General features: G+C 68.6%; 43 protein-coding genes (1 of these 43 running past the window's edge). 25 read left to right on the forward strand and 18 right to left on the reverse strand.

Annotation, left to right across the window (positions count from 1 at the left end; translation table 11 throughout):
* Positions 1–81: 81 nt before the first annotated feature.
* The 4 genes from ACSSVZ_RS04955 to ACSSVZ_RS04970 form a co-directional block, all read right to left on the reverse strand.
* Positions 82–1,248, reverse strand: a complete 1,167-nt coding sequence (locus ACSSVZ_RS04955; RefSeq protein WP_453968666.1) for a hypothetical protein — start codon at positions 1,246–1,248, stop codon at positions 82–84.
* A gap of 383 nt (positions 1,249–1,631) precedes the next feature.
* Positions 1,632–3,623, reverse strand: coding sequence for an RNA polymerase sigma factor RpoD (rpoD, locus tag ACSSVZ_RS04960; protein WP_453968667.1), 1,992 nt, complete (start codon positions 3,621–3,623; stop codon positions 1,632–1,634).
* A 300-nt stretch (positions 3,624–3,923) separates the two neighbouring features.
* Positions 3,924–5,879, reverse strand: coding sequence for a DNA primase (gene dnaG, locus ACSSVZ_RS04965; RefSeq protein ID WP_453968668.1), 1,956 nt, complete (start codon positions 5,877–5,879; stop codon positions 3,924–3,926).
* Positions 5,880–6,315: 436 nt separating this feature from the next.
* Positions 6,316–6,765: a GatB/YqeY domain-containing protein gene (locus tag ACSSVZ_RS04970; RefSeq protein ID WP_453968669.1), complete on the reverse strand. Its 450-nt coding sequence runs from the start codon at positions 6,763–6,765 to the stop codon at positions 6,316–6,318.
* Between the two features lie 271 nt (positions 6,766–7,036).
* Between ACSSVZ_RS04970 and carA the strand changes: the two genes are divergently transcribed.
* Positions 7,037–8,260 (forward strand): glutamine-hydrolyzing carbamoyl-phosphate synthase small subunit, encoded by a 1,224-nt coding sequence (gene carA / locus ACSSVZ_RS04975; RefSeq protein WP_453968670.1) that lies wholly within the window; start codon positions 7,037–7,039, stop codon positions 8,258–8,260.
* A gap of 152 nt (positions 8,261–8,412) precedes the next feature.
* Positions 8,413–8,694 (forward strand): hypothetical protein, encoded by a 282-nt coding sequence (locus ACSSVZ_RS04980; RefSeq protein WP_453968672.1) that lies wholly within the window; start codon positions 8,413–8,415, stop codon positions 8,692–8,694.
* A gap of 73 nt (positions 8,695–8,767) precedes the next feature.
* On the opposite strand, the gene ypfJ is transcribed toward ACSSVZ_RS04980, so the two are convergent.
* The gene (gene ypfJ, locus ACSSVZ_RS04985) at positions 8,768–9,691 is read right to left on the reverse strand and encodes a KPN_02809 family neutral zinc metallopeptidase (protein ID WP_453968674.1); all 924 of its coding nucleotides are present in this window, start codon (positions 9,689–9,691) and stop codon (positions 8,768–8,770) included.
* Positions 9,692–10,019: 328 nt separating this feature from the next.
* Between ypfJ and ACSSVZ_RS04990 the strand changes: the two genes are divergently transcribed.
* From ACSSVZ_RS04990 to ACSSVZ_RS05015, 6 genes are all read left to right on the forward strand, one after another.
* Positions 10,020–10,349: a helix-turn-helix domain-containing protein gene (locus ACSSVZ_RS04990; protein WP_453968675.1), complete on the forward strand. Its 330-nt coding sequence runs from the start codon at positions 10,020–10,022 to the stop codon at positions 10,347–10,349.
* Positions 10,350–10,581: 232 nt separating this feature from the next.
* Entirely contained in the window at positions 10,582–13,836 is a 3,255-nt protein-coding gene (gene carB / locus ACSSVZ_RS04995) for a carbamoyl-phosphate synthase large subunit (protein ID WP_453968676.1), read from the forward strand.
* A gap of 114 nt (positions 13,837–13,950) precedes the next feature.
* A complete protein-coding gene (greA, locus tag ACSSVZ_RS05000) occupies positions 13,951–14,427 on the forward strand; it encodes a transcription elongation factor GreA (protein ID WP_453968677.1) in 477 nt (158 codons plus the stop codon).
* 255 nt (positions 14,428–14,682) lie between these two features.
* Positions 14,683–14,931, forward strand: a complete 249-nt coding sequence (locus ACSSVZ_RS05005; RefSeq protein WP_453959995.1) for a hypothetical protein — start codon at positions 14,683–14,685, stop codon at positions 14,929–14,931.
* 172 nt (positions 14,932–15,103) lie between these two features.
* Positions 15,104–15,346, forward strand: coding sequence for a hypothetical protein (locus ACSSVZ_RS05010; protein ID WP_453968678.1), 243 nt, complete (start codon positions 15,104–15,106; stop codon positions 15,344–15,346).
* Between the two features lie 178 nt (positions 15,347–15,524).
* Positions 15,525–15,767 (forward strand): hypothetical protein, encoded by a 243-nt coding sequence (locus ACSSVZ_RS05015; RefSeq protein WP_453968679.1) that lies wholly within the window; start codon positions 15,525–15,527, stop codon positions 15,765–15,767.
* A 95-nt stretch (positions 15,768–15,862) separates the two neighbouring features.
* Here the strand turns inward: ACSSVZ_RS05015 and aceB are convergent, their stop codons facing one another.
* Together aceB and ACSSVZ_RS05025 are read right to left on the reverse strand one after the other, a co-directional pair.
* Positions 15,863–17,476, reverse strand: coding sequence for a malate synthase A (gene aceB, locus ACSSVZ_RS05020; protein ID WP_453968680.1), 1,614 nt, complete (start codon positions 17,474–17,476; stop codon positions 15,863–15,865).
* 72 nt (positions 17,477–17,548) lie between these two features.
* Positions 17,549–18,409: an EAL domain-containing protein gene (locus ACSSVZ_RS05025; protein ID WP_453968681.1), complete on the reverse strand. Its 861-nt coding sequence runs from the start codon at positions 18,407–18,409 to the stop codon at positions 17,549–17,551.
* Between the two features lie 213 nt (positions 18,410–18,622).
* Here ACSSVZ_RS05025 and ACSSVZ_RS05030 point away from each other — a divergent pair, with 213 nt between their 5' ends.
* Positions 18,623–19,636: a ligase-associated DNA damage response exonuclease gene (locus ACSSVZ_RS05030; protein WP_453968682.1), complete on the forward strand. Its 1,014-nt coding sequence runs from the start codon at positions 18,623–18,625 to the stop codon at positions 19,634–19,636.
* A gap of 69 nt (positions 19,637–19,705) precedes the next feature.
* On the opposite strand, the gene ACSSVZ_RS05035 is transcribed toward ACSSVZ_RS05030, so the two are convergent.
* Positions 19,706–20,104: a DUF423 domain-containing protein gene (locus ACSSVZ_RS05035; RefSeq protein WP_453968684.1), complete on the reverse strand. Its 399-nt coding sequence runs from the start codon at positions 20,102–20,104 to the stop codon at positions 19,706–19,708.
* A 204-nt stretch (positions 20,105–20,308) separates the two neighbouring features.
* Between ACSSVZ_RS05035 and ACSSVZ_RS05040 the strand changes: the two genes are divergently transcribed.
* Positions 20,309–21,013 (forward strand): SAM-dependent methyltransferase, encoded by a 705-nt coding sequence (locus tag ACSSVZ_RS05040; protein ID WP_453968686.1) that lies wholly within the window; start codon positions 20,309–20,311, stop codon positions 21,011–21,013.
* A gap of 144 nt (positions 21,014–21,157) precedes the next feature.
* Positions 21,158–22,804, forward strand: a complete 1,647-nt coding sequence (locus ACSSVZ_RS05045) for a cisplatin damage response ATP-dependent DNA ligase (protein WP_453968688.1) — start codon at positions 21,158–21,160, stop codon at positions 22,802–22,804.
* A 136-nt stretch (positions 22,805–22,940) separates the two neighbouring features.
* Here the strand turns inward: ACSSVZ_RS05045 and ACSSVZ_RS05050 are convergent, their stop codons facing one another.
* The 4 genes from ACSSVZ_RS05050 to ACSSVZ_RS05065 all read right to left on the reverse strand — a co-directional run bounded on the left by ACSSVZ_RS05050 (position 22,941) and on the right by ACSSVZ_RS05065 (position 26,839).
* Positions 22,941–23,645: a Crp/Fnr family transcriptional regulator gene (locus tag ACSSVZ_RS05050; RefSeq protein ID WP_453968690.1), complete on the reverse strand. Its 705-nt coding sequence runs from the start codon at positions 23,643–23,645 to the stop codon at positions 22,941–22,943.
* 94 nt (positions 23,646–23,739) lie between these two features.
* Entirely contained in the window at positions 23,740–25,263 is a 1,524-nt protein-coding gene (locus tag ACSSVZ_RS05055) for a DHA2 family efflux MFS transporter permease subunit (RefSeq protein ID WP_453968691.1), read from the reverse strand.
* Between the two features lie 26 nt (positions 25,264–25,289).
* Positions 25,290–25,796 carry an isoprenylcysteine carboxyl methyltransferase family protein gene (locus tag ACSSVZ_RS05060; protein ID WP_453968692.1) on the reverse strand — a complete coding sequence of 169 codons (507 nt, stop codon included), beginning with the start codon at positions 25,794–25,796 and terminating at the stop codon, positions 25,290–25,292.
* Entirely contained in the window at positions 25,793–26,839 is a 1,047-nt protein-coding gene (locus tag ACSSVZ_RS05065; protein WP_453968693.1) for a type III polyketide synthase, read from the reverse strand. The genes ACSSVZ_RS05060 and ACSSVZ_RS05065 overlap by 4 nt, the downstream gene beginning before the upstream one ends.
* Positions 26,840–27,234: 395 nt before the next feature.
* On the opposite strand from ACSSVZ_RS05065, the gene ACSSVZ_RS05070 reads away from it, so the two are divergent.
* Together ACSSVZ_RS05070 and ACSSVZ_RS05075 are read left to right on the forward strand one after the other, a co-directional pair.
* Positions 27,235–28,161, forward strand: a complete 927-nt coding sequence (locus tag ACSSVZ_RS05070; protein WP_453968694.1) for a ring-cleaving dioxygenase — start codon at positions 27,235–27,237, stop codon at positions 28,159–28,161.
* 102 nt (positions 28,162–28,263) lie between these two features.
* The gene (locus ACSSVZ_RS05075; protein WP_453968695.1) at positions 28,264–28,884 is read left to right on the forward strand and encodes an alpha/beta hydrolase; all 621 of its coding nucleotides are present in this window, start codon (positions 28,264–28,266) and stop codon (positions 28,882–28,884) included.
* Between the two features lie 19 nt (positions 28,885–28,903).
* On the opposite strand, the gene ACSSVZ_RS05080 is transcribed toward ACSSVZ_RS05075, so the two are convergent.
* Complete coding sequence (locus ACSSVZ_RS05080) at positions 28,904–30,046, reverse strand: MFS transporter (protein WP_453968696.1); 1,143 nt, start codon at positions 30,044–30,046, stop codon at positions 28,904–28,906.
* Positions 30,043–30,567: a TetR/AcrR family transcriptional regulator gene (locus ACSSVZ_RS05085; RefSeq protein WP_453968697.1), complete on the reverse strand. Its 525-nt coding sequence runs from the start codon at positions 30,565–30,567 to the stop codon at positions 30,043–30,045. Before ACSSVZ_RS05085 ends, ACSSVZ_RS05080 begins: the two co-directional genes overlap by 4 nt.
* Positions 30,568–30,728: 161 nt before the next feature.
* Here ACSSVZ_RS05085 and ACSSVZ_RS05090 point away from each other — a divergent pair, with 161 nt between their 5' ends.
* Positions 30,729–31,361, forward strand: coding sequence for a DUF2076 domain-containing protein (locus tag ACSSVZ_RS05090; protein ID WP_453968698.1), 633 nt, complete (start codon positions 30,729–30,731; stop codon positions 31,359–31,361).
* Positions 31,362–31,578: 217 nt separating this feature from the next.
* Here ACSSVZ_RS05090 and ACSSVZ_RS05095 read toward each other — a convergent pair whose 3' ends face one another.
* Entirely contained in the window at positions 31,579–32,238 is a 660-nt protein-coding gene (locus ACSSVZ_RS05095; protein ID WP_453968699.1) for a L,D-transpeptidase, read from the reverse strand.
* A gap of 221 nt (positions 32,239–32,459) precedes the next feature.
* Complete coding sequence (locus ACSSVZ_RS05100; RefSeq protein WP_453968701.1) at positions 32,460–33,275, reverse strand: DUF2927 domain-containing protein; 816 nt, start codon at positions 33,273–33,275, stop codon at positions 32,460–32,462.
* 397 nt (positions 33,276–33,672) lie between these two features.
* Here ACSSVZ_RS05100 and lepA point away from each other — a divergent pair, with 397 nt between their 5' ends.
* The 6 genes from lepA to ACSSVZ_RS05130 all read left to right on the forward strand — a co-directional run bounded on the left by lepA (position 33,673) and on the right by ACSSVZ_RS05130 (position 46,763).
* Positions 33,673–35,478 carry a translation elongation factor 4 gene (gene lepA, locus ACSSVZ_RS05105; protein WP_453968981.1) on the forward strand — a complete coding sequence of 602 codons (1,806 nt, stop codon included), beginning with the start codon at positions 33,673–33,675 and terminating at the stop codon, positions 35,476–35,478.
* A gap of 383 nt (positions 35,479–35,861) precedes the next feature.
* The gene (locus tag ACSSVZ_RS05110) at positions 35,862–37,841 is read left to right on the forward strand and encodes an autotransporter outer membrane beta-barrel domain-containing protein (RefSeq protein ID WP_453968702.1); all 1,980 of its coding nucleotides are present in this window, start codon (positions 35,862–35,864) and stop codon (positions 37,839–37,841) included.
* Between the two features lie 1,496 nt (positions 37,842–39,337).
* The gene (locus ACSSVZ_RS05115; RefSeq protein WP_453968703.1) at positions 39,338–40,216 is read left to right on the forward strand and encodes an ImuA family protein; all 879 of its coding nucleotides are present in this window, start codon (positions 39,338–39,340) and stop codon (positions 40,214–40,216) included.
* The gene (locus ACSSVZ_RS05120; RefSeq protein WP_453968704.1) at positions 40,098–41,768 is read left to right on the forward strand and encodes a Y-family DNA polymerase; all 1,671 of its coding nucleotides are present in this window, start codon (positions 40,098–40,100) and stop codon (positions 41,766–41,768) included. The genes ACSSVZ_RS05115 and ACSSVZ_RS05120 overlap by 119 nt, the downstream gene beginning before the upstream one ends.
* An 8-nt stretch (positions 41,769–41,776) precedes the next feature.
* A complete protein-coding gene (locus tag ACSSVZ_RS05125; protein WP_453968705.1) occupies positions 41,777–45,697 on the forward strand; it encodes a helix-hairpin-helix domain-containing protein in 3,921 nt (1,306 codons plus the stop codon).
* A gap of 361 nt (positions 45,698–46,058) precedes the next feature.
* The gene (locus tag ACSSVZ_RS05130; protein ID WP_453968707.1) at positions 46,059–46,763 is read left to right on the forward strand and encodes a DUF1194 domain-containing protein; all 705 of its coding nucleotides are present in this window, start codon (positions 46,059–46,061) and stop codon (positions 46,761–46,763) included.
* Between the two features lie 209 nt (positions 46,764–46,972).
* On the opposite strand, the gene ACSSVZ_RS05135 is transcribed toward ACSSVZ_RS05130, so the two are convergent.
* Complete coding sequence (locus ACSSVZ_RS05135) at positions 46,973–48,355, reverse strand: mechanosensitive ion channel family protein (protein WP_453968709.1); 1,383 nt, start codon at positions 48,353–48,355, stop codon at positions 46,973–46,975.
* Between the two features lie 319 nt (positions 48,356–48,674).
* Between ACSSVZ_RS05135 and ggt the strand changes: the two genes are divergently transcribed.
* Positions 48,675–50,420: a gamma-glutamyltransferase gene (gene ggt, locus ACSSVZ_RS05140; protein ID WP_453968711.1), complete on the forward strand. Its 1,746-nt coding sequence runs from the start codon at positions 48,675–48,677 to the stop codon at positions 50,418–50,420.
* A 117-nt stretch (positions 50,421–50,537) separates the two neighbouring features.
* Here ggt and pcaF read toward each other — a convergent pair whose 3' ends face one another.
* The gene (pcaF, locus tag ACSSVZ_RS05145) at positions 50,538–51,743 is read right to left on the reverse strand and encodes a 3-oxoadipyl-CoA thiolase (RefSeq protein ID WP_453968715.1); all 1,206 of its coding nucleotides are present in this window, start codon (positions 51,741–51,743) and stop codon (positions 50,538–50,540) included.
* A gap of 285 nt (positions 51,744–52,028) precedes the next feature.
* Between pcaF and ACSSVZ_RS05150 the strand changes: the two genes are divergently transcribed.
* The 4 genes from ACSSVZ_RS05150 to nthA all read left to right on the forward strand — a co-directional run.
* The gene (locus tag ACSSVZ_RS05150) at positions 52,029–53,372 is read left to right on the forward strand and encodes an efflux RND transporter periplasmic adaptor subunit (protein WP_453968716.1); all 1,344 of its coding nucleotides are present in this window, start codon (positions 52,029–52,031) and stop codon (positions 53,370–53,372) included.
* 3 nt (positions 53,373–53,375) lie between these two features.
* Complete coding sequence (locus ACSSVZ_RS05155) at positions 53,376–56,528, forward strand: efflux RND transporter permease subunit (protein ID WP_453968718.1); 3,153 nt, start codon at positions 53,376–53,378, stop codon at positions 56,526–56,528.
* Positions 56,529–56,875: 347 nt separating this feature from the next.
* Positions 56,876–57,223 (forward strand): SH3-like domain-containing protein, encoded by a 348-nt coding sequence (locus ACSSVZ_RS05160; protein ID WP_453968720.1) that lies wholly within the window; start codon positions 56,876–56,878, stop codon positions 57,221–57,223.
* On the forward strand, positions 57,220–57,671 hold the 5' portion of the coding sequence (gene nthA / locus ACSSVZ_RS05165) for a nitrile hydratase subunit alpha (RefSeq protein ID WP_453968721.1). 256 nt of this gene lie beyond the right edge of the window; 452 of the gene's 708 nt are visible here — the first part of the coding sequence; it begins with the start codon at positions 57,220–57,222; its stop codon lies off the right edge, out of view. The genes ACSSVZ_RS05160 and nthA overlap by 4 nt, the downstream gene beginning before the upstream one ends.

Consider the following 57,671-nt stretch of genomic DNA (forward strand, 5'->3'; position numbering starts at 1 on the left):
CTGCTCTTCCGTAAATCGCTTCCGCTTCATCTGTCCGTCCTTCGATCGAGGCCGGACTCTAACTCCAGGTGGAGGAAAAACTCAGGGGCAGGTCAGCGTAAGCAGCGGAATTTGTGAGCGCTCGGCCAGTCGCCTTCCGGCCTCAAACCCCATCACAAACGCACCGTGCAAGCGCGCAATCTCGCCAAGGAGCGCTTGCTGCTCCGGTTCCAACGGCTCCGTCACCTGGCGGGTCTCATCGAGCGCGGCAAACGCACGCGCTTGAGAGATCAACCCGACACCGCTGAGCCAAAGCTCGTCGATTTCCAGTTCAGCGAGTTCGTTAACCGCAAGCGCTCTGGCGTAGTCTTCAAGGACGTCTCCAAGCACAGGATAACGCCCAAGGCTGTTTTGCATCGATTGCCGAAAACGCTCGAGACGGCTCTTGAGCCGGACGAATAGCTTTTCCTGCGTTCTATCGGCGACCTCATCGAAATCTGGCAGGCTAGGAACATGGGAGAGTTCGCCATCACGTGCGGTGAAGACGAACCCGCCCTCCTGTGCGCCGATCTCGTGGGCATCTACCGGATTTAGATTGGCTACTATCGCAGCGATCTGCGCGACGGCATCATCAGGATCCCTATTCCAGAAGACCGCAGGCTGACCCGCTATTTCTAAATCTGCTTCTTCACCGAACGCGCTTGCTTTCCCCTGGTTCTGGTCACCCCTCAAAACGCCCCTATACCAATTTAGCCAAATACCCCATGAACCATTCTGAACGAGATCGCTTTCTTCAAACGCTGCGAGTCGCGCCAATGCCCACTCGGGCGGCCCCATCCAAATGCCAGCCCCCTCGGCATTACTCCTCGGCCAGAGCGGAGAACAAACGACCCTTTTGTGCCCGTCAAGCTGGGATAGACGCCGAGCATCTTCCGTTACTGCTTTCCAAGCTGGCGCAGCACGGACCGCATCGTAGATCGACAACGCATCTGTCGACTTTACTCGAGCAAGGGTATCGATTTCTGCAGCATTTTCTATCGCGCGAGAGGCGACATTCGGATCGAACAAATCCGGAAAAGTTCTTGAAAATCCTTGGATAGTTTCAGATCTACCCCTAGCCGCCACGAATAGATCGAAACTGGCGCGGTCTGGAAAATCCCTATCTGGATAATAAACCGAAACCCACGCTAAAAATGCGGACTTCACGCAGCCAAAGAGCAAGTCTTGGGTACCGACAAACGAAAGCTGCTTCTCAAGTCCACTCGACATCGGCAAAACCGCGGGAAACGCACGCAGCATTGCTCGGGCGACTAATATTTTTGTGAGGCTAGGAGACTTGCCACTAAGCCATCTTTTTAGCCCCTCACGGTCAAAGAGTTCAGGCGGATTTTCCTCCAAAGACGCCCCCTTTCACCCCAACGCCGGGGACAAAAAGCACGGAAAGGCCACACGCGGGAAGTCCCGCATCAGATTAGGCGTGTGCTGGCCACCTTTCGCAGTGCGGCCCGCTGTGATCCGATGTGGTTTAGAGGAAACGGTTATAACTAGACGGTTCGCCGCATCACACCCACCAGCGCGCGACCGCGCGCCGGCCGGTCAGGCCGCCCACCCTGGAGCCGGTTCGCGGAGCGAACTCGGCCTGAGGGGCAAACCTAACTGTCCAGGAACGAACGCAGCTTCCGCGAGCGGCTCGGGTGCTTGAGCTTGCGCAGCGCCTTCGCCTCGATCTGGCGGATGCGCTCGCGGGTGACCGAGAACTGCTGGCCGACCTCTTCCAGCGTGTGGTCGGTGTTCATGCCGATGCCGAAGCGCATGCGCAGCACGCGCTCCTCGCGCGGGGTGAGCGAGGCCAGAACCCGCGTCGTAGTCTCGCGCAGGTTCGACTGGATCGCCGCGTCGATGGGCAGGACCGCGTTCTTGTCCTCGATGAAGTCGCCGAGGTGGCTGTCCTCCTCGTCGCCGATCGGGGTTTCCAGGCTGATCGGCTCCTTGGCGATCTTCAGGACCTTGCGGACCTTCTCCAGCGGCATCTGCAGCTTTTCCGCCAGCTCCTCCGGGGTCGGCTCGCGGCCGATCTCGTGCAGCATCTGGCGCGAGGTCCGCACGATCTTGTTGATCGTCTCGATCATGTGGACCGGGATGCGGATGGTGCGGGCCTGGTCGGCGATCGAGCGGGTGATCGCCTGCCGGATCCACCACGTCGCGTAGGTGGAGAACTTGTAGCCGCGGCGGTACTCGAACTTGTCGACCGCCTTCATCAGGCCGATGTTGCCCTCCTGGATCAGGTCCAGGAACTGCAGGCCGCGGTTGGTGTATTTCTTGGCGATCGAGATCACCAGGCGCAGGTTGGCCTCGATCATTTCCTTCTTGGCGATGCGCGCCTCGCGCTCGCCCTTCTGGACCTTCGAGACGATCTTGCGGAACTCGGTGATCTCCAGGCCGGTCTCGGTGGCCAGCGTGTGGATGTCCTGGCGCAGCTGGCGGATGCCGTCCTTCTCGGCCTGAACGAACGGACGCCAGCCCTTGCTGGCGAGGCTCGCCACCCGGCGGATCCAGTTCGGGTCGAGCTCGGAGCCCTGATACTGCTGGAGGAAGTCCTCGCGCTTCACGCCGTAGCTGTCGGCGAGCCGCATCAGCCGGCCCTCGTGGCCCATCAGCCGCTTGTTGATCTCGTAGAGCTGCTCGACCAGCGAATCGATGCGGTTCTGGTTGAGCGACAGGCTCTTCACGTCGACGATGATGTCTTCGCGGAACTTCTTGAAACGCTTTTCCTGGCTCGGCGTCAGCGACTTGTTCTGCTGCAGCCGGTTCTCGACCTTCTGGTCCTGCAGGCGGCGCAGCTTCTTGTAGTTGTCGGCGATGGCGTCGAAGGTCTCCAGGACCTTCGGCTTCAGCTCGGCCTCCATGGCCGACAGCGACACGTTGGATTCGAACTCGTCGTCGTCTCCGTCGTCGCTGTCGCTGTCGCCGCTCTCGGTCTTGTCGTCGCTGTCGCCGCTGGCAGAGCTGCCGTCGGCCTCGCCATCGGACGCGCCGGCCTCCTGGGCGCCCTTGCCTTCGGGATCGGCGTAGGTCGCCTCCAGGTCGATGATGTCGCGGAGGAGGATCTTCCCCTCGTTGAGCTCGTCGCGCCAGATGATGATCGCCTGGAAGGTGAGCGGGCTCTCGCAGAGGCCCTCGATCATCGCCTCGCGACCGGCTTCGATGCGCTTGGCGATGGCGATTTCGCCCTCGCGCGAGAGCAGCTCCACCGAGCCCATCTCGCGCAGGTACATCCGCACAGGATCGTCGGTGCGCTCGGCCGGCTCACGCGTCGTGGTCGTCTTGGCGACCGCCTGGGAGCCCACCTCGACGAGGTCGCTGGACTCCTCCTCGTCGGCGGCCTCGTCGCTGTCGGCCTCTTCCTGTTCCACCACGTTGATGCCCATGTCGCTCAACATGGCCATCGTGTCCTCGATCTGCTCCGAGGTCACCTCGTTGGAGGGCAGGACTTCGTTGAGCTCGTCATAGGTGACGTAACCGCGCTTTTTGGCGGTCTTGATCATCTTCTTGACGGCGGCGTCGGACAGATCCAGAAGCGGGCCATCGCTCGTCTCCGGCGGGGCGTCCGGGGTCGCTTCGGATTCCGTCGTCTTGGTCGCCATGCCGAGTTCTCCTTGCCTTGCCGGCCGCAGGCAGTGCCCGCCGCCCCCTGCAAAGGGTGCCATTTGTTACATCGACCGAGGGGTCCGTCCGCGGGGGAGCGGCCGGTCCATCGCCTCGTCGATCCGTGATTGCGTCGCCGTCCGGAACGGTCGGCGGCAGCAGACTGCCGCGATTCGGTTTCCGGACTGACAATATCCGTCGATCCTCGAGATCCGACCCTGATCGGAACCGTTTACATAGCGTCGCCCAGCAATTTCGCAAGCAGACTGAATCGGTTGTTGCGAATCGCCGGGCCAATTTCAAAGCCCCGCGGCCGGCATGACGGGGCCGCCGTCAGCCTCCGCCGCCACGTGGGCACCGCGAATTTCCTTGGCCTGATCGGCGAGGTCGCGGTCCTCGTCCTGGAAGGCCTGGCGTCGCCGCACCAGCTCGCGCGACAGCGCCAGGATCCGGGCCTCGCCCTCCGCCGTGAGGTGCTCGTCGGCCTGGGCGATGTCGACATCGAGGTCGCCCTCCAGCACCCTGAGCTCCAACCGGTCGAGGAAGTGCAGCAGGCAACGTTCCACGAAGCCGTCGGGCGGCCCGAACGCCAGAATCGGAAAGCGATGCGACAGTCGCTCTCCGCGTCCGCCCGATCGCCCGTACAGTTCGCCCAGCAGCGTGTCGAGCCCCGGCTCGAGCGCCACGCGCAGCCGCGCCGGGGTGATCTCGCCCTCGTCGATGGCGAGCGACAGCAGCGTGCGCTTGAAGCGCTCGTGCGGATCGAAGGAGAAGCGGACCCGGTCGATCCACTCCCAATGGGCATCGACGAAGCGCGGATAGGCAACGCACAGCCCGAGCACGATCCGCTCCAGCTCGGCGAGATCCGTGTCGGTCGGCCCGGCGCCGGCCAGCATGACCGAGCCGGGGGCCGCGGGATCGCGCGGCGCCCCCCTGCCGCCGGCGCGTCGGTCGTTGCCGCGGCGATCGTTGCCGCGGAACAGCTCAGCCAGGCGCCCGCGCATGTCGAAGTGGTAGCGGCGGCGGACGCGGGTGTCCTTCACCGCCTCGATCAGGCCCTCCAGACGCGCCTCCAGCGCCGCCTTGCGCTCCGGCGTATCGACGCGGGCACCGACCAGTTCGCGCTCCCAGAGCACGTCCACCAGCGGCCTGGCGCGGCGGACCTCGGCCAGGAAGCCGTCGCGGCCGGACATCGCGATCAGGTCGTCGGGATCCTTGCCGTCGGGCAGAAAGCAGAAATTGAAGGAGCGGCCGCTTTCGATCAGCGGCAGGATGCGGTCGACGGCGCGCCGGGCGGCGGCGGTGCCGGCCTTGTCGCCGTCGAAGCAGATCACCGGCTCCGGCGCGAGACGCCACATGGCCGCGATCTGCTCTTCGGTGAACGCCGTGCCGAGGCTCGCCACCACATGCGGGATGCCGGCCTTGTAGACGGCGATCGCGTCCAGATAGCCCTCCACGATGATCGCCGCCTCCGCCTGGTGGGCGGCGGCGCGGGCCCGGTGGGCATTGAACAGCACCGCGCTCTTGTGAAACAGCGGCGTTTCCGGCGAATTCAGGTACTTCGGCTCCTGGTCGGCGCCCAGCGCCCGCCCGCCGAAGGCGACGATGCGGCCGCGATGGTCGTGGATCGGGATCATCAGCCTGTTGCGGAAGCGGTCGTAGGTGGCGCGCCCGTCGTCGGGGCGGATCACCAGGCCCGCCTCCAGCATCTGCGCTTCCTCGACCTTGTGGCCGATCAGGTAGCGCTTGAGGGCATCGCGCCCACCCGGCGCATAGCCGATGCCGAAGGTGGCGATCGTCTCGCGGTCGAGGCCGCGCCGTTCCGCATAGGCGCGCGCCTCGCGCCCGGCGTCGGAGGCGAAACTCTCGGAATAGAAGCGGGCGGCAAGCGCCACCACGTCGGTCAGGCTGGCGCGCACCTGGTCGCGGCGCGCCTGGGCCGGATCCGGCGTCGGCAGCGGAACGCCGGCCTGCTCGGCCAGCCGTTCGACCGCCTCGGGGAAGCTCAGACCTTCGGCGTCGGTGAGAAAGCGGATGTGGTCGCCCGAAGCGCCGCAGCCGAAGCAGTGGTAGAAGCCCTTGCGGTCATCGACGTGGAAGGAGGGCGACTTCTCTTCGTGGAAGGGGCAGCACGCCCAGTAGTCGCCCTTGCCGTACTGCGACTTGCGCCGGTCCCAGGTCACACGCTTCCCGACCACCTCCGACAGCGGCAGCCGGTTGCGCAGTTCGTCCAGGAACTCAGGCGGAAATCTCATCGAAACCCGGTCCGCTGGATCACGATGGCCTCGGGATGACAGGACCCCGCGCCATTCATCGTGACCGATTCTCACATTCTAGCGGGATGCGGGCGAAAAGCCGGTCCCCGCTTGAGGGATAGGGCCTGAAGCAGGCCACCCTCCGCTCGCCGCAAGCGCGACGAGGCAACGGCCCGGACCCAATGTCCGCCCTCGCCCCGCGATATGGTCCCAAGGCCCGTACGCCTGGCCGTCATGCCGCTAGTGCGGAGCCGAACCCGAGGCACGGCTGCGCCGCACCGGGGCATCCCCGCTCGGCTTGTGTCGATCACAGTGCGTCAACTGTTCCCCGGGGTCCACTGCCGAGCGCCATCGAGCGCGCCGATCCCATCGACGGTGGCTGGCGACACGATTTCGGTGGAAAACTATGGGGATATCGTGATCGCCGAGGCGCCGGTCAGCGCAGCAGGTCCTTCACGACGCAGCTGGCCCGGCCGAAATCCATCTTGCCGGGATAGCGCTGCTTGAGCGCCGCCATGGCGCGGCCGACGTCGCGCAGGCCGTGGGCGCCGATGTCCTCGACGACCTCCACGCAGACCGTGCGCATCTCGGTGTCGTCCAGCTGCGCCGGCAGCAGGGACTTGATGATCCCGATTTCCTGGCGCTCCTGCTCGGCCAGATCGATCCGGCCGGCAGATTCGAAATTCGCGGCCGATTCCCGGCGCTGTTCGATCATTTTTACGAGAAGATCGAGGACCTCGCGGTCTCCGATCCCTTCAAGCCCGCGGTCCCGAGCCGCCTGGTCGCGGTCCTTTATCGCGGTCTGGATCAAACGCAGCGTACAGGCGCGGCGCTTGTCGTGATCCACGACAGCCGATTTCAGAGCTCGGTTGATTTCGTCCCGCATGGCCGGTCTCGTCAGAGAGAATGACGGATGGTGCACGATAGCTGCTGCTCCCATCGGCGACAATACGTCCCGACTGGCATAAGTTGTTGATAACAAACGTGTTTGGAACGCAGATCACACGTTGACGCACGCCTCTTCATGGCCTAGCGTCCGGACCTTGATCGCCTCGACATCGTCGGTGTTCGCGATCCGACAACGACCGCCTGGTCGCTGTCGTCGAACGCGGCGCGTGTATCGCGCCCGTTCCAACGATGCAAGAGGTAGTTGGTTCATGACAGGTCTACAAGAGCTTGCCGGAGCGGATGCTTGGGCAGCCCCCGTCGCCACGGCACGTCTTATCTTCGCCGATGGCACCGAGATCGCCGGATACGGCGTCGGCGCCACCGGCCACGCGGTCGGTGAGGTGTGCTTCAACACCGCGATGACGGGCTATCAGGAGATCCTCACCGATCCGTCCTACGCGGGCCAGATCGTCACCTTCACGTTTCCGCACATCGGCAACGTCGGCACGAACGACGACGACATCGAGACGGTCAACATGGCCGCGCGCTCGGGCGTCCTCGGCTGCGTGCTCCGGGCACCGATCACCGATCCGTCGAACTACCGCTCCACCCGCGATCTCGATCGCTGGCTCACCGCCCGCGGCATCATCGGCATCACCGGCATCGATACCCGCGCCCTCACCGCGCGCATCCGCGACCAGGGCTACGTCAACGCCGTGATCGCCCATGACCGCGGCGGTCGTTTCGACACCGCGGCGCTGGCGGCCGAGGCGCGCGACTGGCCGGGCCTGGAAGGCATGGACCTGACCCGCGAGGTCACCGGCGGTCAGACGTTCGTCTGGGACGAGACGATCTGGGACTTCACCACCAACGCCTACGGCCGCCAGACCGAGCCGCGCTATCACGTCGTCGCCATCGACTACGGCATCAAGCGCACCATCCTCCGACTGCTGGCCAACGAAGGCTGCAAGGTGACGGTGGTGCCGGCCACGGCAACCGCCGAGGACATCCTCGCTTTCGAGCCGGACGGCGTGTTCCTGTCGAACGGTCCCGGCGATCCCGCCGCGACGGGCGAGTTCACCCTGCCGACCCTCAAGACGCTCATCGACAAGGACGTGCCGGTGTTCGGCATCTGTCTCGGCCACCAGCTTCTCGGCCTCGCGCTGGGCGGCAAGACGTCGAAGATGCACCAGGGGCATCACGGCGCTAACCACCCGGTGAAGGACCACACCACCGGCAAGGTCGAGATCACCTCGATGAACCACGGGTTCGCCGTCGATGCGGAAAGCCTGCCGGACACCGTCGAGCAGACCCACATCTCGCTGTTCGACGGATCCAACTGCGGCATCCGCCTCAAGGACCGTCCGGTCTTCTCCGTGCAGTATCATCCGGAGGCGTCCCCCGGCCCCCAGGACAGCCACTATCTCTTCAAGCGCTTCGTCAATCACATCCGCGCCCGCAAGGGCGATCCGCTCGTCGACGAGCGCGGCTGACCGGTCATCGAAGCGTTATAGTGGTCTGCTAAGCGGCCGCTTTGGAGTGTCGGGCCGGGCGCATGCGCGCCCGGCGACGGATCTTCATCGCGTCGCCGCCCCGCCGACGGGCGCTCTGCGTAAGTCGGGTTCGGCAACGGATTGAGGGCGCAATGGCCACTTTCACCGCCAACATGATCGATGCGGAGACCGGGAGCGACAACCGGTACGATTTCGAGGGTCCCGACGATCTTCTCGACCGGACCCCGGTCCGTATCGTCCGTCACTTCATGGAGATCGTCGACCGCGAACTGCTGCCCAAGGAACACATCGACTACGAACTCAACGCCGCGATGAAGAATCGCAGCATCGGCGTCATCACGGCGATGGGTTCGATGATTCTCGAAAAGGGCGGCGAGATCCCCTTCATGCTGATGATTTCAAAGCAGCACTGACCTTCGCGACGGCGCGCCGGCGCTGCGCCACTGTCCGCGCTTGCTCGACGCCGCTGGGCCAGTGCCCCGCCATTCAGGGCTCCTGGGGCGAGAAGGTATCGCAGGCACTGACCTCGCCGCTGTCGAGGCCGGTCTGGAACCACTTCTGACGTTGCTCCGACGTGCCATGATTGAAGCTGTCGGGCACGACCTGGCCCTGGGTCGCCCGCTGGATCGCGTCGTCACCGACGGCTGCCGCCGCGGTCAGCGCCTCCTCGGTGTCGCCCGCCTCCAGCAGGCCCTTTTCCCGTTCGTAGTGCGCCCAGACGCCGGCGAAACAGTCGGCCTGCAGTTCCACCCGCACCGACATGGCGTTGGCCTCGCGCTTGCTCATGTTCTGCTGGAGTTCGTGGAATTTCGGCAGAATGCCGAGCAGGTTCTGCACGTGATGGCCGACCTCGTGGGCGATCACGTAGGCTTCGGCGAAATCGCCCGGCGCCCCGAAACGATCGGCGAGCTGCTTGTAGAAACCGAGGTCGATGTAGAGCTTCTGGTCACCGGGGCAGTAGAACGGTCCGCTCGCCGCCCCCGCCAGCCCGCAGGCCGACTGGACCCGGTCGGTGAACAACACCAGCGTCGGCTCCACATAGCGCTCGCCGTTCTCTTCGAACTTGGTCGACCACACGTCCTCCGTGTCGGCCAGCACCACCGACACGAACCGCTTCATCTCGTCCGAGGTGCCGCTATCGGCGGTCTGCGTGGTGGCGGACGGGCTGGGCAACTGCCGCGCCCCGTCCTGGCCCATCGATCCCTGCAACAGCTCCAGCGGATTGACGCCGAGGGCCCACATGACCAGCACGAACACCACGAGGAGCCCGATGCTGCCGCCGCTCAGGCGACCGCCGCCGCCGCGCCTGCCACCCATCGGGGGGATCCGGAAACCGCCACGTCCGTACGAGGCTCCGCTGCCCCGACGGTCTTCGACATTCGTGCTTTCCCGCCTGCCCCGCCACCGCATCCCGCTCTCCCTGTTCCCTCACCGAACGCGCGGCTTCAACCGGGGTTCCGCCGCCGGCCTCCGGCGAAGAGGACCTCTTGCGGCGAAAGGATTGAAAATGGGTCCGTCCGCGTGCGCGTGGTCGACACCATAGTTTCTTCACGGACTTGCGACAGAAGGAATCGTGGCGAGACGGCCTTCCGTGGTCGCTTCGAGCTTGCGTAATTGCGGTCGGAGAGCTATCCGGATTTCTGCACTAAGTGCGCCCGCCCGGATGGAGACAGACCGTCTGCGCTGGGCGTTTTGGCCGCAGACCAACCTCAAGGCGTTGTCCCAAGGAGCGATTCCGGTGACCGACCTGAAGACGAAAAGCATTGACGAGGCCTTCGACATGGGCCCGGAGCAATTCCGTACATGGCGAAAATCCCTGGGCCTCAAGCAGAAGGAAGCCGCCGATCAGCTTGGCCTCAAGAAGCGGATGATCCAGTACTACGAGAAGGGCAACCGCGACGGGAAGGCCGTCCGCATCCCGAAGACGGTCCGCCTCGCCTGCTATGCGCTGTCGCATGGCGTCCTCGACTTCGACGGCGAGAAGACCGCAGCCGGACCCGCCCTGTCGGCCGAAACCGCACCGATCGAGGCGGCGGATACCCCCGCCAACGTCGCCGCCGGCGAGTAACCACGCCTCAAGCGCGTCTCAGGCCTTCCCTGCCCACGCGAAGTCTTCTATAAGCCCGCGAGCTTTTGGGTCGGATCCGGAACCCGCCGGAACGCTCGACAGACCGGCGCGGTGCGTTAGCGGGGGCGGATCGATCCTCGTCGGGGCATTTCACCCGCCCCTCACACAATTCCCGCGATCGATCGACCCCCGGACCGCCCGTCGGCCTCCGGCGGTCGGCCTGCGAGCCCGGATGCCGAAAAGAACAGACATCAAGACCATCCTGATCATCGGAGCCGGGCCGATCATTATCGGCCAGGCATGCGAATTCGACTATTCCGGCGCACAGGCGGTCAAGGCGCTGAAGGAGGAGGGGTACCGGATCGTTCTGGTCAACTCCAATCCGGCGACCATCATGACCGATCCCGAGCTGGCCGATGCGACCTACATCGAGCCGATCACGCCGGAGCTGGTGGCCAAGGTGATCGAGAAGGAGCGCCCGGACGCGCTCCTGCCGACCATGGGCGGTCAGACGGCCCTCAACTGCGCCCTGTCGCTGCGCAAGCTGGGGGTCCTCGAAAAGTACGGCGTCGAGATGATCGGGGCCACGGCCGAGGCCATCGACAAGGCCGAGGACCGCGAGCTCTTCCGCGAGGCGATGACCGAGATCGGTCTCGAGAGCCCCCGCTCCAAGCTCGCCCATTCGCTGTCGGAAGCGCTGGCTGCGCTGGACGACATCGGCCTGCCTGCGATCATCCGGCCCTCGTTCACCATGGGCGGGACCGGCGGCGGCATCGCCTACAACCGCGAGGAATTCCTCGAGATCGTCGAGCGCGGTGTCGACGCCTCGCCCACCAACGAGGTGCTGATCGAGGAATCCGTTCTCGGCTGGAAAGAGTACGAGATGGAAGTCGTCCGCGACCGGGACGACAACTGCATCATCATCTGCTCGATCGAGAACATCGATCCGATGGGCGTCCACACGGGCGATTCGATCACGGTTGCCCCTGCGCTGACGCTGACGGACAAGGAATACCAGCGCATGCGCGACGCCTCGATCGCGGTCTTGCGCGAGATCGGCGTCGAGACCGGCGGCTCCAACGTCCAGTTCGCCATCAACCCGGAAGACGGGCGCATGGTGGTCATCGAGATGAACCCGCGGGTGTCGCGCTCGTCCGCGCTCGCCTCCAAGGCGACCGGCTTCCCGATCGCCAAGGTCGCCGCCAAACTCGCCGTCGGCTACACCCTCGACGAGCTGGAGAACGACATCACCGGTGGCGCCACGCCGGCCTCCTTCGAGCCGACGATCGATTACGTCGTCACCAAGATCCCCCGCTTCGCCTTCGAGAAGTTCCCGGGCGCCAGCCCGATCCTGACCACCTCGATGAAGTCGGTCGGAGAGGTCATGGCGATCGGCCGCACCTTTGCCGAATCGCTGCAGAAGGCGCTCCGCGGCCTGGAGACCGATCTCACCGGTCTCGACGAGGTCGAGATCGAGGGCCTCGGTGTCGGCGACGACAAGAACGCCATCCGCGCCGCCCTCGGCACGCCCACACCGGACCGGCTCCTGAAGGTCGCCCAGGCCCTGCGTCTCGGCTTCGAGCCCGACCAGGTCCACGAATCCTGCAAGATCGACCCCTGGTTCATCGAACAGATCGCCGAGATCATCGAGGTCGAGGAAAAGGTGCGCCGGCACGGCCTGCCGAAGACTGCCGCCGTGCTGCGCGACCTCAAGGCGATGGGGTTTTCCGACGCCCGGCTCGCCACTCTCGCCGGCCTCACCGAGGATGCGGTGCGGGCGCTTCGGGTCTCCCTCGACGTTCGGCCGATGTTCAAGCGCATCGACACCTGCGCGGCGGAGTTCGCTGCCCCGACGGCCTACATGTACTCCACCTACGAGCCGGCGACCCCCGGCATGGAGAGCGACGAGGCGCGTCCGACGGACCGTGACAAGGTCGTGATCCTGGGCGGCGGGCCCAACCGGATCGGCCAGGGCATCGAGTTCGACTACTGCTGCTGCCACGCCGCGTTCGCGTTGCGCGAGGCGGGCTACGAAGCCATCATGGTCAACTGCAACCCGGAAACGGTGTCGACCGACTACGACACCTCCGATCGGCTCTACTTCGAGCCGCTCACGGTCGAGGACGTCCTCGCCGTCCTGGAGACCGAGATGGCCAAAGGGCGCCTGCACGGCGTGATCGTGCAGTATGGCGGCCAGACGCCGCTCAAGCTCGCCCAGGGCCTCAAGGACGCCGGCATCCCGATTCTCGGCACCGACCCGGACAAGATCGACCTGGCCGAAGACCGCGACCGCTTCCAGCGGCTGCTGGTCGACCTCGATCTCAAGCAGCCGAAGAACGGCATCGCCCGCTCGCTGGAGCAGGCCCGCGCCATCGTCGCCGAGATCGGCTTCCCCGTCGTCGTCCGGCCGTCCTACGTGCTCGGCGGACGGGCCATGGAGATCGTGCGCGACGAGAGCCAGTTCGAGCGTTACGTCACCCAGGCCGTCGTCGTCTCCGGCACCAGCCCGGTGCTGATCGACGGCTACCTCGCCGACGCCATCGAGGTCGACGTGGACGCCATCTCCGACGGCACCGACGTCTTCGTGTGCGGCATCATGGAGCACATCGAGGAAGCCGGCATCCACTCCGGCGACTCCGCCTGTTCGCTGCCGGCCCACTCGCTCTCCGACGCCGCCATCGAGGCGCTCGAGGAGCAGACCCGCAAGCTCGCCCGCGGGCTCCACGTCGTCGGCCTGATGAACGTCCAGTTCGCCATCCGCGAGGGGGAGATCTACGTTCTCGAGGTGAACCCCCGGGCCTCGCGCACGGTGCCGTTCGTCGCCAAGACCATCGGCATCCAGATCGCCAAGATCGCCGCCCGCGTGATGGCCGGCGAGAAGCTCGCCACGTTCGGGCTGAAGCGCCGCCAGCTCGATCACGTCGCCGTCAAGGAAGCCGTGTTCCCGTTCGCCCGCTTCCCGGGCGTCGACACCGTGCTCGGCCCGGAGATGCGCTCGACCGGTGAGGTCATGGGCCTCGACCGTGCGTTCGCCACCGCCTTCGCCAAGTCGCAGCTCGGCGGCGGCACCCGCGTGCCCACCAGCGGGACCGTGTTCATCTCGGTCCGCGACGCCGACAAGCCGAAGATCCTTGAAACCGTTCGGACCCTTGTGCGTTTGGGCTTCGAGGTGATCGCAACTTCCGGCACCCAGCGCTATCTCGCCGAGGAGGGAATTCCCGCCCGCAAGATCAACAAGGTGCTTGAAGGTCGACCGCACATCGTCGATGCTATCAAGAATGGAGAGGTGCAGCTGGTCTTCAACACGACGGAAGGCGCCCAGGCGCTCGCCGACAGCAGGTCGTTGAGGCGCGCCGCGTTGATACAGAAGGTGCCCTACTACACGACCGTCGCAGGCGCCATAGCTGCGGCCAAGGGGATCGAGGCCTACAGCACCGGCGTTCTTGAGGTGCGGCCGCTGCAATCCTATTTCGCTCCGGCTGAGTAAAAGCCAGCACCGGCGCGGCCGGCGGGAGATCCGCCGCCACGCGCGGCATTGGTGTGTGCATGTGTGGTCTCGTCCGGACACTGGCCCGGACTAACGGAAAGGGATTTCGTCCCGATGGAAAAGGTACCGATGACCCCGGAAGGCTACGCTGCGCTCGAAGTCGAGCTGAAGCGTCGGACCTCCGTGGAGCGCCCGCGAATCATTCAGGCAATATCCGAGGCGCGCGCCCATGGTGACCTTTCGGAGAATGCCGAGTACCACGCGGCCAAAGAGGCGCAGAGCCACAACGAGGGCCGGGTTCTCGAGATCGAGGACCAGATGTCGCGCGCCGAGGTGATCGACGTTGCCAAGCTGTCCGGCGATTCCGTCAAGTTCGGCGCGACGGTGACGCTCGTCGACGAGGACACCGACGAAGAGAAGACCTACAAGATCGTCGGCGACGTCGAGGCCGACGCCAAGGCGGGCAAGGTGTCGATCTCGTCGCCGATCGCCCGCGCGCTGATCGGCAAGACCGTGGGTGATACCGTCGAAGTCGCCGCTCCCGGCGGTGCGCGCTCCTACGAGATCATCAAGGTGATCTTCCTCGCCTGATGTGATCCTCACGTCGCATGTTTCCAAACGGCGGGCCTTGGCCCGCCGTTTTTCGTTTGTGCCAGACCTGGTGCCGCTCAAAGTGCTGGAACTGCCGGGATTCCGTCTTTTCGACCGGGCGATCGAACAAAACGCCGCGTTCTCAGTTCAGGGATCGTGGGAATGGGGCGCTGAAGGTCCTTCGCCGAAGCCACGGCCGCGCAGGCCGTGGGGATGGGTCGACGGATGGAAACAAGAACCCAAGGGAGTTGTTCGATGATCCGAGTTATCGCCACCGCCGGCCTCGCGGCCGCCCTCTTCGCCGGACCCGCCCTGGCCCAGTCCGGCCCGCAGATGCAGCAGATCCGGTCGGCCTGCAACAGCGACATCGCCACCCTGTGTGGTGACGCGAAGTCAAACGACGACAGCGTGTCCGCCTGCCTGCGGGAGCGCGTCGGCCAGGTGTCTGCGGCGTGCAAGGAAGCGGTCCAGTCGGTGAGCGATCAGAGCAAAGGCCACGACTGACCGCCTGCACCCTACGGGTTGCGCGACCACACATTGGTGTTCGTGCTGCCCAACATTGGGTTTGCATCGCGCGCGGAGCGCGCTCAGGGTAGACGACGGCGCCGGAACCACCGGCGCCGTTTTTCTGTTCCGTGCCGGCTCGGAAGGCCGGCCGATGTGTGGGAGGTCTCAGATGATCAGAACCGTTTTGGCCGCAGGCCTTGTCACCTGCTTCACTGCCGGTGCCGTCTTCGCCCAGTCAGGTCCGGAATTCGAGGACATGCGCGCCGCGTGCCGCGAGGACATCCAGCGCCTGTGCAGCAATGTCGAGCCGATCGAGGCGGCCGAGTGCCTTCAGCAGAACATCGATCAGGTCTCGGAAGGCTGCAAGACGACCGTGAAGGACGTCCGCGAGGAAGACCAGAACCACGACTGAGCGGCGGGCCTCGGCTGGGGCGGGCGACCCCGGGGCGGGAGGCTTGCGCGCAACCCCACATAGGGTTTGCATTCGGGCAGGCTCGCCCTCAGTGTAGAAAATGGCGCCGGGCCAGCCGGCGCCGTTTTCACGTCTGGCCGGGCCCCGGGGGGCAGGTCGCAGTCTCGGGAGGCTTCGGATGATCAGAACCGTTTTGGCCGCAGGCCTCGTCACCTGCTTCATGGCTGGCGCCGCCTTCGCGCAATCCGGTCCGGAAGTGCAGGAAGCGCGCGCCGCCTGCCGCGAAGACGCCGAGCGCCTGTGCAGCAATGTGCCGCCGATCGAGGTCCAGCTGTGCCTGGAGCAGAACGTCGACCAGGTGTCGGAGCGCTGCAAGGCCACCATCGGCGACATCGCCACGGAAAACGAAAACCACGACTGACCACTGCGCGCGCGGCAGCCATCCGCCCGTGCGCGGATGGCCGAACGTCCTGGGGCCGGCGCCGTGCGCCCGGCCCCTGTTCCTCAGGCCGTTCTTCAGGCAATGAGCTCGTAGGCGGGCAGCGTCAGGAACGGCACCAGGTCGTCGGCAGTGGACAGCGTCCGGAACAGCTCGATCGCCTCGGGGAAGCGGCCCGCATCGTAGGCCTCTGCGCCGATCTCGGCCCGCACCCCTGCCATCTCCTCGTCGAGCAGCTTGGCGAACAGCGGTGCGGTGACCGTCTGGCCGTCGTCGAGCTGGGCACCAAACGTCAGCCACTGCCAGATCTGCGATCGTGAGATCTCCGCCGTCGCAGCGTCCTCCATCAGATTGTAGAGCGGCACGGCCCCTTTGCCGCGAAGCCACGCCTCGATGTACTGGACGCCGACGCGGATGTTGTCGCGCAGGCCAGCCTCGGTCTTGTTGCCGGGATGGACCTCCAGCAGTTCGCGCTGTCCGACCATGACGTCGTCGCGCTGGCGTCCGATCTGGTTCGGCTCGGGCATCAGGCGGTCGAACACCTCCATCGCCACCGGCACGAGATCCGGGTGCGCGACCCAGGTGCCGTCATGGCCGTCGCCGGCCTCGCGCTCCTTGTCCGCACGCACCTTGGCCAGCGCCGCCTCGTTCGCCTCCGGATCGCGGCGGTTCGGGATCTGCGCGGCCATGCCGCCCATCGCGAACGCGCCGCGCTTGTGGCAGGTCTTGATCAGCAGCAGCGAATAGGCGCGCAGGAAAGCCTTGCCCATCACCACCTGGCTGCGATCCGGCAGGACGTAGCCCTGGTTCCGGCGGAGCGTCTTGATGAACGAGAAGATGTAGTCCCAGCGGCCGGCGTTGCAGCCGACGATGTGATCGCGCAGCTCGTACAGGATCTCGTCCATCTCGAACGCCGCCGGCAGCGTCTCGATCAGCACCGTCACCTTGATGGTGCCGACCGGGATGTCGAGGGCGTTCTGGGCGTGCACGAAGACGTCGTTCCAGAGCCGGGCTTCCTTGTGGCTCTCCAGCTTCGGCAGATAGAAATACGGCCCCGTTCCCCGGGCGATCATCGTCTTGGCATTGTGGAAGACGTAGAGGCCGAAATCGACCAGCGCGCCGGACATCGGGCGGCCGTCGACCTCGATGTGGACCTCCGGCAGGTGCCAGCCGCGCGGCCGCACCAACAGCACCGCCGGGTTGGGGCCGATGGCGTAGCGCTTGCCGCTGGTCTCGTCGGTGAAGTCGATCCGGTCGGCCCAGCGGTCGATCATGTTGATCTGGCCCTCGATCGCGTTCGCCCAGGTCGGCGACGTCGCGTCCTCGAAGTCGGCCATGAACACCTTTGCGCCGGAGTTCAGCGCATTGATGACCATCTTGCGGTCGACCGGCCCGGTGATCTCCACCCGCCGATCCCTGAGATCGTCCGGAATGCTGGTGATCCGCCAGGCGCCGTCTCGGATCTCCCTGGTCTCGGGCAGGAAGTCCGGCAGCGTGCCCGCATCGAATTCGCGCTGGCGCACGGCCCGCGCCTCCAGAAGATCGCGGCGGGTGTGGTCGAAGCTGCGGTGAAGGTCGGCCAGGAAGGCCAGCGCTTCCGGCGTCAGCACTTCCTCGAAGCGCGGGCCGAGCGACCCGGTCACCACGACATTGTCCGGCGCGTCGACTGCGGCGGTGTTGCTCTCGGCCATGTCCTCTCCTCCGTCGGGCGTCTTCCTTTGCGACCCGTGCTACCACGCCTGAATGGCAGGAGGCAGAGAAGATTATTGCCGGAGAGGAGAAGCTGTTTGCTTGTTGGCGAACGAGCCGGTGTTCGCACTGGCGCCGCTCCGCACCAGCGCAACCGAGCGCGCCAGGGGAAGGGCGGTCGGCGGCGGCTCGGAAAAGCGGATATCGGCGCGGGGGATGAGAACGTCCGCCGACGGCCGGGCAAACAGGAATCCCTGGAACAGGTTGACGCCGAGCGCACGCAGCGCTCCCACCTCGCGCTGGGATTCCACTCCTTCCGCGATGACGTCGATCGACAGGTCCCGTGCTGCCTGCAGGATCGCCCGGGTGATCGCGGCCCGCGCCGGGCTTTCGTCTACGTCGCGCACCAACGGCATGGCGATCTTGATGAAGTCCGGCTGGAAATCGGCAAGCAGGCCCAGCCCCGCATAGCCGACCCCGAAATCGTCGATCGCCGTCTTCAGGCCACGCCGGCGGTAGTCCGCGAACAGCCGGGAAATCTTGATCGGATCCTCCACCGGCTCGGCTTCGGTGACCTCAACGATGAGCTGCTGCGCGCCGATGTTGGCGATGGCTGCGGCACTGAGGGTGTGGCCAACCGTGTTGTCGACGCTGCTCAGCGCGCTCGGGAGGAAATTGATCGAGAGATAGTGGTTGGGATTGATGTGAAGACGCCGCGCCGTTTCGATCGCCGCCATATGGCAGGCCATCTCGAACGCGACGCGGTTGGCCGGCGTTACATGGGAGAGCACCTCTCCCGCCCCTTCGCCGCCGGCACCGCGCACCAGCGCCTCGTAGCCAAACACTTCCCTTGTCGAGAAGTCGATGATCGGCTGGAATGCCATGATCAAATTGGGGCCCGACCAGCAGTCGCTGTCGATTTCTTTTGATAGCATGTGCCGTACTCGCCTGGTTGGATCCTCTCCTCAGACCGGAGCAAACGCCATAACTGGAGATTGTTCCACAATCAGACTGCACGCAAAAGCAATTATATTTTATCGCGCGCCGCAAGCGGCAACGACACTTCGCCGAGCATGCAACCCTCGCATCCACCGGCTCGAGATTGCTTCCGCGGCTGGCGAGCGCAGGCGAGAGTAGTGGAGGATTGCATGGCTTGGGACATGCATCTGCGGCCGCAGGCCGAGGGCCTTGCGGTTGCGGCCGCAGGCCTTTTCATCGACCCCGTCCGTCCGGTCGAAACCGCCATCATCACCCATGGCCACGCAGACCACGCCCGCGCCGGCCACGGCACCGTTTACGCCACGCCGGAGACGCTCGCGGTGATGGCGGCCCGCTACGGCGAGGCGTTCGCCGAGGATCCCCGCCCGCTGCCCTATGGCGACACCGTCGCGCTCGGCCCGTACCGCTTCAGCCTGCATCCCGCCGGCCACGTCATCGGCTCCGCCCAGGTGCTGATCGAGACGGTCGACGGACGTGCCGTCGTCTCCGGCGACTACAAGCGCCAGGACGACCCCACCTGCGCGCCCTTCGTACCCGTCGGGTGCGACCTGTTCGTCACCGAGGCGACCTTCGCGCTGCCGGTGTTCCGTCATCCCGACGCCGGCGGCGAGATCGCCAGGCTGCTCGCCTCCCTGAACCTGTTCCCCGAGCGCGCCCACCTCGTCGGCGCCTATTCCCTCGGCAAGGCCCAGCGGGTGATCGCGCTGCTGCGCGCGGCCGGCCATCACCGAACCATCTATCTGCACGGCGCAATGGAAAAGCTCTGCGCCCTCTACGAGTCCCTTGGCGTTCCGCTCGGGGATCTCGCGCCGGTGAAGGACGTGGACCGCGCAGCACTCGGCGGCGAGATCGTGCTGTGTCCGCCGGGGGCGCTTGCCGACCTGTGGTCGCGCCGCTTCGGCGACCCGGTGACCGCCTTCGCCTCGGGCTGGATGCGGGTTCGGGCCCGGGCCCGCCAGCGCGGCGTCGAGCTGCCGCTGGTCATCTCCGACCATGGCGATTGGGAGGATCTCTGCACCACCATCGTGGAGACGGGCGCCAGCGAGGTGTGGGTCACCCACGGCCAGGAGGACGCGCTCGTCCACTGGTGCGAGACCCGCCAGATCCGGGCCAGGCCGCTCCGCCTCGTCGGCTACGGCGAGGAGGACGAGGCGGCCGCCTGAGCTGGAGGGAAACGAGGAAGGCAGGGACCAGTCCCGCAGCGGCATCGCGCTTCGGGATGCGCCGATCGGTCACGTCCAGTCGCGATCCCGGGGCCCGCCGGGGCGCAGGCCGAGGGCCGCCAGCGCCACCATCAGCCAGCCGAGCAGGAAGGCGAGGCCGCCCACCGGCGTCACCATCACCAGCGCACGGCTGCCGGTGATGCCGAGATAATACAGGCTGCCGGAAAACAGGATCGAGCCGGCGAAGAACAGCCCGCCCGCGGCCGTGATCCGCCACGACGCCCGGTGGGCGGCGAGCAGCCCGACCGCGACCAGCGCGAGGGAATGGACGATATGGTAGTGCGCGCCGGTCTGGAAGATCGCCAGGTCCGCCTCGGGAACGCTTCCCCTCAGCCCGTGCGCGGCGAACGCGCCGAGCGCCACGGCGACGAAGGCGTTGAGGGCGCCGATGACGATCCAGGTGCGCATGGGGCAATCCTCGCTGTCTGCGGCCGCCGGCCATGTGCGGCACCGGCGCCCACCCTTGCCCAATGGGCAGGCCCCTGCCAAGGCGGCGCGCCGTCGCGGTGTCACTTGTCGCCGACGCCCCGATCTGAAAAGACAGGTCGCTCTGCCAGACTGGCCTCGCGCACGACCGCGGACCGCACCGGCCCCACTCGATGAAAGCCTGCCATGACCGCCGACAGCGCCGCCAAGTTCGATCCGACCCGCACCGCGGAATACGAACGCCAGAGCCGCATCGGGCTGGCGGGATACGACGCCTGCCACGAGCTGTCGTCCTGCATGCTGGCGGCCACGCTGGGAGCCGGCTCTCGCGCCCGGATCCTGGTCGCCGGCGGCGGCGGAACCGGCAGCGAAGTGCTGGCGGCCGGCCGCCTCGAACCGGACTGGACGTTCGTGGTCGTCGATCCGTCGGCGCCGATGCTCGACCTGGCCGAGGGGCGCATCGCCGGGGCCGGCCTGTCCGACCGGACCGAAGCGGTGCTCGGGGCCGTTGCGGACCTGCCAGCCGGCCGCACGTTCGACGCCGCCACCCTGATCGGCGTGCTGCATCACCTGCCCGGCGACGCCGCCAAGGCGGCGATCCTGCGGGACATTGCCGATCGCCTCACGCCCGGCGCGCCGCTGATCCTCGCCGGTAACTGCCGGGCGTACGCCGCCGAACCGCTGCTGATGGCCGCGTGGGGCAACCGCTGGCGCCTGACCGGCGCGTCCGAGGACGAGATCGCGGTCAAGCTCGGCAAGATCCTGCAGGGAGCGGATCCACCGGCCTCGGACGAGGCCGTGGAAGCACTGCTGGCGGATGCCGGATTCGGCACCCCGAAGCGGTTCTTCGCCAGCCTGTTCTGGGGCGCCTGGATCTGCACGCGTCTCTGAGACAGGCCGGACGAGAAGAGGGCCATGTCACCCTGCCCGCTTCCCGCCCATGTCGGCGCGTCATCCCGGTCATCCCCGCTGTCGCCTCCGCCTCGAAGGCCGCCGGGTGATCCGAAGATCGATCCCATGCGTTAGGATCAGGTCATGCAGGCCTTCGCCCACCTCCTCGACCGCCTCTCCTACGAGCCGCGCCGCCTCGGCAAGCTGCGGCTGATGGAGGCCTATTTCCGGGCCGCGCCGGATCCCGAGCGCGGCTTCGCGCTGGCGGCCCTCACCGGTGCCCTCAGCTTTCGCCACGCCAAGGCCGGCCTCATCCGCGCGCTCCTTGCCGAACGGACCGACCCGGTGCTGTTCGCGCTCTCCTACGACTATGTCGGCGACCTGTCGGAGACGGCGGCACTGATGTGGCCGGCCCGCCCCGCCCCCGACGGCGGCCACCCCGCCCCGCCGGCACTGTCGGACGTCGTCGCCGCGCTCACGACGCTGTCGAAGGCCGACCTCCCCGGCCAGCTTGCCCGCTGGCTCGACGGCCTCGACGAGATCGGTCGCTGGGCGCTCCTGAAGCTGATCACCGGCGGCCTGCGCGTCGGCGTCTCCGCCCGCCTTGCCAAGACCGCCGTGGCCGGGCTCGGCGGCGTCGAACCCAACCAGGTCGAGGAGGTCTGGCATGGCCTCGCCGCCCCCTACGAACCGCTCTTCGCCTGGCTGGAAGGCCGTGCCCCACCGCCAGAATTCGACGATCCCGCCCCCTTCCGGCCCGCCATGCTCTCCCACCCGATCGAACAGGCCGATTTCGCCGGCCTCGACCCGGCAGCCTTCATGGTCGAGTGGAAGTGGGACGGCATCCGCGTCCAGGCGGCATCCGGGCTCGACGCCGACGGACGGCGGGTCGCCCGGCTGTTTTCGCGGACCGGCGAGGACATTTCCCCCGCCTTCCCGGATCTCCTCGAGGCGCTCGACTTCGACGGCGCGGTGGACGGCGAACTGCTGATCGTGCGCGAAGGTGCGGTCGAGCCGTTCAACGTGCTCCAGCAGCGCCTCAACCGGAAGGCCGTGACGCCGAAGATGCAGGCGCAGTTCCCGCCCCGCATCCGCCTCTACGATCTGCTGACGCTGGACGGCGAGGACCTGCGGCCGCTCCCCTTCGCCGAGCGCCGCAGGCGTCTGGAGGCGTTCGTGGCCGCCCGGCCCGATCCGCGCATCGACCTGTCGCCGCTGGTTCCCTTCCGCCTCTGGGAGGACGTCGCCGCCGCCCGCGCCGATCCGGCCGGAGCGGGGGCGGGCGCCGATGCGGATGCGGTGGAGGGCGTGATGATCAAGCGCGCCGACAGTCCCTACGTGCCCGGCCGACCGAAGGGCCTGTGGTTCAAGTGGAAGCGCGATCCGTTCACCGTGGACGCGGTGCTGATGTACGCCCAGCGCGGACACGGCAAGCGCTCGTCGTTCTATTCCGACTACACGTTCGGGGTCTGGCGCCAGAGCGAAGAGGGCGGCGAGGAGCTGGTGCCGGTCGGCAAGGCCTATTTCGGTTTCACCGACGCGGAGCTGAAGAAGATCGACGCCTTCGTGCGCAAGAACACGCTAAACCGCTTCGGTCCGGTGCGCGAGGTCGTCCACGACGCCACCGACGGGCTGGTGCTGGAAATCGCCTTCGAGGGCCTCAACCGGTCGCCCCGCCACAAGTCCGGCGTCGCCATGCGCTTTCCCCGCGTCGCCCGCCTGCGCTGGGACAAGCCGCCGGGCGAGGCCGACCGCATCGAGACGCTGGAGGCCCTGCTGCCGAAGGGTTGAGGAGAATTTGGCCGGTGCTTCGCACCCGACCCGGTACAGCCTCCCCGGATCGATCCCCCCAGCGCGCGACCGTGCGTCGCCCGGTCAGGGCGCGCCCGCGCAGCCGGTGAGCGAAGCGAACTCGGCGCGAGGGACCCTACAAAGTCGCCGCCGCCTCCAGCGTGCCCTTGTCCTCGATGCAGTAATAGCCGGAGATGCGGCTGATGGTGCCGACGCGCTTCCAGTCGTTGAGGACGCGGCTGACGTTCTCGCGCGCGCCGCCGGCCATCGAGGCGATGTCGGACTGGCTGATCTTGTAGTGGATGAGCAGGCGGTCGCTGTCCACCGGCCGGCCGAAGCTCGCCGCCAACTGCAGCAGCGTCTGGGCGACGCGCCCCGGCAGCGGCAGGAACGAGCGCGCCGCCAGTGCGTCGTTGGACTGGCGCAGCCGCTGGCCGACGATCTGCAGCATGTGGCGATAGACGGCGGGATTGTCGTCGGCAAAGCGCTCGAAGGCGGAGCGCTCGACGAAGGCGAGCCGGGCCTGCTTGACGGCGATCACCGTCGCCGAGCGCGGCCGGCCGTCGAAGATCGACAGCTCTCCGACCATCGCGCCCACGCCCAGCATGGCGAGCAGCTGTTCCGACCCGGAGCACGAGGTCACGCACACCTTCAGCGATCCGTCGAGGACCGCGTAGAAGCCGTTGCCCGGGTCGCCGGCGCGAAACAGCGTCCGGCCCGGGTCGAGCTTCACCGTGCGCGCCACCGCGGCCAGGCCGGAGGCGAGGCCGGGATCGAGCCCCTCGAGCGAAAAGGAATGATCCAGGATCGTCTTGGCGATCGCCGCCTTCGCTTCGGTCATCTTGCGTCTCCACCCGGGTCGACCCGATGGCCACAGGCCGGAGGCAAGATTAGCACAGCTCGCCGCCATGTCGCATGACAGGGTGCGCTGCCGGTCAGGCGGCCGTCGCACCGCCCCCCGGCTGGCGCGGTGTCTTCACCAGCGCCACGCAGGCGAGCGCCGCCAGCGTCAGCAGGGCGATGAGGCCCCAGGCCTCGTCGATGGCCCAGGTGAGGGCGGCCTTTTCCACCAGCGGAGCCAGCATCGCCGCCGTCTCCGAGTCCGGCACAGCGCCGGCCTGCGCCTGGAAGAGATTCAGCGGAATGCCGACGAACGTCGCCATCTGCGCGTCGCCGGCGGCAAGCGCGTCCTGGATCGCCTCGGCGTGCACCGGCGCCCGCTCGTAGATGACCGTGTCGATCAGCGCCAGGCCGATGGCGCCGCCGAGGTTGCGCATCAGATTGAACAGCCCGCTCGCGTCGGGCACGCGCGCCGCATCGAGATGCCCCAGCGCCAGCCGGGTCGGCGGCAGCAGGCAGAACATGATGGCCAGCCCCCGCACCGCCTGCGGCCAGAACATGCCGTCGAAATCGGTGGCCGGGGTGTCGAACGCGCTCATGCCCAGGCCGGCCGCGAAGGCGGCGAAGCCGAGCGCCGTCAGCAGACGCGGATCGAAGCGCGGCTCCAGCGCGACCGCGATCGGCGCCATGATCAGCTGCGCGACGCCGGTGACCAGCATGATCCGCCCGATCTCCAGCGCATCGTGCTCGCGCACGAAGGCCAGGAACACCGGCATCAGATAGACCGAGCCGAACAGGCCGATGCCCAGGACGAAGGAGAGCACGCAGCCGATCGCAAAGTTCCTGTCGGAGAAATTGCGCAGCTCGACCACCGGATGGCGCGCGCCGAGGGTCCGGCGCACGAACCCGGCGGCGCATGCCAGCGACAGCGCCAGCAGGGCGATCACCAGCCCGGACATCCAGCCGCGCTGCGGCGCCTCCTTCAGGCCGATCTCCAACGCGGCGAGGGCTACGGCCATCATAACCAGCGACGCCACGTCGAGCCGCCGCACCTCGGAGAGACGGGCCTCGTCGCGCGGCAGCAGCCACACCGCCGTCGCCGCACAGACGATGCCGGGGACGACGTTGATTAGAAACAGCCAGTGCCAGGAGTACGTCGAGGTGATCCAGCCGCCGACCACCGGGCCGACGGTGGGGGCGAGCACGGCCAGCACGCCGGCAATCGTCGTCGCCAGCCCCTGGCGGCGTTCGGGAAACAGCAGGAAGACGGCGGAGAAGACGGCCGGGATCAGCGTGCCCCCGGAAAAGCCCTGAAGGATCCGCCAGCCGATCAGCTCGGGGAAGCTGCCGCTGGCGGCGCAGCCGGCCGAGGCGAGCGTGAACACGCTGACCGCCGCGACGAACAGCCAGCGCATGGTCAGCACTCGGGTGAGCAGGCCGGTGAGGGGGATCGCGATGATCTCGGCGATCAGGTAGGCGGTCTGCACCCAGCTCATCTGGTCGGGCGCGATCTGAAGCGCTGCCTGGATGGTGGGCAGCGACGTGGCGACGACCTGGATGTCCAGGATCGCCATGAACATGCCCACGCACATGGCGCAGAAGCCGATCCAGACCGTCATCCCCGCCCGCGCCTGCATCGCCGCCTTCAGCCTTTCGGCGCCGCGCCGATGCCGGCCAGCGCCCGGTTCTCCGCGCGGATCCGGACCGCCAGGACGGCGGCATTGGCGAGCGAGAAACCCAGTGCATACCACGGCAATCCCAGACAGAGCGGCAGCACCGCGATCTCGCCGACCACCACCGCATAGTTCGGGTGCGCCATCAGCCGGTACGGCCCGCGCCGCACCAGCGTCTCGCCGGGCACCACGATGATGCGGGTTGTCCAGCGGGCGCCCAGCGTCGCCAGCACCCAGACGCGCAGCCCCTGCAGCACCAGGAAAACCGCCAGCCAGCCGAGCGCCACGGGCGCCGCCCACCCCAGCGCCCACAGGCCGGCGAGCCATGCGGCGTGGAGCAGCACGATCAGCCTGTAGTGGGCGGCGGCATGCTCGACGCCGCCGGACGCCAGAAGCGCCGCCGTGTTGCGGCGAGCGAGCCACAGCTCCGCCAGCCGTTCCGCCGTCACCAGCGCCAGGAGGAGAACCGCCCAGGTCACGCGGCGCGCTTCAGCGACAGGCAGCTCGCCGTGAAGCCGGGGCCGAGCGCCGTCAGCACGGTGCGGTCCGGGAGGCCCGCCCGGATGACGCGGTCGAGCACGAACAGCACGGTCGGCGCGGACATGTTGCCATGGTCGGCGAGCACCGCCCGCTCGTGATCCAGCGCGCCCTCGCCCGTCTGCAGTGCGTGCTCCAGCGCCGCGATCACCTTGGTGCCGCCGGGATGACAGACGAAGCGGTCGACGTCGCCGAGGGTCAGCTCGGCCCGGCCGAGGATTTCGGCCACCGCGCGGCCCAGATGCTCCTCGGCGAAGGGCGGAATGGCGCGGTCGAAGATCACCCCAAAGCCTTGCGGATCGATGCTCCAACCCATGATGTCCAGGGTGTCGGGCCAGGTCTTCTGGCCGGACGCCTCCACCTCGGCGATGCCCGCCCCGCCGGCGCGCAGCACGCACGCCGCCGCCCCGTCGCCGAACAGCGCGGTGGCGACGATGTTGGCCTTGGTCAGCTGGTCGAGGCGGAACGCCAGCGAACACAGCTCGATGGTGATCATCAGCACGACGCTGCCCGGCCGGGACTCCGCCAGGCGCGCCGCGATCGACAGGCCCGACACGCCGCCGGCGCAGCCGAGCCCGAACACCGGCACGCGTTCCACGTCGTCGCGGAAGCCCAGCCGTCCGGCAACCCGCGCCTCCAGGCTCGGGGTCGCGATGCCGGTCGAGCAGACGGTGACGATGGTGTCGACGTCGCCGGCGGCAAGACCCGCCTGGTCGAGCGCTCCGGTGGCCGCTTCGACGAACAGATCGCCTGCCACCTCCAGGAACGCCTCGGTCCGTTCCGGCCAGCCCAGCGCCCCGAAATACCAGTCGAGAGGGCGGGCGACGTGACGCTGCCTGATGCCGGAATTGGCGAACACCTTCGCCAGCCGCTCGAAGGCATCGAAACGCGGGCCGAACGCGGCGCGCGCGGCGGCCTCGGCCTCTCCCTGGTCCAGGATGTTGGCGGGCATCGCCGTCGACAGGGCAACCAGCTGGGCGGACATCGGCGGCGGAACTCGCTCACGGTAGAAGGGCGCACGCGGTGCCCGGAACGGGGTGGCAAGGCTGGTGTATCCGTTCAGATCGAACCGATCTGATCGATCAGGTGTGACCACCCGATCGGAAAAGGCGCTAGATCACGTCTTATGGTAGCGCAGCGCGCGATGCGGGGGGAAATGCGCGTCCGCTCGGCCCGGTTCCGCCGCGGAACACGCATCGAGCCGACCGCCGTCCCCAAACGCTGAACAATCCGTCACCCCATCGGGCGGGTCTCAGACCGGTTTCGCCCGTTCTATACAGGCCATCGGACCCCACCTTGGGGAAGAACGACAACAGCCGCCATCATCCGGCGGGATGGCCGGCAGGAACCGCGGCCGCAGTTGCAGCATAGGAGCAGGACATGTCTCCCGTTATCGGCCTCCATCACATCACGGCCATTTCCGCGTCGGCCCAGGGGAACGTCGACTTTTTCGGCAAGCTCCTGGGACTGCGCCTCGTCAAAAAGACGGTGAACTTCGACGATCCGGGAACCTATCATCTTTATTTCGCCGACCGCGTCGGAACGCCCGGCTCGGTGCTGACCTTCTTCCCGTGGGCCGGCGTGCCGAAGGGCATCGCCGGCACCGGCGAGACCGGGCTCACCCACTTCGCCGTCGCCCCCGGCACCCTCGGCTTCTGGCGCGAGCGCCTGCAGGCCGCCGGCGTCGCGCCAGTGGTCGACGAAACGGTCTTCGGGGCGCCGCGCATCGTCTCCGCCGATCCGGACGGCTTCGCCTTCGCGCTGGTCGAGGCGGCGGGCGACGACCGGCCGGGATACGCGACCAACGGCATCGACCAGGCGTCCTCCATCAAGGGCTTCCGTGGCGTCACGCTGACGCTTGCCGACGGCGCCGCGACGCGTGACCTGTTGACCGGGCTGATGGGCTACCGGGAAGAGGGTCGCGAGGGCGCGCTCACCCGGCTGGTCAGCCCGGCGGCGGCCGGCGTGGTCGACATCCTGGAGGCACCGGAACGCCGTCACGCGACCCAGGGCGCGGGCCGCATTCATCACATCGCCTTCCGCGTACCCGACCGCGCCGCCCAGGCGGCGATCCGCGAGACCCTCACCAAGGAGGGTTTCCAGGTGACCCCGCAGATCGACCGGTCCTATTTCTACGCGATCTACTTCCGCTCCCCCGGCGGGGTGCTCTTCGAGATCGCCACCGACGAGCCGGGCTTTGCCACCGACGAGGACGTCGAGCACCTGGGCGAGGCCCTGCGCCTGCCCCGGCAGCACGAGCACCTGCGCTCGGTGCTTGAACAGAAGCTGCCGCCGCTGGCGGTCTGACGCCGCCATACCCGTTCCGGCCGGCGCTACTTGCCCGGCCGGAACCTCATCCCGCTCCGCTCGGGCAGGCCCGATCCGACCGGCACATGTGCGAGGCAAGACATGGCAGACATCTACGACACGGTGCAGATCGCAGGGAATCCGGACGATCCGCGCACCCTCGTCCTCCTGCACGGCACCGGCGGCGACGCGCGCAGCTTCGCCGGCATCGCCCGGGCGGTGGCCCCCGGCGCCCACGCGGTCTCCTTGCAGGGCGACGTGCTGGAACACGGCATGCCGCGTTTCTTCCGCCGGTTGCGCGAAGGCGTCTACGACATGGACGACCTCGCCCGGGCGGTGACGAAGCTTGCCGCCGCCGGACCCGAAGCGATCGAGGCGGCCGGCCGCGACCCGGCACAGGCCGTCTATCTCGGCTTTTCCAACGGCGCCAACCTGATCGCCGCGACGTTGCTCGCCCATCCCGAGGCGGTCGGCCGCGCGGTGCTCATGCACCCGCTCATCCCGTTCGAGATCTCCGAAGAGGTCGACCTAGCGGGCGTCGAGATCCTCGTCACGGCGGGCCGGCAGGATCCGATCGCGCCCTGGGCCCTGACCGAGCGGCTGGTCGAAGGCCTCCGCCGCGCCGGCGCCGACGTGCAGCTTGCGGCCACCCCCGGCGGCCACGATGTCGACGACGCCGAGATCACCGCGATCCGCGGCTGGCTCGATCGCCTGCGCGACTGAGAACCGGCGGGCGGGCGGGTCAGGCCGTCCTTGCGCCGGCCGGCGCATGCCGCGCGACGGGGACGGCAGCAACGGCAAGGCCGGCGAAGACGCCAACCGCCGGTGCCGCCCCCGCCGCGTCGAGGAGCGCACCGAAGAGCGGGGCTCCGGCCGTCTGGCCGACCGCGATGGCAAGGAACGCCACCGTTACCCCGGTCGCCGGCCGATCCGGCACCGCACGCGTCCCCCAGACCAGAAAGAGGCCGGTCAGCATCACGTAGGCGACGCCCGCGAGCAGCCCTCCGGCCAGCACGAGGGACGCCGTCGTGGTCGGCCATCCGACCAGGACTGTCCCCAAAGCGAGAACCGCGAGAGCCATGCAGGTGGCGGCGGCGAGCCCGATCTGCCGCGCCAGCGCTCCCGCCGACGCACCGGCAATGCCGGCAATGCCGATGGCGACCCAGAGGCTCCCGACCTGCTGGCTCGACCAGCCGAGATTGCGCGATGCCAGGTCGCCGCCGAAGGTCCACACCGCCGTGCTGGCCGCTCCCGTCAGCAGACAGGCTGCAACGAGCCGGCCAAGGTCCGCGCTCCAGGCCGGGACATGCGGCCGCGCGAAGCTCTGCCCGCCGGCCCGCGCCGGAACGCTCATCCAGATGGAGAACGTGACCAGCGCCGCGGCCAGCGCGAAGAGCGCATAGCAGCCGCGCCAGCTGCCGCCCAGAAAGAGCGCTGCCGGTCCGGACAGCGCGAGCCCCGCACTGGTTCCCGCATTGATGATGGTGTTGACGGAGTCCCGCAGCCCGGACGGGAGCGCCGTGGCGACGGCGGCGGCCAGCGGCGGCGACGCGAGGCCGGTGCTCGAGCCGGCGAGCAGCACGGCGGCCGCGAGGACCGCCGCGTTCGGTGCCGCCGCGATGAGAGCAAGGCCGACGGTCGCGACTGCCCCGGCGGCGGTGGCGACGGGTCGGGGTCCCCACCGCTCGGTCAGCCAGGCGGAAAGGACGATGGCGAGGCAGTAGCCGAGGAACGATCCGCCGGCGATGACGCCACCGACCGTCGCGGACATGCTCAGGTCGTCGCGGATGGCGGGGAGGAAGAGGCCGAAGGCGAAGCGCGCCAGCCCGTAGGTGACGGCGATCAGCGCAAACCCCGCAGCGCCCAAGCGGGCGGAAGCGCTCATGCGGAGCGCGCCTGCGCCATCAGCGTGGCAGCTGCCTCCCGTGCCGCCTCGACCGCCCGTCGCCCGCGGTAGACGGCCGCCGCCGTCGCCCCTTCGTAGAGCACGGCGATCTGCTCGGCGAGGAGCGCGTTCTCGCCCGCTTCCGCCGCAACCAGCCGGTCGACGAGGGCGTGCAATGCCTGCTTGTGGCCGTCCACGGCCGCCAGCACCGCCGTGTCGGCGATGCCGCCCTCGCCCCGGGCGCGCAGGAACAGGCAGCCTCTCGGCCCTTCCGTGTCGACCCAGACCGCCAGGGCGGCGAACAGCCCGTCGACGCTCTCCGCCACCAGATCGCTCTCGAAGCGGGCGTGGCGGCGCGCCAGAACGGCGGCCACGAGCCCCTGTTTGCTGCCGAAGTGCTTGTAGAGCGTGCGCGTCGACACGCCGGCGGCGGACGTCAGGAGGTCCATGCCGGACGCGGCAAAGCCCGTCTCGTCGAAGACCCGCTCGCTGGCGGCCGTGATCTTGGTGCGCATATCCATGGGCGGAATGTAAAACGATCGTTTTACACAACGCAACCCCGGCGGTGCGGGCGCGGCAGCGTCCACCCGCGCTCACGGATTTGTCAGTGACGCCGCGCCGGTGCGTTCCCATATCGACTGACGGCCCGCCATCATGCGGCGGGAATCGAGAGGGACATCCGATGACACCGACCGAACGCGACCTTCTGGACCGGCTTTTCGACCGCATCGACGCCGCGTCCGACGGCCCCCGCGACGGCGAGGCCGAGGCGCTGATCCGCCAGCGGGTGACCGCCAATCCGGGCGCCCCCTATCGCATGGCCCAGACCATCGCGGTCCAGGACGAGGCGTTGAAGCGCGCCGAGGAACGGATCCGGCTGCTTGAAGGAACGGAGACGGCGCAGGGGCCCTCCGCGCGGTCCGGTTTCCAGCCGGGCGGACTGGCGGGCGAGGCCGCAGCCGCCTCCGGCCGCCGCTCGAGCGTGCCGTCTGCCGGTGCACGGCCGGCCGGCTTCGGCGGCGGCGGCTTTCTGGCCGGCGCCGGCCAGGTGGCGCTCGGCATCGTCGGCGGCAGCCTGTTGATGGAGGGCATCCGCGGCCTGATGGGCGACGACGGCGCCGCCCAGGCGGCCACGACGGACCCCACCGCCACCGACCCGGCCGCCGATCCGGCCTCGGATGCCGGCGCGGATCAGGCCGACGCTTCCGGCGGCGCAGCTTCGGACTCCGGAGATTCGGGCGGCTGGGACAGCGCCGGCATGGACGGCGGCGACGGCGGCGGCTCGTTCCTGGACGGCCTGTTCGACGAGTGGTGAGCTCCCCTCGGTTCCCGAGCGCACGACCGTGCGCCGAAAGCTGCCTGCCGGAGGCCGAGGGCGAAGCGCGCGCGGCGTGGCCGGCAAGGACAGGGTGAGCGCACGCGAAAAAGGGCCGGCGTAGCCGACCCTTCCTCAATCTCGCCGTTCCGTGCGGTCGGTCGCGTCAGCCCGAGCAGGTCCCGGTCAGATCGCGTTGGTCTGACCGGAAAGGGCTCTAGCGGCTGACGATCACCTTGGTGCCGACCGGCACGCGCTCGTAGAGCTCGATCACGTCTTCGTTGCGCATGCGGATGCAGCCCGACGACACCGCCTGGCCGATGGTCCAGGGGGCGTTGGAACCGTGGATCCGGTAGAGGGTGGAGCCCAGATACATGGCGCGGGCGCCGAGCGGATTGTTCGGCCCGCCTTCCATGTGCGCCGGCAGGTCAGGCTGGCGCTTGCGCATCTGCGGCGGCGGGGTCCAGCCCGGCCATTCCGCCTTGCGGGTCACCTTGTGGGCGCCGGCCCACTCGAAGCCGGGCCGACCGACGCCGACGCCGTAGCGGCGGGCCTTGTTGCCGGGCTCGACCAGGTAGAGGAAGCGATCTTCGGTGTCGATCACGATCGTGCCCGGGCCGTAGGGGCCGGTGTAGTCGATGGTGGTCGGCATGAATTTCGGATCGAGCTTGTAGGAGGCCCCGGCGGTACCGGCCGCAAGGGCCGCCACTTCCGTCTGCCGCGCCTGGCGCCGTTCTTCCGGCGTCAGCCCGCGCTCGGCTTCGGCGCGCTCGTTCAGATACTTGAGCCAGTCGGAGCGGTCATTGCCCTGAAACGTCAGGGCGGAGGCCTGACCCGTCAGGGCGAGCCCGATGGCCATCGGAAGTGCAAATTTCACGAAGGTTTTGCAAAGGTTCATGTGTCGACGCCCACTCGCATCCGGTCGAAGTCTTGCTTGGGGCAGGCAACGCGCCGAATCTGCGTAGGTTCCCCGCATCCGGCGCTTTTATGGCTGAAAAGTGACCACCACTAAAGCCCGCATGGCCCGGTTTTTCGCGATTCGGGTAAACATGAGGTGATCATGCAACAACTTCGCTGCCGCATATGTGGCGGCGACGATCAGCGTGCCGCCGCATTCGGCGAAATCAGCTTGCGGCTGCGCAGGACGCCGCCGAGCCGGCCGCGCGCCGTCTGGATCACCGCCGGCAGGACGGGCAGCACCTCGTCCACCGTCATGCCGTTCTTCACCCGCCGGTCGTAGAGCATCGACAGGATGAACCAGTCGAACACGCTGAACCCCTGGACGTCGGAGTTGTCGTTGTAGATCGAGTGCGACAGCTTCACGTCGTCGTTCACCGGCCCCAGGCTCTGGGTGATCTCCTCGATCATGCAGTGGCGGAAGCGCCGCCGGCCCTCGTTGGCGACGATGTAGACGAACGCCCGCTCCAGCCCCCTGCCCTGGCGCCCCCCGGTCACCGCCGAACAGTCGTTGGAGCGCAGGAAGCTGCTGTCGAAGTTGTCCGGCAGGGTGTCGCGGATGGTCTTGCGATAATAGGCCCGGTCGACCAGGAACACCGTCATGTTCGCCTGGTCTTCCTGCGAGACCGCCCGGATCGACAGGCCGCTGACGGTCTGGTTCAGGATCCTGAGGAACTCGACGACCTGGCGCGATTCGTTGCGCTCGGCCTTGTTGTCGATGAACACCTTCACCGGTCCGGCGTATTTCTTGACGGTGGTGTAGGAGGACGGATCCTGGTTGCCGCGCATCACCTCCGCCCCGAACACCGTGCCCAGGAAGCCGCGGATCAGCTCCGCGTCGGAAAACGCGTTGACGACGCGCTTGATGGTCAGCGGTTCGCCCGCGTCCTGGGCCCGCGCCGGCACGGCCGGCAGGAGGGCAAGGAGCGCGACGACGACATACACACAGGCCCGCATGGCGCCCCTCTGAAACTGCTCGTCCCGGCGAAACGAGGAAGGGCGTGCCGGCCTGCCGCCCGCCCCCGCTTTCAACCGGGAGCGATCGCGCTCCATGGCGTCGGGCCGATCTCGCCCGAAGCCATCGCGATCTGGCCGGTCTGCCCACGATGGCAAGCAACCTAGAGCGTTTTCCGGTCATGGGAAATCACCTGATCGAGGCGAATTGGTCCGCACTCCGAGGGGCGCCGGTTCGCTGAGGCGGATTTCCGCCAGGGCCGGGGCCCTGCGAAGCTCCGGGGATCGCCGTGCCGCGCGGCGCTTTGCCGCCGTGCCCATCTTCCCGCGACCCAAGGTGAGTGCTATCTGAACGCTCATGAGCGAATCCACATTAGCGACCCAGGCCAGCCAGGCCTCCGTGGGTGCCGAGCCGATCTCGGACATCCGCAATTTCTCGATCGTGGCCCATATCGACCACGGCAAGTCGACGCTTGCCGACCGCCTGATCCAGGCGACCGGCACGGTGACCGAACGGGATATGAAGGAGCAGATGCTCGACTCGATGGACATCGAGCGCGAGCGCGGCATCACGATCAAGGCGCAGACGGTCCGGCTGATCTACACGGCCAAGGACGGCAAGACCTACAAGCTGAACCTGATCGACACGCCCGGCCACGTCGACTTCGCCTACGAGGTGAACCGGTCGCTGGCGGCGTGCGAGGGCTCGCTGCTGGTGGTCGACGCGAGCCAGGGCGTCGAGGCCCAGACGCTCGCAAACGTCTATCAGGCGATCGAGAACAACCACGAGATCGTCCCGGTCCTCAACAAGATCGACCTGCCGGCCGCCGAGCCGGAGCGCATCAAGGCGCAGATCGAGGACGTGATCGGCCTTGACGCCTCCAACGCCGTGGAGATTTCCGCCAAGACCGGCTTCGGCATCGAGAACGTGCTGGAGGCGATCGTCACCCGGCTGCCGCCGCCGATCGGCGAGGAGAAGGCCCGGCTGAAGGCGCTGCTCGTCGATTCGTGGTACGACACCTATCTCGGCGTCATCGTCCTCGTGCGCGTCATCGACGGCCGGCTGAAGAAGGGCCAGCGCATCCGCATGATGCGCACCGGCGCCCAGTACGACATCGACAAGGTCGGCGTGTTCACACCGAAGCTCCTGGAGACCGAGTCCCTCGGCCCCGGCGAGATCGGCTTCGTGATGGGCGCCATCAAGGAAGTCGCGGACACCCAGGTCGGCGATACCATCACCGACGCCGCCAAGCCCGCGTCCGAACCGCTGGCCGGTTTCCGCCCGTCGATCCCGGTCGTCTTCTGCGGGCTGTTCCCCGTCGACGCCGCCGACTTCGAGGACCTGCGCACCGCCATGGGCAAGCTGCGTCTCAACGACGCCAGCTTCTCCTACGAGATGGAAACGTCCGCGGCACTCGGCTTCGGCTTCCGCTGCGGCTTCCTCGGGTTGCTGCACCTGGAGATCATCCAGGAGCGGCTGTCGCGCGAGTTCAATCTGGAGCTGATCGCGACCGCGCCCTCGGTGGTCTACAAGCTCGGTCTCACCGACGGATCGGAGCTCGAGCTTCACAATCCGGCCGACATGCCCGATCCGGTGAAGATCACCGAGATCCAGGAGCCGTGGATCCGCGCCACCATCATGACCCCCGACGACTATCTGGGGAACATCCTGAAGCTCTGCCAGGAGCGGCGCGGCGTTCAGGTCGATCTCAACTATGTCGGCAGCCGTGCCATGGCGACCTACGACCTGCCGCTCAACGAGGTGGTGTTCGACTTCTACGACCGGCTGAAGTCGGTCTCGAAGGGCTACGCCTCCTTCGACTATTCCATCACCGGCTACCAGCCGGGCGACCTGGTGAAGATGCAGGTGCTGGTCAATGCAGAGCCCGTCGACGCGCTGTCGATGCTGGTCCACCGCTCGCAAGCCGAACGCCGGGGCCGGGCCATGTGCGAGAAGCTCAAGGAGCTAATCCCCCAGCACATGTTCCAGATCCCGATCCAGGCGGCGATCGGCGGGCGCGTCATCGCCCGCGAGACGATCCGCGCGCTCCGCAAGGACGTGACGGCCAAGTGCTACGGCGGCGACGCCTCACGCAAGCGCAAGCTGCTGGACAAGCAGAAGGAAGGCAAGAAGCGCATGCGCCAGTTCGGCAAGGTCGAGATCCCCCAGGACGCCTTCATCGCCGCGCTGAAGGTGGACACCTAGGCCCTCCGCCGCGGCCTCTGACTGATCCGTCGTTCATTCTCGTGGTCGCGCGCAATCGCGCGATCGCATCGTTGCGCGGCGCCTGGCGCCGCAAGGGCGGCACGGCGCCCCTGACGGGCCGCGTTCGCGCCTCGACGGGCGCATCAGCCGTTCGCTCGCATGGCCTGGACAGGCTTGAGGGCGGGCCCTCTCCCAGCGACGTCCCCTCCGACGCACACCCTTTCCTGCAGTCTCCGAGTGCGTATTTGGGGCGATGCAAATCCTGGTCGCGCCGGAGCTTTCACGAGGCTTTCAAGTCGTGGATTGCCATCGAAAACCGGATTGAAAACAGGCGAGCAACGCAGTTCAATCCACGTCGACGGCAATGGGGGAATCCGACTTCGATGCATCGACGTGAGTTTGCGCGCAGCGGTAAGCGGGCGGCGCTGGCGCTGCTTGCCTGCGTCTGGGGAACAGGCACGGCTCAGGCGCAATCGGTCTGGGATCCGGTGATCAGCAACACCTACTGGTACGTCACCGTGCCACTGATGCTGGCCTATGCCGCACCGAGCACCAGCTTCGCCAATCCGATCCCGATCGGCGACCAGACACTGTGGGCGCTCGGCGCCTCGGTCGGCGGCAGCTTCACCGGCCTGAGCACCGGCACACTGAAGATCGGCCCGGTCATCTCCGTGTCCGAGCTGAACATCCAGGGAACCGTGACCCCCGATGGGCAGGTGACCATGGTGTTCACCCCGACCACCGGCGGCCCGCCCACCATCGGCATCGGCGTGATGCAGCCGGTGGGCGGCGTCACCACCATGGAAATGCAGATGATCACCGGCACTGACCTGCTGGTGAGTCATTGGGCCTACATGGTGCCCTACGATCCGGCGACCTTCACGCCGCCGGCGCCGCGCGCGGTGCCCAGCAACCTCTCCCCGCAGTGGGCCTGGTCGGAGGGGACGCCCTGGCGGATCACCAGCCCCGCCGCCTTCGGCACCACCAAGCCCGGCACCTTCATCATCACCGGCTACAAGAGCGGCTATTTCTGGGGCGAGGGCCTGCGCCCGGACGGAACGCGGTTCACCCTTCTGGGCTCCATCACGCCGGAGGGCCGCGTGCTCTTCAACACCATCACCGACGGCACGCTCGCCAGCCTCTACGGCGGCATCGAGGGCGACGCCTCCACGGCGCAAATGCTGCTCGGCGCCTACACGCAATCGGCGCTGTTCACCGGCGACCTCACCTACGTCAACGTCGTGCGGCCCTATCAGGAGACGGCACAGGACACCGGCACCGTTTCCGCCGTTGGCGCGGCCGAGGTGCTCTACGAGGTCGCGGGAACGACCAACGGCCTGTTCGGGGCGATGGCGCCGGTCACCAGCGTGCTGAACGATCTCTCCGGCACCGACCTGTCCGCCGCCCTGAGCCAGACCGTGCCGGTGCTCTCCGGCGCTGCCGCCCAGGCCACCGCGAACACCCAGCGCATGCTGGGGCAGGTCATCGCCAACCGGCTGGCGGATGCCGACGCCGCGCTCGGACGGAACGTCTGGATGCAGCCGCTGGGCGGTGCCGGCCAGCAGACCGCCGTCGACGGCGTGCCCGGCTACACGATGAGCGGCGGCGGGTTCGCCATGGGCGCCGACGGGGCGCTCGGCTCCGGAACCCGGCTGGGCGGGCTGTTCGCCATCACCGCCACCTCGATCGACTCCAGCATCGATGCGGACACGGCGAGCGTCGCCAACGGGTCTGCCGATCTCCAGTCCTACGTGCTGGGCCTCTACGGCGCGCAGGAGCTGGCGCCGGGCCTCGATCTCAGCTTCTCCGTCAGCGGCGGGCTCGTCGACACCTCCACCACGCGCTGGATCTCCTTCATGGGCAGCGTGGCCGAGGCCAGCTACCAGAGCGTCGTCCTCGACGCCAGCGCGGGGCTGCACAAGACCATTCCGGTGAACGAGGCGCTGACCCTCACGCCGGGCGTCCGGCTGGATTACCTGGCCGTGAGTTCGGGCGACTACGACGAGCACGGCGCCGGGCCCCTCGACCTCGGAGTCGATTCCCACAGCTACCAGGAACTGTTCGTCAGCGCCGAGCTGGCGCTGCGCCATCGCCTGACCGGAAACCTCGACCTGACGGCGCGCGGCACGGCCGGATACAACACGCTGGACACGGCAAGCGAGGTGACGGCGCGCTTTGCCGGCGGCGGCGATCCCTTCGTCACCAGCGGACCGGACGTCTCGCGCTGGCTGTTCACCGGCGGCATCGGGCTCGCGTCGCAGGCGACGGCGTCCTTCACCCTCGGGGTGAACTATGACGTCCAGGCGAGCCCCTCCGGCTACCTCAACCAGATCGGGTCGCTGCGGCTGACGTTTGAGCTTTAGGGCGGGAGCGGATCGGGTGGTGCGCGAACCGGCTTGCCCGCACCGCACGGTCGAGAATGTCCCGTTCGGATCGGAGCGCTCGGAACGGAGGTTCGGGGGCGGTCAGGGTTCGGGAGACGCCGGACCGGAGCCGTTTCCCAAACCGCCTTTTGCCAGAGCATGTCCCGTTCAGATCGAAGCGATCCGAACGAAGAGGACGTGGGCAAGGGGTTGAATCTGCAGCCATTTCTTGTCGATCAGATGGTTCGACCGGATCGACAAGGCTCCAGCTGGCCAGGATACGTCGGCTTGCCTGCAGAGCGGCGATACGCCCGTTCGTGCGCGCCACCTCTCCCTGCATGGCGGCGAGAAGGTCGGGGCACCGATCGACCGGCTTCTCGGCGGCGCCACAAAGGGCCGAGACAGGGAGTGAGAGACAGAGAGGGACAGACGAGCCGTCTCCAGGCATCCCGCGAACGCGCAAATGCGCGGCTGAGCCTGTGCGCGGCTGGGTCTGCCGGGGCCGGATGGAACCTTCGCGGACCGCTCCGACCGGCTTTCGGTCCGCACGTGCGGAATCGGGACGGCTGCATGCCAGCCGCCGCCGCCCAAACCGGAACGCGCACACTCCAGAACGCGCGCACTCCGGACCCTGCGCACTCCCTGCGGACCGCACGGTGGCCTGAAAGCTCGATCTGCCGAAGCCGCCGCTGCCGGCAGCCTGACGACATGGCCAGCCGGAAGCCGTCGCCCGGATGAGCCTCGGCTCAGGCGGGCGACGCAAGGCGCCCCCTTGCGGGACGCGGGCAGTGCTGAAAACGCTGTTCTGGGAGCGCCGGTCTCGCAAGGCCCGGGCACCCGGCCATCGGCCGCGGTCATGACCGCGCGGTCACGATGCCATTACGGACCCGGCACTGCGGGCCCAAGGCACTGCGGTCACAAAGCACTGCAGTCACAAAGCACTGCAGTCACAAAGCACGACGGCCCGAAGACACCGCGGTCAGAAACCCCTCAGTGTCACACTATCGCACGGTCGCAGGTGCTACGATCTAGGTACTACGGTCATCGGCACCGCGGCCATCGGTCGCCGCGGTGGAAACACTTGCCGGGATCAGACGATCCCCGTCATGTCGAGATCAGCACGATCCCATGACGCAGGGATCAAACGATCCCCATGACGATTGCGGCGATGAAGACGAAAGCCGCTCCGAAGAAGACCACGTTCATACGTCGGGCATAGGCCATGACGCACCTCCCTGTGGCACGATTACCGAACCTTAACTATACCGCCGCTGAAGGCCACCGCCTAGCAAATTCGTTGCTGCGGCGCGCAGGCAGGATGGTGCGCCGCGAACCGATTTTGCCGCCGAAAGGGAACCCTTTGCTCCGGCTGGGTTTTCCGGCCGCGGCGCGCAAGCGGCCGGAAAAGCCCGCTTGACTCCCCGGGCCCGCTCCGGAATCTATGAGAACATATCAGGAACATAGATCACCCCAATCCGCCGTGGAGCCCGCGTCTCATGGCCGCCGTCCCGCTTTCCGACCTGCGCGCCCGGATCGCCGCCCTGGAAGGGCGCGCGCCGGCGCCGCTTGCCGGTCCGCCGTCCCCCGCGCCGCCCGGGGACGCCGCCGGCGGGCCGGGCCGGGCCGGATCCGGCGCCGCGGATCCCCTCCGCCGCTTCGGCGTGGCGCTGCTGGAGCGGCTCTATCCGCTGGGGGCGTGGCCCGAGGGTACCGTGCACGACGTCACCTGCGCGGGCCACCGTGACGCCGGGGCGCTCACCGGCTTCGCCGCCGCCCTCGTCGCCCGAATGGGGGCTGCGGCGGGCCCGGTGGTCTGGGTCGCCGACGCCGTCACCGCGGGCGAGACCGGCAGCCTCTACGGCCCAGGACTCGCCGCCTTCGGCATCGATCCGTCCCGGCTGCTGCTGGTCACTCCGCGAAGCGCCGCCGAGGCCCTGTGGGCGATCGAGGAGGCGCTGTCGGTGGGCGGGCTGGCGGCGATCGTCGGCGAGATCGGCGGCGCGCCGCGTGCCCTCGACCTCACCGCCACCCGGCGGCTGGCCCTCCGCGCGGAACGGGGCGGCACGCCGGTGCTGCTGCTGCGCCCCGCCGGTCCCGCCATCGCCTCGGCGGCGCGCCTGCGCTTTGCGGTGGCGCCGCGCCCGTCCGGCCCCGATCCGCATGGCCTCGCCGTGCTCGGCCGGCCCGGCTTCGCCGTCCACCTCACCCGCAACCGCGGCGGCCCGACCGGCGCCGTCGACGTGGAGTACTGCCCGCATGACCACCGCTTCCGGCCCCGATCGCCGACGGATTCTCAGCCTCTGGCTGCCGAGGCTCCCGACCGACCGGCGCGCCCGGGACCGGCGGAGATCGTCGCCCTTCGCCGCGTCTCCTGAGCCGCAGGCCGCCGCCGCCCCGCCGCGCGCCACCGTCGCCAAGGTCGGCGCGGCGCAGATCCTCGCCGCTGTCGACGGGCGCGCCGAGGCCTGCGGCCTGGAGCCCGGGCTCGGCCTGGCGGAGGCGCGCGCGCTGGTGCCGGAACTCGCCGTCGATCCGCACGACCCGGAGGCCGACGCCGCCCTGCTGGCCGGCCTCGCCACCGCCTGCGACCGCTACACGCCACTGGTCGGGCTGGATCCGCCCGACGGGCTGTTTCTCGACGTCACCGGCTGCGCCCATCTGTTCGGCGGCGAGGCCGGCCTGCGCGACGATCTGCTTGCCCGCCTCGGCCGGGCCGGTCTGGAGGCCCGGGCCGCCATCGCCGGAACCGCCGGCGCCGCCTGGGCCATGGCGCGCTACGGAAGCGAACCGATCCTCGCCCACGGCCGGATGACCGATGCGCTGGCCCCGCTGCCCGTGGCGGCGCTGCGGCTTGCCCCGGAGACGGCGCGGGCGCTCGCCAGCCTCGGCCTCCGGACCGTCGCCCAGCTCGCCGCCCAGCCGCGCGCGCCGATCGCCGCCCGCTTCGGGCCGCATCTCCTGCGCCGGCTCGACCAGGCGACCGGCGCCGAGGACGAACCGATCACGCCGCTGCGGGCGATGCCGCTCCTGCTGGTGGAACGCCGGCTCGCCGAGCCGGTGTTCCAGTGGGACGTGGTCGCCGCCTATCTCGCCCGCCTCGCCGCCGTGCTGGAGGGCCGGCTGGAGGCGCGCGGCGAGGGCGCCCGGCGGCTGGTGCTCGCCCTCTTCCACGCCGACGGCGCCGTCTCCGGCACCGAGATCGCCACCACCGGTCCGGTGCGCGATCCCGCCCGCATCGCGGCCGTCTTCGCGCCAAAGCTCGACGCGCTCGCCGCCGCCCGGCGGATCGACAGCGGCATCGACCTGATCCGTCTGATGGCGTTCGAGACCGCGCCGCTCACCGCCCGCCAGGGCGACCTCGACGGCCACGGGACGGCCGAGGCCGATCTCGCCCGGCTGATCGACGTGCTCAGCGCCCGGCTGGGGGCCGCCGCCGTGACCCGGCTCGTCGCCGGCGACAGCCACATCCCCGAATTCGCCGGGGCCGCCCTGCCGGCCCAGCGGGTTCCCACGCAAAGACAGCCTCCCCTCACGCCGCGTTCGCTCCGCTCCCCGGCTCCGGGTGGGCGCGCCGGCGCCACCGCACTCGGTCTGGCGGAAGAGGCCGCTCCTTATCCGACCGAACCCGAGCCCCCCGAGCGGCCGCTGCGGCTGTTTTCCCGCCCCGAACCCATCGATACGGTGGCCGCCGTGCCCGATGGTCCGCCGGTGCGCTTCCGCTGGCGCAAGCTTTCCTATGTCGTCGCCCGCGCCGAGGGGCCGGAGCGCATCGCCGCGGAGTGGTGGCACGGCGGCGCCATCGGCCCGACCCGCGACTACTTCCGCGTCGAGGACGTGGACGGCCGCCGCTTCTGGCTGTTCCGCGAGGGCCTGTACGTGCGCGAGACCCCCGCGCCGCGCTGGTACCTGCACGGATTGTTTGGGTAAGCCCCGCAATGCCCGCCCCCCTGTCCCCCCGCTTCGTCGAGCTGGCCGCCGCCACCAACTTCTCCTTCCTGGCCGGTGCGTCGCACCCGGAGGAGATGGCGGTGCGCGCCGCCGAGCTCGGGCTTGCCGGCCTCGCCGTCGCCGACCGCAACACGCTGGCCGGCGTGGTGCGGGCCCACGCGGCGGCGAAACAGGCGGGCCTCGCCTTCGCGGTGGGCTGCCGGCTGTCCTTCACCGACGACACGCCGGACCTTCTCGCCTGGCCCACCGACCGCGCCGCCTACGGCCGGCTCTGCCGGCTGCTCACCGCCGGCAACATGCGCGGCGCCAAGGCCGACTGCCGGCTCCTGCGCACCGACTTACCCGCTTACGCCGAGGGAATGGTCTTCGCGGTCCTGCCCGGCACCGCGCCCGACGCCACCGTGGCGGCCACCGCGGCGCTGCTGGCAGGAGCCACCGCCGAGCCGGTGCGCATGGTCGTCACCGCCGCCTACGGCCCCGCCGACCGGCGCCGCCAGGCCGAGGCCGCCCGCCTCGCCGAACGGCTCGAGCTGCCGCTGCTGGCGAGCCTCCTGCCGCTCTACCACGCGCCGGAGCGGCGCATCCTGCAGGACGTGCTCACCGCGATTTCCGCCCACGTGACCGTGGATGCCGCCGGCACCCGGCTTGCGGCCAACGCCGAGCGCCACCTGAAAGCCCCGGAGGAGGTCGTCCGCCTGTTCCGCGATCACCCGGCCGCCGTTTCCGAGACGGGGCGCCTCTTCTCCCGCCTCGCCTTCTCCCTCGACGAGCTGCGCTACGACTATCCGGAGGAGGTCACCGACCCCGGCTCGACGCCCCAGGAAACGCTGAGCCGCCTGACGCGCGAAGGAGCTGCCGCCCGCTATCCGGCCGGCGTGCCGGCCAAGGTCGAGGCGGCGATCGCCCACGAACTCGCCCTCATCGGCGAGCTCGACTACGCCCCCTATTTCCTCACCGTCCACGACATCGTCCGCTTCGCCCGCTCCCGCGCCATCCTCGCCCAGGGCCGCGGCTCGGCCGCCAACTCCGCCGTCTGCTTCTGCCTGGGGATCACCGAGGTCGACCCGGAGCGCACCGACCTCTTGTTTGAGCGCTTCATCTCGGCGGAGCGCCGCGAGCCGCCCGACATCGACGTCGACTTCGAGCACGAGCGCCGCGAGGAGGTGATCCAGTACGTCTATGCGAAGTACGGCCGCGATCGCGCCGGCCTCGCCGCGACGGTGATTTCCTACCGCAGCCGCTCCGCCGCCCGCGAGATCGGCAAGGCGCTCGGCCTGTCGGAGGACGCCGTCTCGGCGCTGTCCGGAACCATCTGGGGCCACACCTCGGCCGGCGTCAGCCCGGAGGACGCGAAGCGCGCCGGCCTCGATCCCGGCGACGCCCGGATCGCTCATCTGGTCCGGCTGTCCCGGGAGATCATGGGCTTTCCCCGCCACCTCTCCCAGCACGTCGGCGGCTTCGTCATCACCCGCGGCCGGCTCGACGAGGTGGTGCCCGTCACCAAGGCGGCGATGGACGACCGCACCATGGTGGAGTGGGACAAGGACGATCTGGACGCCCTCGGCATCCTGAAGATCGACATCCTGGCGCTCGGCATGCTGACCTGCATCCGCAAGGCGTTCGCGCTGCTCGGCCGCCACTACGCCGATGAGCTCGCCCAGAGCGACGCCGCCCCGCCCTCCGCCTATCCGCGCTTCCACCCGATGCGGGATGGGGAGTGGACCGGCGCCGGCCCCGCCGCCCCCTCCGTCGCCGTCGACCCGCGCAACCTGCCGACGTGCGCGCCCGGGCCGTTGTCCCAACCTCCGCTCATTCCCGCGAAAGCGGGAATCCAGGGCGGCAGGTCCGAAAGCCAGCCGCAAGGCGCGGGATCCCAGCCATCGCCGGACGAGATGGAGGACGGACCGGATCCCGAAACCCTGGCCGCCGCCACCGCCCTCACCGAACCGTGGCCGGTGACGCTCGCGTCCATCCCGGAGGGCGACGCGGCCGTCTACGACATGATCTGCCGGGCCGACACGCTGGGCGTCTTCCAGATCGAGAGCCGCGCCCAGATGACCATGCTGCCTCGGCTCCGCCCCCGCGAATTCTATGACCTCGTCATCGAGGTCGCGATCGTCCGGCCGGGCCCGATCCAGGGCGACATGGTCCATCCCTATCTGCGCCGCCGTCAGGGCAAGGAGAGGGTCGTCTACCCCTCGCCCTCGCCGGCTCACGGTCCCTCCGACGAGCTGGAGCAGGTGCTGGGCAAGACCCTCGGCGTGCCGCTGTTCCAGGAGCAGGCCATGCGCATCGCCATCGTTGCCGCCGGCTTCACCCCGTCGGAAGCCGACCGCCTGCGCCGGGCGATGGCGACCTTCCGCAAGGTCGGCACCATCCACACCTTCCAGGAGAAGATGGTGGAGGGCATGGCCAGGCGCGGCTACGACCGCGCCTTCGCCGAGCGCTGCTTCCAGCAGATCGAGGGCTTCGGCGAATACGGCTTCCCGGAAAGCCACGCGGCCAGCTTCGCGCTCCTCGTCTACGCCTCCTGCTGGCTCAAGTGCCACTACCCGGACGTCTTCTGCGCGGCGCTGCTCAACAGCCAGCCGATGGGCTTCTACGCCCCCTCCCAGATCGTCCGCGATGCCCAGCGCCACGGCGTCGCCGCCCGCCCCGCCTGCGTCAACCGCTCCGACTGGGACACCATCCTGGAGCCCGGCCCGGCGGCCCGCGACCGGCTCCACCGCGACCACGCCTCGATGCGCGACGCGATCCGCTCAACCCGCGCCGTGCGCCTCGGCCTGCGCCAGATCCGCGGCCTGTCGGAGGATGCCGTCGCCACCCTGGTGCGCCACCGGGGTGCCGGCTACGATTCCGTGCGCGACCTCTGGCTCAGGACCGGCCTCTCCCGCGCCGTGGTCGAGCGGCTGGCCGAGGCCGACGCCTTCGCCGGTCTCGGGCTCACCCGCCGCGATGCCCTGTGGGCGGCGCGCGGCCTCGATGCGGGGGCGGCGGTGGAGAGCCTGCCGCTGTTCGCCGCCGCCGACACGCGCGCGCTCCGGGAGGAGCCCGACGCCCACCTGCCGCCGATGCCGCCCGGCGAGGAGGTGATCCACGACTACCGCACGCTGGCGCTGTCGCTGAAGGCGCATCCGGCCGCCTTCGTGCGCGGCCAGCTCAATGCCGAACGGGTGCTGCCGGCCGAGCGGCTGTCGGAAATGCCCAACAACCGGCGCGTCTCGGTGGCCGGGCTGGTGCTGGTGCGGCAGCGTCCGGGATCGGCCAAGGGGGTGATCTTCATGACGCTGGAGGACGAGACCGGCGTCGCCAACATCATCGTCTGGCCGAAGACCTTCGAGCAGTTCCGCGCCGTCGTGCTCGGCAGCCGCTTCACCCTGGTGACCGGCCGTCTGCAGGTGCAGGACGGCGTAATCCACATCGTCGCCGACCGGCTGGTCGACCGCACCGCCGACCTCGCCGCCCTGCGGAACGACCCGTTCGCCGCCCGCAGTGCCCGGGATGCGACACGCCGCAAGGGGCCCGTCCTGCCGGAGGTGGAAGCCGCGATGGCCCATGCCGACGAGGTGAAGACCCAGAGCGAGGACGCCCGCGACAAGCCGAAGCCGTCGGCGCGGATTGCCAGCCTGCTGAACGACATGCCGGAGCTCGCCGCCGACGCGGCGCGCATCAAGGCCGCTTCCGACAGTCGGCGGCCGCCTCCCGCTGCCAAACGTCCGAAGGCCCCGCAGGAGACCGACAAGACGGCCGGTCCCGCCGCCGGCGATCCGCCCCCAGCCCCCCGCTCCACCTGGTTCACCCCGCGCCGTGCGGCCTCCGACACCGCCGGCATCGGCCGCCACGCCGACGAACGCGCCAAGGCGACCGAGACCCGCAGGGCACTGCCCAAGGGCAGGAATTTTCACTGACAGGCAAAGCCAGGAAAAGCCAGGAAAAGTGGGAGCCGGTTTTCCGTCCGGCTTTGCGATGAAAAAAGCCCGCGCCCACGCCGGTGCGCTTGGCGCACGGCTCAGCGGGGCGCCCTGACCGGCCGGCGCGCGGTCGCGCGCGGGTAGGTGCCGTGCGGACAGGCCGTTGCGCCTTGCCCCCGGCACCTGCCCCATACCCCGCTCATCCCGGCGCAAGCGGGGATCCAGGACCACAGGCCGCAGCCCCGGCCCCATCAGCCTCTGACGGTTTGCCCCGTGCTTCCGCAGGACGAAAAGTCCCCGCGGGGGTGCAATCCGTGTGCAGTCGGATAGGCTGGCGCAGACGACGGAGGCAGACCCGATGCGCAGACTCCGCACGCACGCCGCCGCGCTCCTCAGCGTCGCGCTCCTGGCCCTGGCGGGCCCTGCACCCCATGCCGAGGCGCAAGCCGACCGCGTCGACATCGCTTTGGTGCTCGCCTTCGACTGCTCCTACTCCGTCGACGCCCGCGAATACGACCTGCAGCGCCGCGGCATCGCCAAGGCCTTCCTCGATGCCGAGATCGTCACCGCCCTGCAGGCCGGGCCCAACGGCCGCATCGCCGTCACCGTGGTGCAGTGGTCGGCCGACGACATCCAGACCGTCGCCGTCCCCTGGCGCATCGTCGACGGACCGGTGGCCGCCGCCGAGCTGGCCGACCGCATCGGCCGGATGCCGCGCCTGGCGCCGCCCGGCTCCACCTCGATCTCGGCGGCGATCCTCTACAGCGCCGGCCTGCTGGCACGCACCCCGTTCGCCGCCGACAGGCGCGTCATCGACGTCGCCACCGACGGCATCAACAACCTCGGCCCCTGGCTGAAGGACGCCCGCGACGCCGCCCTCGCCCGCGGCATCACCATCAACGGCCTCGCCATCGAGGACGAGGTCGACTACCTGCGCCACTACCTCCGGAACCGGATGATCGGCGGACCGGGCGCCTTCGTTGAGATCGCCGACGACTACGACGACTTCGAGCGCGCCATCCGCATCAAGCTGCTGCGCGAGATCCTGCCGGCGGTGGGCTGAGCAAAAGGTCCCCTCACGCCGAGTTCGCTTCGCTCACCGGCTCCGGGTGGGCGGCCTCCGGCCGGCGCGCGGTCGCGCGCTGGTGGTGTTCTCCGGATAAGTGAGTGCGGGTGAGTTTCCGAACCTGTCCAAATCTCCGCTCATTCCCGCGAAAGCGGGAATCCAGGGCGACGAACTGCAGCCCTCCGAACAGCCTTGATTTCCCTCCCTCAGGTGCCCTGGCCGCCGTCCTCGCCGCCTTCGCCGCCATCGGGCGGGCCGGACTCGGTGGCGCCCGCCTGGCCGGAGCGGGTGCGGTAGACGGCGCCGCCGGCGCCGCGGTCGTTGGTGGCATTGTCCGTGTCGGCGGATGCCGCGCCGCCCGTGCCGCCGGCGCCCTCGGGATCCGCCGCCGCCGATTGAAACCGCGGCTTGCCGTCCGCGTCCGGCGGCAGGAACAGCTCCGGCACCCCCTCCGGCAGCTTCTCCACGTAGAGCGAGGTCGACGGGAAGGCGAAGCTCGAGCCGGCCCCGTAGACGATGTCGACCATCTTGTAGGCGAGCCGCTCCTTGGCCTGCAGCCACTCGCCCCAGACGGTCGTCTTGGTGAAGCAGTAGACCATGATGTTGATGGACGAGGAGCCGAAGGAATCGATGCGCACGAAGGTCGAGGCCTGCTGCGGCGGCGCGAAATCGCCGCACTCCAGGATGTAACGCTCGATGCCGTCGCGGATCTCCTTCAGCTGGTCGACGCTCTTGGTGTAGCCGACGCCGACGGTCCAGTAGATCCGGCGCCGGCGCATCGCCGTGTAGTTGGTGACGGCGTTTTCCGACAGCGCCGCGTTCGGCACCTGCGCTAGGGTGTCGTCGAAGTTGCGGATCCGGGTGGAGCGGAAGCCGATATATTCCACCGTCCCGTCGACGACGCCGTCGACCTTGATCCAGTCGCCGTACTGGAAGCGCTTCTCGATCAGGATGAGAAAGCCGGCGATCAGGTTCTTAAACAGGTCCTGCGCGCCCAGCGCCACCGCCGCGCCGACGATGCCCATGCCGGCCAGCAGCGGGCCCACCTGCACGCCCCATTCCTGCAGGACCGCTGCGCCGGCCAGGAAGATGATGAGGCCCTTCACCACCCGCTTCACCCAGTCGATCATGGTGCGGCTGAGGGTGCGCTTGACCGGCTGCACGGCATCGATCATCGGCCCCACCAGGCCGATCAGCGCCCAGAACACCGCGATCAGGATCAGGCTGCCGACGACATGGTCGGCCAGCGCCGCGACGCGGCCGTTGGCGTCCACCTGCAGGATCTCGAAGGCGAGGAACGCACCGAGCGCGATCGGCAGGAGACCGGCCGGCCCCTTCAGCGCCTCGCGCACGTCCGCGCGCATGCCGTCGCCCTTGAACCCGGCAAGCCGCCCGAACAGCGTCACGATCAGGTAGCGCAGCGGCCGGCGCAGGGCGAGAAACAGCACGAACACCGCAAGCCCCACCAGGATCCGGTCGAGCGGAAAGCCCAGCGTCTCCCGGTCGAGCGCCGTCTGGGCGTCGGTCCAGGCACCCATCGCCTGAGGAAAGGCCTCCTGCAGCCGGGCTGCGACCTCGTCGGGCGTCATCGCGCGCCCCCGCTCTCGATCGTCGCTCTCATGCCCCCGTCGCCTCCCCGCAGCGGTCCCCCGGGCGCCGCCTCCGACCGGATGAGCCCAACCGGTCGATGAAAAACGGCTCCCGAATCAATGCCTTGAGAACCCCATTCCGGTTCGGGTCGCGTCGATCCGAACCGGCGATGCTCCAGCCTCCGAGTGGTAGCCGCTCCGCCCGCCCGCGCCAAGCCGGCCGCCGAAAATGCATCGCGGCGGGTGGTCAGATCGCCCGCGCCGCGCGACACTCCGCGGCGAACGCACCCTCCCCGCCCACGCGCTCCAGGAGCCAGCGATGTCGGTACGCCCCCTTCTCCGCCTTACGGCCGTCGCGGTCGCCACCCTGTGGATCGGCCAGGCCTCCGCCCAGGACACCGCGATCCTGTCGGCCACGCCGCGCTTCCATCCGGTCGTCGCCGAACACGGGATGGTGGCCAGCCAGGAGGCGCTGGCGACGCTGGTCGGCGTCGACATCCTGCGGGCCGGCGGCAACGCGGTCGACGCGGCTGTGGCGGTCGCCTTCGCGCTTTCCGTCACCCTGCCGCGCGCCGGCAACATCGGGGGCGGCGGCTTCATGATGGTCCACCAGGCGGAAACCGGCGAGACCTCGGCGATCGACTACCGCGAGGAGGCGCCAGAGGCCGCCACCGAGGACATGTTCCTCAACGAGGCCGGCGAGGCCGATCCGGTGAAGTCGCGGTTTTCCGGCCTCGGCGTCGGCGTGCCGGGCACCGTGCGCGGCATGGCGCTGGCCCATGCCCGCTTCGGCTCCGGCCAACTCTCCTGGGCCGATCTCATCGCCCCCGCCATCCGGCTCGCCCGCGACGGCTTCCCGGTCAGCGACGACCTCGCCTCCTCGCTCGCCTCCAACTGGACGAAGGTGCATCTCGGCCGCGATGCGGAGGCGAGCCGGGTCTTCTACGGCGCCACTAGCGGCCCGCCGGCGGCCGGCTCCATCATGACCCGCCCCGACCTTGCCGCCACCCTGCAGACCATCGCCGAGAAAGGCCCGGACGCCTTCTACGAAGGCCCGATCGCCGAGGCGATCGTCGCCAAGGTCAACGGTGCCGGCGGACGCATGACCGCCAAGGACTTCGCCGACTACGAGGCGAAGGTCCGCAAGCCGGTGACCGGCAGCTACAACGGCTACGAGATCGCCTCGATGCCGCCGCCGAGCTCCGGCGGCATCCACCTGATCCAGATCCTGGAAATCCTGGAAGGCCTGCCCATCGCCGAGAGCGGCCTCAACTCGGCGAAGACCATCCACCTGATGAGCGAGGCGATGAGCTACGCCTACGCCGACCGCTCGAAATATCTGGGCGACCCGGATTTCGTGACGGTCCCCGTCGACTGGCTCACCTCGCCGGAGTATGCGGCCGAGGTGCGCGCGAAGATCGATCCGGACCATGCGACGCCGGCCTCCGAGATCAAGCCCGGCGAGGCACCGGCCGGCCACGAGAGCAACGAGACGACCCACTTCTCCATCGTCGATGCCGCCGGCAACGCGGTCTCCAACACCTACACGCTGAACTTTTCCTACGGCGTCGGCCTGGTCGCCGACGGCACCGGCATCCTGCTCAACAACGAGCTCGACGACTTTTCGGCGAAGAAGGGCGTGCCGAACGCCTACGGGCTGATCGGCGGCGACGCCAACGCTGTGGAGGCCAACAAGCGGCCGCTGTCGTCGATGACGCCGACCATCGTCTTCAAGGACGGCGAGGTGTTCCTGGTTACCGGCTCGCCGGGCGGCAGCCGCATCATCACCACCGTGCTGGAGGTCATCCTCAACACCGTCACCCACGGCCTCGACATCGCCAGTGCCACCGCCGCGCCGCGCATCCACGACCAGTGGCTGCCGGACGAGATCCGCATCGAGCAGGGCATCAGCCCCGACACCGTGCGGATCCTCGAGGAGATGGGCCACAAGGTGGTGATGAAGGACGCCATGGGCTCGACCCAGTCGATCGAGGTCGGCCCCGACGGCATCCTCTACGGCGCCTCCGATCCGCGCAGCGCCGGCTCGCTGGCGGCGGGCTACTAGGTCCGATCCCCGCCCCGAAAGAGAAACGCCCGGCAGCGGAGGCTGCCGGGCGCGTGATGGAAAGTCGCACTCTGAACCGGAGCCGGCATGCGCCGGCCCCTGGGGATCCGGGGTTGCCTACACCGCCTCGATGGCCAGCGCGATGCCCTGGCCGACGCCGATGCACATGGTGGCGAGCGCCTTCTTGCCACCGCGCCGCTGCATCTCGCGCATGGCGGTGCCGACGATGCGGGCGCCGGACATGCCGAGCGGATGGCCGAGCGCGATGGCGCCGCCGTTCGGGTTGACGTGCTCGGCGTCGTCGGGGAGGCCGAGCTGGCGCAGCACCGCCAGCGACTGGCTGGCGAACGCCTCGTTCAGCTCGATGACGTCGAAGTCGCCGATCTTCAGGCCGTAGCGCTCCATCAGCTTCTGCGTAGCCGGCGCCGGGCCGATGCCCATGATGCGCGGCGGCACGCCGGCGGTCGCCCCGCCGATCACCTTGGCGATCGGCGTCAGGCCGTACTTCTCCACCGCCTCGGCGGAAGCGAGCAGCAGCGCGGCGGCGCCGTCATTGACGCCCGAGGCGTTGCCGGCGGTCACCGTGCCGTTCTCGCGGAACGGGGTGGGCAGCTTGGCGAGCTTCTCCGCCGTGGTGCCGGCGCGCGGATGCTCGTCGATGTCGACGACGATCGGGTCCGCCTTGCGCTGGGGGATGGTCACCGGGATGATTTCCTCACCCAGCCGGCCGGCTTCCTGGGCCGCCACGGCGCGCTGCTGGGAGCGGGCGGCGAAGGCATCCTGGTCGGCGCGGTTGATCTGGAAGTCCTCGGCGACGTTCTCGCCGGTCTCCGGCATGGAATCCACGCCGTACTGCTTCTTCATCAGCGGATTGACGAAGCGCCAGCCGATGGTGGTGTCGTAGATCTCGGCCTTGCGGGAGAAGGCCGTGTCGGCCTTCGGCATCACGAACGGCGCCCGCGACATGGACTCCACGCCGCCGGCGATGACTAGGTCCGCTTCGCCGGTCTTGATCATCCGCGCCGCCATGGCGGTCGCGTCCATGCCGGAGCCGCACAGCCGGTTGATGGTGGTGCCGGAGACGTTCTCCGGCAGGCCTGCGAGCAGGACGGCCATGCGGGCGACGTTGCGGTTGTCCTCGCCGGCCTGGTTGGCATTGCCGAAGATCACGTCGTCGACGGCGGAGAAGTCGACGGAGCCGTTGCGCGCGACCAGCGCCTTCAGCGGCAGCGCGCCCAGGTCGTCGGCGCGGACGGCGGACAGGCTGCCCCCGAACCGGCCGATCGGAGTGCGGACGTAGTCGACGATATAGGCCTCGCGCATGGGCTTTCGGTCCTTTCGTGGATCTTGTGACGGGCGGCGCCGGAAGCAGCCGCGGCCGGTGTGTGGGTGCGATTTCGAACCGGCAGGGCCCGCTGTCAAGTGCCGCCGGGCGGAACCCAGGCGATGCAACGCGGTCACAATGGCGCGAAATGGGTCCGCCCAAGGTGCTTCAGGTCCTTTCGCCTGCGTCCCTTTGAGTGCTAAAGCCAAGGTGACTGCCGTCTGGTGCAGTGGGGGCTGGGAGGGTTGAGTATGGGTGTGTGCTGCGGCGAACGCGTGTCCAGCGTGCGATCGAAGAGAACGCCCCTTTCGGCGGCAATCACGGTCGCGGTTTGCATCGCCGCAACGGCACCCGCCCTGGCCCAGGCCCCCGGCGGCGGCAGCAAGGCCCCTCCGGCCGTGGTCGTCACCGCGATCCAGTCCGAGGAGGTGGCCGCCTCGGCCCAGTTCCTCGGCCGCATCCAGGCGATCCAGCAGGTCGAGGTAGTGGCCCGGGTCGAGGGCTTCCTGAACGAGGTCGCCTTCAAGGAAGGCGATTTCGTCAAGAAGGGAGAGCTCCTCTACCAGATCGAGCAGGACCAGTATCAGGCGCAGCTTGCCTCCGCCCAGGCGCAGCTCGCCACCGCCAAGGCGCAGAAGTCCGGCGCCGAGGCCAGCCTCAAGAACGCCCAGGTCAACCTCGACCGCCAGCAGACCCTTCTGGAGAAGCAGACCGTCTCCCAGTCGGTGGTCGATCAGGCCCAGGCCGAGCGCGACGAGGCCGCCGCCAACGTGCAGAGCGGCCAGGCGTCGATCGAATCCGCCAACGCCGCCATCCAGACCGCCCAGATCAACCTCGGCTACACGACGATCGCCTCGCCCATCGACGGCCGGATCGGCGCCACCAACGTGACGCAGGGCAACCTGGTCAACACCCAGTCCGGCACGCTCTCCACGGTGGTGCAGCTTGATCCCATCCGGATGGTCTTCTCCATCCCGGAGACCTACTGGATCGAGTTCGCCCAGGAGAAGGGCATGACCGCCGCGTCCGCCGAGGGAAAATCCTTCGTGCCGTCGATCGTCCTGCCCAACGGCAAGACCTACGACAAGGCCGGCGAACTCGCCTTCGTCAGCAACCAGGTCGACCAGACCACCGGCACCGTCGCCGTCTACGCCAATTTCCCCAACCCCGACGGCGCCCTGCTCCCCGGCGGCTACGTGACCGCCATCCTGCGCAAGGCGGAGCAGCAGAATCTGCCAATCGTGCCGCTGTCGGCCGTCCAGCAGGACCGTCAGGGCCGCTACGTCTTCGTCCTCGACTCCACCAACAAGGTGCAGGAGCGCCGGATCGAGACCTCCATCCAGGTCCAGGACGGCTGGGCCGTCACCTCGGGCCTGCAGGACGGTGACACCGTCGTCGTCCAGGGCGTCCAGAAGATCCAGCCGGGCATGGAAGTCGCGCCCACCGCGGTGTCGTTCAAGAACGCCTCCCAGGCCGGGTCGTCGCAGGACTCTGAGACGGCGGACGCCCAGCCGGGCGACGGGGCCAAGGGCGCCGATGCCTCGACCGACGGCAAGGCCGCACCTGCGGCACCTGCCGGATCCTCCGGCGCGAGCGGGACATCGACCTCCTCCGGCTCGGGGAACTAGAGCATGATCTCCGAGATCTGCGTAAACAGGCCGCGCCTCGCCGCGGTCATCTCCATCGTATTGACCGTCGCCGGCATTCTGGCGCTGCTGTCGATCCCGATCGCCCAGTATCCCGAGATCACGCCGCCGGTGGTTCAGGTCACCGCGACCTATCCGGGCGCCGACGCCGCCACCATCGCCAACACTGTCGGCGGCCCCATCGAGGAGCAGGTCAACGGCGTTGAGGACATGATCTACATGTCCTCGGTCTCGTCCTCGGCCGGCACCTACACCCTGTCGGTGTCGTTCGATATCGGCACCGATCCGGACATCGCGCAGGTCAACGTCCAGAACCGCGTGTCCCAGGCGACCTCGAAGCTGCCCTCCTCGGTGATCGAGCAGGGCGTCGTCGTGCAGGCGCAGTCGACCAACATGCTGTTGGTCATCAACGTCTTTTCGCCCGACGGCAGCTTCGATCCGGTCTACCTGTCCAACTATACCTCCATCAACATCCGCGACCCGCTGGCGCGCGTTGAAGGCGTCGGCGCCGCCAACCTGCTGGGCGAGCTCGACTATTCGATGCGCATCTGGCTGAATCCGGACAAGATGTCGGCGATCGGCCTGTCGCCCCAGGACGTGGTGAGCGCCATCCAGGCGCAGAACATCCAGGCGGCGCTGGGCCAGATCGGCGGCCCGCCGATCGGCGACGATCAGGTCAACCAGTACACGATCACCGCCGTCGGACAGCTGGAGACCCCGTCCGAGTTCGAGCAGATCATCGTGCGCACCGGCGAAGACGGCGCGGTCGTCCGCGTCGGCGACATCGGCCGCGTCGAGCTCGGCGCCCAGACCTACTCGTCGGTCTCCCGCCTCAACGGCGCACCGGCCGCGACGCTCGCGATCTATCAGGCGCCGGGCGCCAACGCGCTCGCCGTCGCCAAGGGCGTTCAGGCCCAGCTGGCCGAGCTGAAGAGCCGGTTCCCCGAAGGCATCGACGTCCAGACCGTCTACGATTCCACCCTGTTCGTGTCGGCGTCGATCGAGGAAATCACCTACACGCTCGCCATCACCGGCGTGATCGTGCTGCTGGTGGTGTTCATCTTTCTGGAGAGCGTGCGGGCGACGATCATTCCCGCCATCACCATCCCGGTGTCGCTGGTCGGCGTGTTCGTCTTCCTGATGTTGTTCGGGTTCTCGCTCAACACGATCTCGATGTTCGCGGTGGTGCTCGCCATCGGCCTTGTCGTCGACGACGCGATCGTGGTGGTGGAGAACGTCACGCGCGTGATGGAGGAAGAAGGCCTTCCCGCCCGCGAGGCGACCATCAAGGCGATGAAGCAGGTCACCGGCCCGATCGTCTCCACGACGCTGGTGCTGTTCGCCGTGTTCGGCCCGGTCTCGTTCTTCCCCGGCATCACCGGCGAGCTGTTCCGCCAGTTCGCCGTGACCATCTCGATGGCGGTGTTCATCTCCATGGTGAACGCGCTGACGCTGTCGCCGGCGCTCTGCTCGCTGGTGCTCCGGCCGCCGAAGGAGCGCAAGAACGTCTTCTTCCGCTACTTCAACAAGGGCCTCGACAAGACCCGCAGCGGCTATGTCAGCGTCGTCGGCGTCGTCGCCCGGCGGTCCGCCATTGCCGGTGTCCTGATCCTGGTGGTCGGCGGCGTCGCCTTCTTCCTGCTCGGGCGGCTGCCCGGCGCGTTCATTCCGAACGAGGACCAGGGCGTGCTGTTCGTCGACGTGAGCCTGGAATCGAGCGCCGCGCTGCCGCAGACCGAACGGATCATGGATCAGGTCGAGAAGATCGCCCGCAAGCAGACCGGCGTGGCCAACGTGGTGACCGTGTCGGGCTACAGCCTGCTCTCCGGCGCCCCCGGATCCAACAACGGTCTCGCGATCATCGTCCTGAACCCGTGGGACGAGCGGACCACGCCGGAAACGTCGCTGAAGGCGATCTACGAGAACCTGTCGGCCGAGTACGCGGCCATTCCCGCGGCCAACGTCTTCGCGTTCCCGCCGCCGGCCATTCCCGGCCTCGGCAGCGCCGCCGGCTTCGACTACCGGCTCGAGGCGATCGGCGGGCAGTCGCCCAGCGACATGTCCTCGGCGCTGCGCGCTTTGATCATCGCCGCCAACGCCGATCCGCGCATCGCGTCGGCCTACTCGAGCTACAACGCCGACGTGCCGCGCGTATACCTGAACGTCGACCGGACCAAGGCCCAGGCGCTGCAGGTCTCGGTGTCGAGCCTCTACAACACGCTGCAGGCGCAGCTGGGCTCGATGTTCGTCAACAACTTCACCTACCTGGACCGCATCTTCCAGGTGAACATCCAGGCCGACCAGCAGTTCCGGAACCAGATCGACGACATCAACCGGCTGTACGTCCGCTCGGCGTCCGGCGACATGGTGCCGGTGTCGACGCTGGCGACGACGACCTTCGATTTCGGACCGAGCCTCGCCTACCGCTACAACCAGTTCATGTCGGCGCAGATCAACGGCTCGGCCGCGGCGGGCTACGCCTCCGGCGACGCCATGAAGGCGATGGAGGAGGTCTCGGCCAAGACGCTGCCCGAGGGGTACGCCTTCGAGTGGTCGAGCCTGTCCTACCAGGAGGCCACCCAGAGCGGCTCCATCGGGGCGCTGTTCGGCATGGCGCTGCTGTTCGGCTACCTGTTCCTGGTGGCGCAGTACGAAAGCTGGGCGATCCCGTTCGCGGTGCTGACCTCGGTGGCGGTGGCCGTGCTGGGCGCGGTCGGAGCGGTGACCATCTTCGGCATCGCGCTGAACGTCTACGTGCAGATCGGCCTGGTGCTGCTGATAGGACTGGCGGCCAAGAACGCGATCCTGATCGTCGAGTTCTCCAAGGAGGAACGCGAGGCCGGGCACACCCGCTACGGGGCCGCCCTGCAGGGTGCCCACATGCGGTTCCGCGCCGTGCTGATGACCGCCTTCGCGTTCATCCTCGGGCTGTTCCCGCTGGTCACCGCGACGGGTGCGGGCGCGGTCAGCCGTGTGGTCCTCGGCATCACCGTGCTCGGCGGCATGCTGGCGGCCACCGTGGTCGGCATCATCCTGATCCCGGGCCTCTACGTGATGTTCCAGTACATCGGCGATTTCTGCGGCGGCAAGCGGGTCGACCACGCCGAGCCGGAGCACGTGAAGGATCCGCTCGCCTGACCGGCGGGCGGGCCGGACGGCAGGGGACGGAATGAGGAAAACGGGCGCTTCGGCGCCCGTTTTCACGTGCGCAGGCCTGCGCACGGGCTGCGTACGCGCACCCGGAACCGCATGTGCACCAAACTGCGCTTTTTGCCCGAAACCGCGCGAATGCGCACCCGCATCTGCGCTTTTTGCGCCCCTCCCGTGCGCAGCCGCCCGGCCGCTGCGCACGCGGGATCGGCCGGCTGATTTTTCGACTTCAGAATGTCAAAGATCGGGACGATGGTAGATGATCGGCGCGGGCTCCCCCGCGGCTCCCAGAAGAGCCCGGAGGGGTCGGACCGGAAGTGTCAGGACATGTCTCGATGATCACCAAACCATCCGCGGCGAACACCCTGCCCGGCATCGTCCGGGCCGAGGGAGAGGCCCCGGCGTTCGCGCCCGGGGACAAGGTCCGCATCCTCACCCGCGCGCCGATCGGCCACTACCGCGTGCCGACCTACGTGCGCGGCAAGACCGCCACGGTGGAAGCCGTGATGAACGCCGGCGTCGACAACGAGCAGGAGGCCTACGGCCGCAACGCCGGCTCCCGCCGCCACTACTACCGCCTGGCCATTCCGATGGCCGAGATCTGGCCCGGCTACGGCGGCTCCGCCGCCGACGGGCTTCGCATCGAGGTCTACGAGACCTGGCTGGAGAAGCGTACCGCATGAGCACCACCGATCACTCCCACGACCATGATCACGACCACGATCATGAGCATGAGCATGAGCATGACCACTCTCACGATCACGGGCATCCGCACGCCCCGATCAGCCAGGACGAGGCGCCCGGCTACTACGACATGATGGAGACCGCGGTGCGCGAGCTCTTGGTGGAGAAGGGGCTGATCGGCCCCGACGAGATCCGCCGGCAGATCGAGGTGCTGGATTCCCGCTCGCCCGCCCTCGGCGCCCAGGTGGTGGCGCGGGCGTGGGTGGACCCCGCCTTCAAGGCGCGGCTGCTGGAGGACGGCCGGTCCGCCTGCGAGGAGCTCGGCATCAGCTTCTACGACGACACCCAGCTGATCGTCCTGGAGAACACCGAGACCGTTCACAACCTGATCGTCTGCACGCTGTGCTCCTGCTATCCCCGCGCCGTGCTCGGCCTGCCGCCGGACTG

It is taken from the genome of Amorphus sp. MBR-141 (genome assembly GCF_053628695.1).

What these genes read in the sequence shown, in the direction of transcription:
- ACSSVZ_RS04955 (WP_453968666.1), bottom strand. Translation starts at nt 1,248, where the DNA reads ATGTCGAGTGGACTTGAGAAGCAGCTTTCGTTTGTCGGTACCCAAGAC.
- rpoD (WP_453968667.1), bottom strand. Translation starts at nt 3,623, where the DNA reads ATGGCGACCAAGACGACGGAATCCGAAGCGACCCCGGACGCCCCGCCG.
- dnaG (WP_453968668.1), bottom strand. Translation starts at nt 5,879, where the DNA reads ATGAGATTTCCGCCTGAGTTCCTGGACGAACTGCGCAACCGGCTGCCG.
- ACSSVZ_RS04970 (WP_453968669.1), bottom strand. Translation starts at nt 6,765, where the DNA reads ATGCGGGACGAAATCAACCGAGCTCTGAAATCGGCTGTCGTGGATCAC.
- carA (WP_453968670.1), top strand. Translation starts at nt 7,037, where the DNA reads ATGACAGGTCTACAAGAGCTTGCCGGAGCGGATGCTTGGGCAGCCCCC.
- ACSSVZ_RS04980 (WP_453968672.1), top strand. Translation starts at nt 8,413, where the DNA reads ATGGCCACTTTCACCGCCAACATGATCGATGCGGAGACCGGGAGCGAC.
- ypfJ (WP_453968674.1), bottom strand. Translation starts at nt 9,691, where the DNA reads ATGCGGTGGCGGGGCAGGCGGGAAAGCACGAATGTCGAAGACCGTCGG.
- carB (WP_453968676.1), top strand. Translation starts at nt 10,582, where the DNA reads ATGCCGAAAAGAACAGACATCAAGACCATCCTGATCATCGGAGCCGGG.
- greA (WP_453968677.1), top strand. Translation starts at nt 13,951, where the DNA reads ATGGAAAAGGTACCGATGACCCCGGAAGGCTACGCTGCGCTCGAAGTC.
- ACSSVZ_RS05005 (WP_453959995.1), top strand. Translation starts at nt 14,683, where the DNA reads ATGATCCGAGTTATCGCCACCGCCGGCCTCGCGGCCGCCCTCTTCGCC.
- ACSSVZ_RS05010 (WP_453968678.1), top strand. Translation starts at nt 15,104, where the DNA reads ATGATCAGAACCGTTTTGGCCGCAGGCCTTGTCACCTGCTTCACTGCC.
- ACSSVZ_RS05015 (WP_453968679.1), top strand. Translation starts at nt 15,525, where the DNA reads ATGATCAGAACCGTTTTGGCCGCAGGCCTCGTCACCTGCTTCATGGCT.
- aceB (WP_453968680.1), bottom strand. Translation starts at nt 17,476, where the DNA reads ATGGCCGAGAGCAACACCGCCGCAGTCGACGCGCCGGACAATGTCGTG.
- ACSSVZ_RS05025 (WP_453968681.1), bottom strand. Translation starts at nt 18,409, where the DNA reads ATGCTATCAAAAGAAATCGACAGCGACTGCTGGTCGGGCCCCAATTTG.
- ACSSVZ_RS05030 (WP_453968682.1), top strand. Translation starts at nt 18,623, where the DNA reads ATGGCTTGGGACATGCATCTGCGGCCGCAGGCCGAGGGCCTTGCGGTT.
- ACSSVZ_RS05035 (WP_453968684.1), bottom strand. Translation starts at nt 20,104, where the DNA reads ATGCGCACCTGGATCGTCATCGGCGCCCTCAACGCCTTCGTCGCCGTG.
- ACSSVZ_RS05040 (WP_453968686.1), top strand. Translation starts at nt 20,309, where the DNA reads ATGACCGCCGACAGCGCCGCCAAGTTCGATCCGACCCGCACCGCGGAA.
- ACSSVZ_RS05045 (WP_453968688.1), top strand. Translation starts at nt 21,158, where the DNA reads ATGCAGGCCTTCGCCCACCTCCTCGACCGCCTCTCCTACGAGCCGCGC.
- ACSSVZ_RS05050 (WP_453968690.1), bottom strand. Translation starts at nt 23,645, where the DNA reads ATGACCGAAGCGAAGGCGGCGATCGCCAAGACGATCCTGGATCATTCC.
- ACSSVZ_RS05055 (WP_453968691.1), bottom strand. Translation starts at nt 25,263, where the DNA reads ATGACGGTCTGGATCGGCTTCTGCGCCATGTGCGTGGGCATGTTCATG.
- ACSSVZ_RS05065 (WP_453968693.1), bottom strand. Translation starts at nt 26,839, where the DNA reads ATGTCCGCCCAGCTGGTTGCCCTGTCGACGGCGATGCCCGCCAACATC.
- ACSSVZ_RS05070 (WP_453968694.1), top strand. Translation starts at nt 27,235, where the DNA reads ATGTCTCCCGTTATCGGCCTCCATCACATCACGGCCATTTCCGCGTCG.
- ACSSVZ_RS05075 (WP_453968695.1), top strand. Translation starts at nt 28,264, where the DNA reads ATGGCAGACATCTACGACACGGTGCAGATCGCAGGGAATCCGGACGAT.
- ACSSVZ_RS05080 (WP_453968696.1), bottom strand. Translation starts at nt 30,046, where the DNA reads ATGAGCGCTTCCGCCCGCTTGGGCGCTGCGGGGTTTGCGCTGATCGCC.
- ACSSVZ_RS05085 (WP_453968697.1), bottom strand. Translation starts at nt 30,567, where the DNA reads ATGGATATGCGCACCAAGATCACGGCCGCCAGCGAGCGGGTCTTCGAC.
- ACSSVZ_RS05090 (WP_453968698.1), top strand. Translation starts at nt 30,729, where the DNA reads ATGACACCGACCGAACGCGACCTTCTGGACCGGCTTTTCGACCGCATC.
- ACSSVZ_RS05100 (WP_453968701.1), bottom strand. Translation starts at nt 33,275, where the DNA reads ATGCGGGCCTGTGTGTATGTCGTCGTCGCGCTCCTTGCCCTCCTGCCG.
- ACSSVZ_RS05110 (WP_453968702.1), top strand. Translation starts at nt 35,862, where the DNA reads ATGCATCGACGTGAGTTTGCGCGCAGCGGTAAGCGGGCGGCGCTGGCG.
- ACSSVZ_RS05115 (WP_453968703.1), top strand. Translation starts at nt 39,338, where the DNA reads ATGGCCGCCGTCCCGCTTTCCGACCTGCGCGCCCGGATCGCCGCCCTG.
- ACSSVZ_RS05120 (WP_453968704.1), top strand. Translation starts at nt 40,098, where the DNA reads ATGACCACCGCTTCCGGCCCCGATCGCCGACGGATTCTCAGCCTCTGG.
- ACSSVZ_RS05125 (WP_453968705.1), top strand. Translation starts at nt 41,777, where the DNA reads ATGCCCGCCCCCCTGTCCCCCCGCTTCGTCGAGCTGGCCGCCGCCACC.
- ACSSVZ_RS05130 (WP_453968707.1), top strand. Translation starts at nt 46,059, where the DNA reads ATGCGCAGACTCCGCACGCACGCCGCCGCGCTCCTCAGCGTCGCGCTC.
- ACSSVZ_RS05135 (WP_453968709.1), bottom strand. Translation starts at nt 48,355, where the DNA reads ATGACGCCCGACGAGGTCGCAGCCCGGCTGCAGGAGGCCTTTCCTCAG.
- ggt (WP_453968711.1), top strand. Translation starts at nt 48,675, where the DNA reads ATGTCGGTACGCCCCCTTCTCCGCCTTACGGCCGTCGCGGTCGCCACC.
- pcaF (WP_453968715.1), bottom strand. Translation starts at nt 51,743, where the DNA reads ATGCGCGAGGCCTATATCGTCGACTACGTCCGCACTCCGATCGGCCGG.
- ACSSVZ_RS05155 (WP_453968718.1), top strand. Translation starts at nt 53,376, where the DNA reads ATGATCTCCGAGATCTGCGTAAACAGGCCGCGCCTCGCCGCGGTCATC.
- ACSSVZ_RS05160 (WP_453968720.1), top strand. Translation starts at nt 56,876, where the DNA reads ATGATCACCAAACCATCCGCGGCGAACACCCTGCCCGGCATCGTCCGG.